General features: G+C 69.8%; 50 protein-coding genes (1 of these 50 cut by a window edge). 27 read left to right on the forward strand and 23 right to left on the reverse strand.

What is annotated here, in order from left to right:
• Positions 1 to 416, forward strand: partial view of a class I SAM-dependent methyltransferase gene (locus AC5Y6X_RS22480; protein ID WP_499989316.1) — the end only. It extends 505 nt beyond the left edge of the window; only the last 416 of its 921 coding nucleotides appear in the window; the start codon falls outside the window, past its left edge; its stop codon occupies positions 414 to 416.
• A 14-nt stretch (positions 417 to 430) separates the two neighbouring features.
• Positions 431 to 1,621, forward strand: a complete 1,191-nt coding sequence (locus AC5Y6X_RS22485; protein ID WP_499989318.1) for a CoA transferase — start codon at positions 431 to 433, stop codon at positions 1,619 to 1,621.
• Here the strand turns inward: AC5Y6X_RS22485 and AC5Y6X_RS22490 are convergent.
• Together AC5Y6X_RS22490 and pstS (AC5Y6X_RS22495) are read right to left on the reverse strand one after the other, a co-directional pair.
• Positions 1,605 to 3,548: a serine/threonine-protein kinase PknD gene (locus tag AC5Y6X_RS22490; protein ID WP_499989320.1), complete on the reverse strand. Its 1,944-nt coding sequence runs from the start codon at positions 3,546 to 3,548 to the stop codon at positions 1,605 to 1,607. The genes AC5Y6X_RS22485 and AC5Y6X_RS22490 overlap by 17 nt on opposite strands.
• A 22-nt stretch (positions 3,549 to 3,570) precedes the next feature.
• On the reverse strand, positions 3,571 to 4,680 hold the full coding sequence (gene pstS, locus AC5Y6X_RS22495; protein WP_499989321.1) for a phosphate ABC transporter substrate-binding protein PstS: 1,110 nt from the start codon (positions 4,678 to 4,680) through the stop codon (positions 3,571 to 3,573).
• 186 nt (positions 4,681 to 4,866) lie between these two features.
• Here pstS (AC5Y6X_RS22495) and AC5Y6X_RS22500 point away from each other — a divergent pair, with 186 nt between their 5' ends.
• The 5 genes from AC5Y6X_RS22500 to pstA are packed head-to-tail and all read left to right on the forward strand — an operon-like array spanning position 4,867 to position 9,907.
• Positions 4,867 to 5,724, forward strand: coding sequence for an ATP-binding cassette domain-containing protein (locus AC5Y6X_RS22500; protein WP_499989423.1), 858 nt, complete (start codon positions 4,867 to 4,869; stop codon positions 5,722 to 5,724).
• The gene (pstS, locus tag AC5Y6X_RS22505) at positions 5,721 to 6,845 is read left to right on the forward strand and encodes a phosphate ABC transporter substrate-binding protein PstS (RefSeq protein ID WP_499989323.1); all 1,125 of its coding nucleotides are present in this window, start codon (positions 5,721 to 5,723) and stop codon (positions 6,843 to 6,845) included. Before AC5Y6X_RS22500 ends, pstS (AC5Y6X_RS22505) begins: the two co-directional genes overlap by 4 nt.
• Positions 6,846 to 6,884: 39 nt before the next feature.
• A complete protein-coding gene (pstS, locus tag AC5Y6X_RS22510; RefSeq protein WP_499989325.1) occupies positions 6,885 to 8,012 on the forward strand; it encodes a phosphate ABC transporter substrate-binding protein PstS in 1,128 nt (375 codons plus the stop codon).
• Between the two features lie 31 nt (positions 8,013 to 8,043).
• Positions 8,044 to 9,057 (forward strand): phosphate ABC transporter permease subunit PstC, encoded by a 1,014-nt coding sequence (gene pstC / locus AC5Y6X_RS22515; protein WP_499989424.1) that lies wholly within the window; start codon positions 8,044 to 8,046, stop codon positions 9,055 to 9,057.
• A 1-nt stretch (position 9,058) separates the two neighbouring features.
• The gene (gene pstA, locus AC5Y6X_RS22520) at positions 9,059 to 9,907 is read left to right on the forward strand and encodes a phosphate ABC transporter permease PstA (protein ID WP_499989327.1); all 849 of its coding nucleotides are present in this window, start codon (positions 9,059 to 9,061) and stop codon (positions 9,905 to 9,907) included.
• A gap of 23 nt (positions 9,908 to 9,930) precedes the next feature.
• Here pstA and AC5Y6X_RS22525 read toward each other — a convergent pair whose 3' ends face one another.
• From AC5Y6X_RS22525 to AC5Y6X_RS22535, 3 genes are read right to left on the reverse strand one after another with little or no spacing between them, the layout of a single operon-like run.
• A complete protein-coding gene (locus AC5Y6X_RS22525; protein ID WP_499989329.1) occupies positions 9,931 to 11,100 on the reverse strand; it encodes an acyl-CoA dehydrogenase in 1,170 nt (389 codons plus the stop codon).
• Positions 11,101 to 11,121: 21 nt separating this feature from the next.
• A complete protein-coding gene (gene purE, locus AC5Y6X_RS22530) occupies positions 11,122 to 11,643 on the reverse strand; it encodes a 5-(carboxyamino)imidazole ribonucleotide mutase (protein WP_499989331.1) in 522 nt (173 codons plus the stop codon).
• Complete coding sequence (locus tag AC5Y6X_RS22535; protein ID WP_499989332.1) at positions 11,636 to 12,853, reverse strand: 5-(carboxyamino)imidazole ribonucleotide synthase; 1,218 nt, start codon at positions 12,851 to 12,853, stop codon at positions 11,636 to 11,638. Before AC5Y6X_RS22535 ends, purE begins: the two co-directional genes overlap by 8 nt.
• Positions 12,854 to 12,951: 98 nt before the next feature.
• Between AC5Y6X_RS22535 and AC5Y6X_RS22540 the strand changes: the two genes are divergently transcribed.
• Positions 12,952 to 13,614 carry a GtrA family protein gene (locus AC5Y6X_RS22540; RefSeq protein WP_324678522.1) on the forward strand — a complete coding sequence of 221 codons (663 nt, stop codon included), beginning with the start codon at positions 12,952 to 12,954 and terminating at the stop codon, positions 13,612 to 13,614.
• Here AC5Y6X_RS22540 and AC5Y6X_RS22545 read toward each other — a convergent pair.
• Entirely contained in the window at positions 13,569 to 14,087 is a 519-nt protein-coding gene (locus tag AC5Y6X_RS22545) for a PH domain-containing protein (protein ID WP_499989335.1), read from the reverse strand. The genes AC5Y6X_RS22540 and AC5Y6X_RS22545 overlap by 46 nt on opposite strands.
• Positions 14,088 to 14,097: 10 nt before the next feature.
• Positions 14,098 to 14,910 carry a biotin--[acetyl-CoA-carboxylase] ligase gene (locus AC5Y6X_RS22550; RefSeq protein ID WP_499989337.1) on the reverse strand — a complete coding sequence of 271 codons (813 nt, stop codon included), beginning with the start codon at positions 14,908 to 14,910 and terminating at the stop codon, positions 14,098 to 14,100.
• A 35-nt stretch (positions 14,911 to 14,945) separates the two neighbouring features.
• Between AC5Y6X_RS22550 and AC5Y6X_RS22555 the strand changes: the two genes are divergently transcribed.
• From AC5Y6X_RS22555 to AC5Y6X_RS22585, 7 genes are all read left to right on the forward strand, one after another.
• Complete coding sequence (locus tag AC5Y6X_RS22555; RefSeq protein WP_499989339.1) at positions 14,946 to 16,586, forward strand: acyl-CoA carboxylase subunit beta; 1,641 nt, start codon at positions 14,946 to 14,948, stop codon at positions 16,584 to 16,586.
• On the forward strand, positions 16,583 to 16,816 hold the full coding sequence (locus AC5Y6X_RS22560; protein WP_499989341.1) for an acyl-CoA carboxylase subunit epsilon: 234 nt from the start codon (positions 16,583 to 16,585) through the stop codon (positions 16,814 to 16,816). The genes AC5Y6X_RS22555 and AC5Y6X_RS22560 overlap by 4 nt, the downstream gene beginning before the upstream one ends.
• Positions 16,813 to 17,457, forward strand: coding sequence for a Maf family protein (locus AC5Y6X_RS22565; protein WP_499989342.1), 645 nt, complete (start codon positions 16,813 to 16,815; stop codon positions 17,455 to 17,457). The genes AC5Y6X_RS22560 and AC5Y6X_RS22565 overlap by 4 nt, the downstream gene beginning before the upstream one ends.
• A gap of 101 nt (positions 17,458 to 17,558) precedes the next feature.
• The gene (locus AC5Y6X_RS22570) at positions 17,559 to 18,449 is read left to right on the forward strand and encodes a sulfurtransferase (protein ID WP_499989343.1); all 891 of its coding nucleotides are present in this window, start codon (positions 17,559 to 17,561) and stop codon (positions 18,447 to 18,449) included.
• Positions 18,449 to 18,868: a SufE family protein gene (locus tag AC5Y6X_RS22575; RefSeq protein WP_499989345.1), complete on the forward strand. Its 420-nt coding sequence runs from the start codon at positions 18,449 to 18,451 to the stop codon at positions 18,866 to 18,868. Before AC5Y6X_RS22570 ends, AC5Y6X_RS22575 begins: the two co-directional genes overlap by 1 nt.
• 127 nt (positions 18,869 to 18,995) lie before the next feature.
• Positions 18,996 to 20,792 (forward strand): acetyl/propionyl/methylcrotonyl-CoA carboxylase subunit alpha, encoded by a 1,797-nt coding sequence (locus AC5Y6X_RS22580; RefSeq protein WP_499989348.1) that lies wholly within the window; start codon positions 18,996 to 18,998, stop codon positions 20,790 to 20,792.
• Positions 20,793 to 21,009: 217 nt separating this feature from the next.
• Positions 21,010 to 21,432 carry an STAS domain-containing protein gene (locus AC5Y6X_RS22585; protein WP_499989351.1) on the forward strand — a complete coding sequence of 141 codons (423 nt, stop codon included), beginning with the start codon at positions 21,010 to 21,012 and terminating at the stop codon, positions 21,430 to 21,432.
• Here AC5Y6X_RS22585 and AC5Y6X_RS22590 read toward each other — a convergent pair.
• Complete coding sequence (locus AC5Y6X_RS22590) at positions 21,403 to 22,191, reverse strand: RNA polymerase sigma factor SigF (protein ID WP_324678542.1); 789 nt, start codon at positions 22,189 to 22,191, stop codon at positions 21,403 to 21,405. The two genes, AC5Y6X_RS22585 and AC5Y6X_RS22590, sit on opposite strands and share 30 nt — an antisense overlap.
• Entirely contained in the window at positions 22,188 to 22,625 is a 438-nt protein-coding gene (locus AC5Y6X_RS22595) for an anti-sigma factor (protein ID WP_324678544.1), read from the reverse strand. Before AC5Y6X_RS22595 ends, AC5Y6X_RS22590 begins: the two co-directional genes overlap by 4 nt.
• A gap of 411 nt (positions 22,626 to 23,036) precedes the next feature.
• Between AC5Y6X_RS22595 and AC5Y6X_RS22600 the strand changes: the two genes are divergently transcribed.
• Both AC5Y6X_RS22600 and usfY read left to right on the forward strand, forming a co-directional pair.
• A complete protein-coding gene (locus AC5Y6X_RS22600; RefSeq protein ID WP_499989354.1) occupies positions 23,037 to 23,417 on the forward strand; it encodes a hypothetical protein in 381 nt (126 codons plus the stop codon).
• Positions 23,418 to 23,547: 130 nt separating this feature from the next.
• Positions 23,548 to 23,859, forward strand: a complete 312-nt coding sequence (gene usfY, locus AC5Y6X_RS22605) for a protein UsfY (protein ID WP_499989356.1) — start codon at positions 23,548 to 23,550, stop codon at positions 23,857 to 23,859.
• Positions 23,860 to 23,872: 13 nt separating this feature from the next.
• On the opposite strand, the gene AC5Y6X_RS22610 is transcribed toward usfY, so the two are convergent.
• Entirely contained in the window at positions 23,873 to 24,256 is a 384-nt protein-coding gene (locus AC5Y6X_RS22610; protein WP_499989358.1) for a hypothetical protein, read from the reverse strand.
• 238 nt (positions 24,257 to 24,494) lie between these two features.
• Here AC5Y6X_RS22610 and AC5Y6X_RS22615 point away from each other — a divergent pair, with 238 nt between their 5' ends.
• The 3 genes from AC5Y6X_RS22615 to nei2 are packed head-to-tail and all read left to right on the forward strand — an operon-like array spanning position 24,495 to position 30,499.
• Positions 24,495 to 25,163: a TetR/AcrR family transcriptional regulator gene (locus AC5Y6X_RS22615; RefSeq protein ID WP_324678553.1), complete on the forward strand. Its 669-nt coding sequence runs from the start codon at positions 24,495 to 24,497 to the stop codon at positions 25,161 to 25,163.
• Between the two features lie 39 nt (positions 25,164 to 25,202).
• Entirely contained in the window at positions 25,203 to 29,744 is a 4,542-nt protein-coding gene (locus AC5Y6X_RS22620; RefSeq protein WP_499989360.1) for an ATP-dependent helicase, read from the forward strand.
• Positions 29,744 to 30,499 (forward strand): endonuclease VIII Nei2, encoded by a 756-nt coding sequence (nei2, locus tag AC5Y6X_RS22625; protein ID WP_499989361.1) that lies wholly within the window; start codon positions 29,744 to 29,746, stop codon positions 30,497 to 30,499. The genes AC5Y6X_RS22620 and nei2 overlap by 1 nt, the downstream gene beginning before the upstream one ends.
• 6 nt (positions 30,500 to 30,505) lie before the next feature.
• Here nei2 and AC5Y6X_RS22630 read toward each other — a convergent pair whose 3' ends face one another.
• Positions 30,506 to 31,423 (reverse strand): extracellular catalytic domain type 1 short-chain-length polyhydroxyalkanoate depolymerase, encoded by a 918-nt coding sequence (locus AC5Y6X_RS22630; protein WP_499989363.1) that lies wholly within the window; start codon positions 31,421 to 31,423, stop codon positions 30,506 to 30,508.
• Between the two features lie 409 nt (positions 31,424 to 31,832).
• Here AC5Y6X_RS22630 and AC5Y6X_RS22635 point away from each other — a divergent pair, with 409 nt between their 5' ends.
• On the forward strand, positions 31,833 to 32,174 hold the full coding sequence (locus AC5Y6X_RS22635; RefSeq protein ID WP_324678562.1) for a DUF732 domain-containing protein: 342 nt from the start codon (positions 31,833 to 31,835) through the stop codon (positions 32,172 to 32,174).
• Positions 32,175 to 32,253: 79 nt separating this feature from the next.
• Here AC5Y6X_RS22635 and mgtA read toward each other — a convergent pair whose 3' ends face one another.
• The 6 genes from mgtA to AC5Y6X_RS22665 all read right to left on the reverse strand — a co-directional run bounded on the left by mgtA (position 32,254) and on the right by AC5Y6X_RS22665 (position 40,155).
• Positions 32,254 to 34,872, reverse strand: a complete 2,619-nt coding sequence (gene mgtA / locus AC5Y6X_RS22640) for a magnesium-translocating P-type ATPase (protein ID WP_499989364.1) — start codon at positions 34,870 to 34,872, stop codon at positions 32,254 to 32,256.
• Positions 34,869 to 35,534, reverse strand: coding sequence for a phosphate signaling complex protein PhoU (gene phoU / locus AC5Y6X_RS22645; RefSeq protein WP_499989365.1), 666 nt, complete (start codon positions 35,532 to 35,534; stop codon positions 34,869 to 34,871). Before phoU ends, mgtA begins: the two co-directional genes overlap by 4 nt.
• Positions 35,535 to 35,547: 13 nt before the next feature.
• Positions 35,548 to 35,970, reverse strand: a complete 423-nt coding sequence (locus tag AC5Y6X_RS22650) for a CBS domain-containing protein (RefSeq protein ID WP_499989367.1) — start codon at positions 35,968 to 35,970, stop codon at positions 35,548 to 35,550.
• Between the two features lie 42 nt (positions 35,971 to 36,012).
• Positions 36,013 to 36,879, reverse strand: a complete 867-nt coding sequence (locus tag AC5Y6X_RS22655; protein WP_499989425.1) for a pseudouridine synthase — start codon at positions 36,877 to 36,879, stop codon at positions 36,013 to 36,015.
• Positions 36,880 to 36,908: 29 nt separating this feature from the next.
• Positions 36,909 to 38,663, reverse strand: coding sequence for a glycerol-3-phosphate dehydrogenase/oxidase (locus AC5Y6X_RS22660; protein ID WP_324678569.1), 1,755 nt, complete (start codon positions 38,661 to 38,663; stop codon positions 36,909 to 36,911).
• Positions 38,664 to 38,724: 61 nt separating this feature from the next.
• Positions 38,725 to 40,155 (reverse strand): NAD(P)H-quinone dehydrogenase, encoded by a 1,431-nt coding sequence (locus tag AC5Y6X_RS22665; protein WP_499989369.1) that lies wholly within the window; start codon positions 40,153 to 40,155, stop codon positions 38,725 to 38,727.
• A gap of 51 nt (positions 40,156 to 40,206) precedes the next feature.
• On the opposite strand from AC5Y6X_RS22665, the gene AC5Y6X_RS22670 reads away from it, so the two are divergent.
• On the forward strand, positions 40,207 to 40,686 hold the full coding sequence (locus AC5Y6X_RS22670) for a gamma-glutamylcyclotransferase family protein (RefSeq protein ID WP_499989371.1): 480 nt from the start codon (positions 40,207 to 40,209) through the stop codon (positions 40,684 to 40,686).
• Between the two features lie 67 nt (positions 40,687 to 40,753).
• On the opposite strand, the gene AC5Y6X_RS22675 is transcribed toward AC5Y6X_RS22670, so the two are convergent.
• The 4 genes from AC5Y6X_RS22675 to AC5Y6X_RS22690 all read right to left on the reverse strand — a co-directional run bounded on the left by AC5Y6X_RS22675 (position 40,754) and on the right by AC5Y6X_RS22690 (position 44,811).
• The gene (locus tag AC5Y6X_RS22675; protein WP_499989373.1) at positions 40,754 to 41,635 is read right to left on the reverse strand and encodes a type IV toxin-antitoxin system AbiEi family antitoxin; all 882 of its coding nucleotides are present in this window, start codon (positions 41,633 to 41,635) and stop codon (positions 40,754 to 40,756) included.
• A gap of 120 nt (positions 41,636 to 41,755) precedes the next feature.
• A complete protein-coding gene (locus AC5Y6X_RS22680) occupies positions 41,756 to 42,925 on the reverse strand; it encodes a M20 family metallopeptidase (RefSeq protein WP_499989376.1) in 1,170 nt (389 codons plus the stop codon).
• Complete coding sequence (locus AC5Y6X_RS22685; protein WP_499989380.1) at positions 42,922 to 44,109, reverse strand: M20 family metallopeptidase; 1,188 nt, start codon at positions 44,107 to 44,109, stop codon at positions 42,922 to 42,924. The genes AC5Y6X_RS22680 and AC5Y6X_RS22685 overlap by 4 nt, the downstream gene beginning before the upstream one ends.
• 45 nt (positions 44,110 to 44,154) lie before the next feature.
• Positions 44,155 to 44,811, reverse strand: a complete 657-nt coding sequence (locus AC5Y6X_RS22690) for a cutinase family protein (protein ID WP_499989382.1) — start codon at positions 44,809 to 44,811, stop codon at positions 44,155 to 44,157.
• A 56-nt stretch (positions 44,812 to 44,867) separates the two neighbouring features.
• On the opposite strand from AC5Y6X_RS22690, the gene AC5Y6X_RS22695 reads away from it, so the two are divergent.
• Together AC5Y6X_RS22695 and AC5Y6X_RS22700 are read left to right on the forward strand one after the other, a co-directional pair.
• The gene (locus AC5Y6X_RS22695; RefSeq protein ID WP_499989384.1) at positions 44,868 to 45,674 is read left to right on the forward strand and encodes a purine-nucleoside phosphorylase; all 807 of its coding nucleotides are present in this window, start codon (positions 44,868 to 44,870) and stop codon (positions 45,672 to 45,674) included.
• A 2-nt stretch (positions 45,675 to 45,676) separates the two neighbouring features.
• Positions 45,677 to 47,248 (forward strand): phospho-sugar mutase, encoded by a 1,572-nt coding sequence (locus tag AC5Y6X_RS22700; protein ID WP_499989386.1) that lies wholly within the window; start codon positions 45,677 to 45,679, stop codon positions 47,246 to 47,248.
• A gap of 1 nt (position 47,249) precedes the next feature.
• Here the strand turns inward: AC5Y6X_RS22700 and upp are convergent, their stop codons facing one another.
• Entirely contained in the window at positions 47,250 to 47,873 is a 624-nt protein-coding gene (gene upp / locus AC5Y6X_RS22705) for a uracil phosphoribosyltransferase (protein WP_499989388.1), read from the reverse strand.
• 104 nt (positions 47,874 to 47,977) lie between these two features.
• On the opposite strand from upp, the gene AC5Y6X_RS22710 reads away from it, so the two are divergent.
• From AC5Y6X_RS22710 to AC5Y6X_RS22720, 3 genes are all read left to right on the forward strand, one after another.
• Positions 47,978 to 48,871, forward strand: a complete 894-nt coding sequence (locus tag AC5Y6X_RS22710) for an alkaline phosphatase family protein (protein ID WP_499989389.1) — start codon at positions 47,978 to 47,980, stop codon at positions 48,869 to 48,871.
• A gap of 60 nt (positions 48,872 to 48,931) precedes the next feature.
• On the forward strand, positions 48,932 to 50,230 hold the full coding sequence (gene satS / locus AC5Y6X_RS22715; RefSeq protein WP_499989391.1) for a protein export chaperone SatS: 1,299 nt from the start codon (positions 48,932 to 48,934) through the stop codon (positions 50,228 to 50,230).
• Positions 50,231 to 50,330: 100 nt separating this feature from the next.
• Positions 50,331 to 51,314, forward strand: a complete 984-nt coding sequence (locus AC5Y6X_RS22720; protein ID WP_499989392.1) for a VWA domain-containing protein — start codon at positions 50,331 to 50,333, stop codon at positions 51,312 to 51,314.
• Here the strand turns inward: AC5Y6X_RS22720 and AC5Y6X_RS22725 are convergent, their stop codons facing one another.
• Positions 51,315 to 52,322 (reverse strand): VWA domain-containing protein, encoded by a 1,008-nt coding sequence (locus AC5Y6X_RS22725; protein WP_499989394.1) that lies wholly within the window; start codon positions 52,320 to 52,322, stop codon positions 51,315 to 51,317.
• Positions 52,323 to 52,486: the final 164 nt, after the last annotated feature.

A 52,486-nucleotide genomic window follows, 5' to 3' on the forward strand; every position in this document is an offset into this window, starting at 1 on the left:
CGCTGCGGCGCGCCGGGTTCGACACGGCCCGGCCCGCCGCCTGGGCCGCCGAGGGCCTGCTCGGCTTCCTGCCGGGCGAGGCGCAGGACCGGCTGCTGGATCAGATCACCGACCTCAGCGCCGACGGCAGCCGGCTGGTGGCCGAGGTGTTCTGGAACACGGGGGTCAGCGGGGACGCGCTGAACGCCGCGTGCGAGAAGTGGCGGGACAACGGCCTCGACATCGCGCTGGGCGACCTGGGCTTCCCCGGCGAACGCAACGACGTCGCCACCTATCTGGCCGGGCGCGGCTGGGATCCGGTGCGCACGACGCTGAATCAGTTGCTGGCCGACAACGGGCTACCGTTGCAGTCCACCGCCGAGGGTGCGCCCTTTTCCAAGAACTATTACTGCACCGCGGTGCTGCACAAGCCTTGAGGAGCGGTACGCAAATGCCAAACAGCAAGCCCGCCAAGCCACTTGACGGATTCCGGGTGCTCGATTTCACCCAGAACGTGGCCGGACCCCTGGCCGGGCAGGTGCTCGCCGACCTGGGCGCGGAGGTCATCAAAATCGAGGCGCCCGGCGGCGAGGCCGCCCGGCAGATCACCGCGGTCCTGCCCGGGCGCCCGCCGCTGGCCACGTACTTCCTGCCGAACAACCGCGGCAAGAAGTCGGTGACGGTGGACCTGACCGACGAAGAGGCCAAGCAGCAGATACTGCGCCTGGCCGACACCGCCGACGTCGTGCTGGAGGGGTTTCGTCCCGGCGTCATGGAGCGAATGGGGTTGGGGCCCAACGACTTACAGTCGCGCAACCCCAGGCTGATCTACGCGCGGCTGAGCGCCTTCGGCGGCAACGGCCCGCACGGCACCCGCCCGGGCGTCGACCTGATGGTCGCCGCCGAGGCCGGGATGACCACCGGGATGCCCACGCCGACGGGCAAACCGCAGATCATCCCCTTCCAGCTCGTCGACAACGCCAGCGGTCACGTGCTGGCCGAGGCGGTGCTGGCCGCGCTGCTCAACCGCGAGCGCCACGGGGTGGCCGACGTCGTCCGGGTCGCGATGTACGACGTCGCGGTGGGGCTGCAGGCCAACCAGCTGACGATGCACCTGAACAAGCCCAGCGAGGCGGCCAGGAAGCCGGACACAGAGCCAAACGCCAAGAAGCGCAAGGGTGTTGGCTTTGCCACCCAGCCGTCGGACGCGTTCCGGGCGTCCGACGGGTACCTCGTGCTGTCCGCCTATGTGCCCAAGCACTGGGCCAAGCTGTGCCAGATCATCGGCCGGCCCGATCTGCTGGACGACGAGCGGTTCGTCGACCAGCGCGCGCGGGCGCTCAACTACCCGGAGCTGACCGAGGAGCTCGAGTCGGCGCTGGCCGCCAAGACCGCCGCCGAGTGGGTCGAGCTGCTGCACGAGGGCGGCCTGATGGCCTGCCTCGCCTACACCTGGAAGCAGGTCGTCGACACCCCGCTGTTCGCCGAGAACGACCTGGCCCTGCGGGTCGGCAGCGGTGACGACGCCGTCACCGTCATCCGCACCCCGGCGCGCTACTCCAGCTTCGACGCCGTGAACACCGATCCCCCGCCCGCCCCGGGCGCGCACAACGAGGAGTTCCTGGTCAGTGAACCAGCTTGAGCGCCCTGTCGTTGCCGCGGTCGGCGACGTACACGTTCCCGTCGGTGTCCACCGCCACCGCCAGCGGAGTGTTCAGGCCGGTGAACGGCAGCACGGTCGAAACATTCGATCCGGCAGGCAATTTCGCCACCTCGCTCGTGTCGTGTTCGGTCACGTAGACGCTGCCGCCGTTGTCCACCGCGATACCCCAGGGCACGGAAACGCCGGTGAACGGTAGCTCGGTCTGGGCAGTTGATCCGGCCGCCAACTTCAGCACCCGGTTGTTGTCGGTGTCGGTGATGTAGACGCTGCCGGAGGTATCAACCGCCACACCATCCGGGTTCTTGAGGTCCGCGAACGGAAGGTCGGTCTGTGCGTTCGAGCCGGCCGCCAACTTCACCACCCGGCTGTTGCCCCGGTCGGCGACATAGACGTTGCCCTGGGAATCCACCGCTACCCCTTCGGGGTAGTTGAGACCGTTGAACGGCAGCACCGTCTGATTGTTCAACCCGGCCGGCAACTTCACTACCCTGTTGTTGAAGTCGGCGACGTACACCGCGCCGGCATCGTCCACCGCCAGCCCCTGCGGCTGGTAAAGGCCGTTGAACGGCAGCACCCGCGGGGTGCTGCTACCGGGCGCCAACTCCACCACCCGCCCGTACATGCCCTCACTGGTGACGTACACGTTGCCGGCTTTGTCCAGCGCGATTCCGCCCGGGGAGAGCCGGAAGTCGATGCCGTTGAACGGCAGCACGCTTTGCCCGGATGCCTGCTTCGATGGGTGCGATCCCCCCGATCCGGCGATGACGATGACGATGACGGCGACGAGCACGGCCGTCGCAGCGCCGGCGATGATCCACAGCCTGCGTCTTCGGTCGCGCTGCGGCCCGGCCGTCCAGTAATCGGATTGGGGCAGGACGTTTGGCTGCCGCCGATAAGGCGGTTGGCCGGCCGGGCCGGCGGACGACGAGGGGCGGGGCGGGCCACGCCAGCCGGCGAAGCCCGCGGGCGGCGGGGTCGCGCCACCGCCGTCGCTTACCGCGGGACGAACCATGGTCTCGGCACCGTCGGGCGGCCCGGCGCGCTCGCCCTGCTGCAAAATCGCGCGGGCCCGGTGTTGCTCGGTTGTCGTAAGGGCGTCGTGCGCTGCGGCGGCCATCTCCCCGGCGCTGCGATAACGCTCCTCGGGGCGCTTGGCCATGCCCCGGGCGATCACCTGGTCCAAGGCCGCCGGAACCCTCCCGGGTAGCTGTTGGCTGGGCCGCGGAGGCGGCTCGAGCAGGTGCGCGGCGATCAACCGTTCCACGCTGTCGGACTTATACGGAGGCGCCCCAGTCAGACATTCACCCAACACACAGGCGAGCGAATAGATGTCGGCGCGATAGGTGACCTCGTCACTGGTGAATCGCTCCGGGGCCATATACCGGTAGGTTCCCATCGCGGTCCCCGTCGCGGTCAGGCCGGGATCGCTTGCGGCGCGGGCGATCCCAAAATCCACCAAATAGGCGAAGTCATCCTTGGTGATCAGGATGTTTTCCGGTTTGACGTCGCGGTGCGTCACACCGGTGCCGTGCGCGGCGTCCAGCGCGGAGGCGATCTGGCTCACTATGGCAACCGCCCGTGGCGGGCTCAGCGGCCCGGAGCGTTTCAACAGGGTGGCCAAGTCGGTGCCCTCGATCAGGCGCATGTCCAAATAGAGGCGCCCGTCGATCTCGCCGTAGTCGTGGATCGGCACCACATGCGGATCGGTCAACCGGCCCGCGGCGTCAGCCTCGCGCTGCATCCGCGCGCGAAAGATCGGGTTGCCGGAGTATTGACCGGATATCAGCTTCAACGCCACCACCCGGTGCTTACGGGTGTCCTCGGCCTCATAGACCTCGCCCATCCCGCCGCGGCCCAGCAGCCGCAACAGTCGGTAGGGCCCGAACTGCGACTCTGGACCGCTCATCGTCGGAGCTCCTTTCGTCCGCTCACGCGATGGCGTTCACGGCCGCCGCCAGTTTCGACTGGAACGAGCTCGGCATCGGAATGGATCCGTACTGCTGCAGTCCGTCCTGCCCCGGACCGATCGCGGCCTGCATGAACGCCTTCACGGCTAGCCCGGTCCCGGGATCCGGATACTTCGAACAGACGATCTCGTAGGTCGCCAGCACTATCGGGTAGGCGCCGGACTGGGTCGGCTTGTAGAACGACGACGTGTCCAACACCAGGTCATTGCCCTGCCCCTGGAATCTGGCGCCGGCGATGGTCTTGCCGACCGAGTCGGTGGTGATCGTCACCGGATCCGGACCCGCCGACGTAATGATCTGGGCCATGTGCAACTGCTTGCCCACCGCGAAGGACCACTCGTTGTAGGTGATCGACCCGTCGGTGCTCTGCAGCGCCGCCGACGTGCCGTTGTTCCCGCTGGCCCCGTCCCCGACACCCCCGTTGAAGTGCTCGCCGGTGCCCTTGCCCCACGCGCCGTTTCCCGCGTCGTCGAGATATTTCTGGAAGTTGGCCGTGGTCCCGGATTTGTCGCTGCGGAACACGACGTGAATGGGCGTCGAGGGCATCGCGGCGCCACCGTTGAGCGCCTTGATCGCCGGGTCATCCCACTTGGTGATGCTGCCGTTGAAGATCTTCGCCGTCGTGGGCCCGTCGAGATTCAGCACGCCCACGCCGTTGACGTTGTAGGTCACCGCAATCGGGCCGAACACCGTCGGCAGGTCCCAGGCGGGGGAACCGCAACGAGCCGCCGCCCGGTCGGGCTGACCCGTCGACGGATCCAACGGAACGTCAGAGCCCGCCAGGTCGGTTTCGTTGTTGACAAACTGCTCTACACCGGCGCCGGAGCCATTTGCGTTGTAGTCCAGCGTGTAGCCCGGGCACGCCCGGATATAGGCGTAGACAAACTGTTCCATGGCGTTTTCTTGCGCGGTGGAGCCGCTGGCGTGGAGTAGCTTCTTGCCGCCGCAGCTCACCGGCGCCGACTTGGCCCCGGAGCCGGACGAAGTGGAATTGCCGCCGCCGCATCCCGACAGCAACAGTGTGACGGCGGCCAGCAGGCTCAGCGCGGCGCCAGATCGGATGAACCTCACGGACCTCCTCCGATGCGCCAGGGCGACACACAACAGGATTGGCAATAAATACGTGCCCAATCGTGAATATACAAACGTTTGAAGACGGTTGCGGGAGTAGCCGCACCTTGTAGTTGGCTGAGTACCCGCTGCATCGGAACTGAACGTCTCGGAAACGGGAAGTACCGGCAAGTAACATCGTCGTTGATGGACCGTGAACAGCTCGACGCGGACGGCGGTGCCCCCAACACGGCCCATCCTGCGATCGCAGCGGTGAACCTCACGCTGGGTTTCGGCGCCAAAACCGTACTCGATGGGGTGAGCCTGGACTTTCCGGCGCGCGCGGTCACGTCCTTGCTGGGGCCCACCGGCTCCGGTAAGACGACCTTCCTGCGGACCCTGAACCGGATGAACGACAAAGTCTCCGGTTTCCGGCACAGCGGTGACGTCCTGTTGGAAGGGCGCAGTGTCTTCAAGGATCGCGACCTGATGGAGCTGCGCCGCAGTGTCGGCATGCTGTTCCAGCGTCCCAATCCGTTCCCGATGTCGATCATGGACAACGTGGTCGCGGGTGTGCGCGCTCATAAAATGGTGGCGCGCAAGGAATTCCGAAATGTCGCCGAGGCCCGACTCACCGAGGTGGGCCTGTGGGATGCGGTCAAGGACCGGCTCGGTGATTCGCCGTTCCGGCTCTCCGGCGGTCAGCAGCAGTTGCTGTGCCTGGCCCGTGCGCTGGCGGTCAACCCGGAGGTGCTGCTGCTCGACGAACCCACCTCCTCGCTGGACCCGACCACCACCGAGAAAATCGAAGGACTCATTCGATCGCTCGCCGATCGCCTGACCGTGGTCATGGTGACCCATGATCTCGCTCAGGCCGCCCGCACCGGTGACCGGACCGCCTTCTTCTTCGAAGGCAGGCTGGTCGAGGAAGGGCCCACCGAACAGTTGTTCCTGTCGCCGAAACATGCCGAAACAGTCCGCTACTTCGCCCCGTTTCGGCCGGCCGACGGGTCGAATCGGGGTTCCCCGACGGCGGCGGGGACCCGCGGGGAAGCGAGGACGTGAACCCTCGTCTGGGCGCGCTGCTGGCCGTGGTGACCGCCGCACCGCTGGCCCTGGGAGTCGCGGCCTGCGGTTCGGGGCCGACGGGTGGTTCGCCGAATCTCGGGTCCGCCGCCGGGAGCGTCGCCACCGCGCCGGCGGCGTCCAGGGTGGAGTTGACGGAGACCGGCAGCACCCTGCTCTACCCACTGTTCAGTGAGTGGGGTCCCGCATTTCACCAGAAGTACCCGAACGTCACCGTCGCCACCCAGGGCAGCGGTTCGGGCGCGGGGATCTCCCAGGCGGCGGCCGGGACGGTGACCATCGGCGCCTCCGATGCCTACCTGTCCGAGGGCGACATGGCCGCGCACAAGGGACTGATGAACATCGCCTTGGCCATTTCGGCTCAGCAGGTCAACTACAACCTGCCCGGCGTCCACCAACACCTCAGGCTCAATGGCAAGGTGCTGGCCGCGATGTATCGGGGCACGATCAAGACCTGGAGCGACCCGCAGGTCGCGGCCCTCAACCCCGGCTTGCAGCTGCCCGACACCCCGGTGGTCCCGCTGCACCGCTCCGACGGGTCCGGTAGCACATTCCAGTTCACCCAGTACCTGTCCAAGCAGGACCCCGACGGCTGGGGCCGCTCACCCGGCTTTGGCACCAGCGTCGACTTCCCCCCGGTGCCCGGCGCGCTGGGCGAGAACGGCGATGGCGCCATGGTGACCGGCTGCGCCGCGAACCCCGGCTGCGTCGCCTACACCAGCATCGGCTCCCTCGACGCAGCCGACCAGCAGGGGCTCGGTGAGGCGAAGCTGGGCAACGCCTCCGGTAAGTACCTGCTGCCCAAAGCCAAGACCATTGGGGCCGCGGCCACCGACTTCGCTTCGACGACGCCGGCGAACCAGGCGATCTCGCTGATCAACGGCCCGGCTGCCGACGGGTACCCGATCATCAACTACGAGTACGCGATCGTCAACAGCAACCAAACCGATGGCGCCACCGCGCAGACGCTGCAGGCGTTCCTGCACTGGGCGGTGACCGAGGGTAACTCCCCCACATTCCTGGACAAGGTTCACTTTCAGCCGTTGCCGGACTCGGTGGTGAAGTTGTCGGTCGCCCAGATCGCAAAGATCGGCGGATGAAGTAACGCAAGGGAATTGATACGGAAAGGTGGAAATATCGTGAAGACTCGTTTGGGTAAGTTGCTGGCGCTGGCGGCCACGGCACCGCTGGTGTTGGCCGCGGGCGCCTGCGGTTCGAACTCGACGGGCGGTTCGTCGAACCCGGGGGGTGGCGGCGGCCCGGTCGCCACGACGCCGGCGACATCGCCGGTGACATTGTCGGAGACCGGCAGCACACTGCTGTACCCACTGTTCAACCTGTGGGCCCCGGCCTATCACGACAAGTACTCGAACGTCACGATCACTCCCCAGGGCACGGGTTCCGGTACCGGGATCTCCCAGGCGGCGGCCGGGGCGGTCAACATCGGCGCCTCCGACGCCTACCTGTCCGAGGGCGACATGGCCCAGCACAAGGGGCTGATGAACATCGCCTTGGCCATCTCGGCGCAGCAGGTCAACTACAACCTGCCCGGCGTCACGGAACACCTCAAACTGAACGGCAAAGTGCTGGCCGCCATGTACCAGGGCACGATCAAAACCTGGAACGACCCGCAGATCACCGGCCTCAACCCCGGTGTGAATCTGCCCGCCACCCCGGTGATCCCGCTGCACCGCTCCGACGGGTCCGGTGACACCTTCCTGTTCACCCAGTACCTGTCCAAGCAAGACCCCGACGGCTGGGGCCGCTCGCCCGGCTTCGGCACGACCGTCGACTTCCCGGCGGTACCGGGCGCGCTGGGCGAGAACGGCAACGGCGGCATGGTGACCGGTTGCGCGAACACTCCCGGCTGCGTGGCCTACATCGGCATCAGCTTCCTCGACCAGGCCGGCCAGAAGGGGCTGGGCGAGGCGCAGCTGGCAAATGCCTCCGGTAAGTACCTGATTCCCGACGCCCAGAGCATTCAGGCCGAGGCCGCCGGCTTCGCGTCGACGACGCCCGCGAACCAGGCGATCTCGCTGATCAACGGTCCGGCCGCCGACGGATACCCGATCGTCAACTACGAGTACGCCATCGTCAACGGCAGCCAGAAGGACGGCGCCACCGCCCAGACACTGCAGGCTTTCCTGCACTGGGCAATCACCGACGGCAACAACGCCTCGTTCCTGGACAAGGTTCACTTCCAGCCGTTGCCGGCCCCGGTGGTGAAGTTGTCGGACGCCCAGATCGCCAAGATCAGCGCCCAATAGGAATTCGGTGACCGACTCGGTGTCGCGCGCGCTGGCCCGGATTCGCGGCGCGAGTCGCGCGGGTCTCGCTGTTCGTTCGCTGGGTGCGGTGGGTGCGGTGATTCCGCTGCTCGCGCTGATATTCGTGCTGACGACGCTGCTCCTCGAGGCGCTGCCCGCGATCAGGGTCAACGGGCTGCACTTTTTCACCGCGACCGACTGGAACCCGGGCAACACCTATGGCGACGCCGTCGTCACCCGCGGTGTCCAGCACCCGGTCGGCGCGTACTACGGGGCGTTGCCGCTGATCGTCGGGACGCTGGCGACCTCGGCGATAGCTCTGATCATCGCCGTGCCGGTGTCGATCGGCGCGGCGCTGGTGATCGTGGAACGGTTGCCGAGACGTCTCGCGTCGGCCATCGGCATGGTGCTCGAATTGCTCGCCGGCATCCCGAGCGTCATCGTCGGGCTTTGGGGCGCAATGACTTTCGGGCCGTTCATCGCCCATCACGTCGCTCCGGTGATCGCCCGTAACGCTCCCGATGTGCCGGTGCTGAACTACTTCCGCGGCAACACCGGCAACGGCGAGGGCTTATTGGTGTCCGGCCTGGTGCTGGCGGTGATGGTCATTCCCATCATCGCCAGCACTACCCGCGATCTGATCCGACAGGTGCCGGTGCTGCCGCGCGAGGGTGCGGTCGCGCTGGGGATGACCGACTGGGAGTGCGCGCGACGCGTCACCCTGCCGTGGGTGTCGAGCGGCATCGTCGGCGCCGTGGTGCTGGGGCTTGGACGCGCGTTGGGAGAGACGATGGCGGTCGCCATGGTGTCGGGTGCGGTGTTGGGCGCGATGCCCGCCAACATCTACGCGACGATGACCACCATCGCCGCCACCGTTGTGTCGCAGTTGGATTCGGCGATGACCGACTTCACCAACTTCGCGGTGAAGACCCTCGCCGAGGTCTCGCTGGTGCTGATGGTGATCACGTTGCTGACGAATGTGGCGGCTCGCGCGCTGGTGCGCCGGGTGTCGGGTACCGCGCTACCGGTGGGACGAGGTGTCTGAAGTGAGCACAACGAGGCGCAAGATCGTCAACGCTCTGTTCTGGGCCGCCTGCGTGTGCTGTTTGGCGGTGGTGGTCGTGCCGACGCTGTGGATGCTGATCGAAGTCATCGGCCGTGCGCTGCCGGTGTTCCACTGGCGCGTGCTGGTAACCGACACGCGCGGCAACGGCGGTGGCCTGCGCAACGCCATCATCGGCACCGTGGTCGTCGGCGTCGGGGTCATGTTGGTGGGCGGCTCGGTGAGCGTGTTGACCGGGATCTATCTCTCCGAATTCGCCGGCGGCAGAACGCGATCGGTTCTGCGCGGCGCCTACGAGGTCTTGTCCGGCATCCCGTCGATCGTGCTCGGCTACGTCGGCTATGTGGCACTCGTCGTGACGTTCCACTGGGGGTTTTCCCTGGCGGCGGGGGTGCTGACGCTCTCGGCGATGAGCATTCCGTACATCGCCAAGGCCACCGAGTCCGCGCTTTCTCAGGTGCCCACGTCCTACCGGGAGGGGGCGGAGGCGCTCGGGTTGCCGCTCGGTTGGACCCTGCGCAAAATCGTCCTCAAGTCGGCGATCCCCGGAATCGTCACCGGTCTGCTGGTAGCGCTCGCACTGGCGGTCGGCGAGACGGCGCCGATGCTGTACACCGCGGGCTGGTCGAATTCCGCCCCGACCGGAAAGCTCACCGACTCACCGGTCGGTTACCTGACCTACCCGATCTGGACCTTCTACAACCTGCCGTCGAAGACGGCTCGCGCCCTGTCCTATGACGCGGCGTTGCTGCTGATCGTATTCGTATTGCTGCTGATCATCCTCGGCCGGCTGATCACCTGGTTGGCACGGCGACACTCCGAATCGGTATAGCCGGTTCTGCTGCCGGGCACCGATCAGCGCAGCAGCGCCCGCGACATCACCACCCGCTGAATCTGGTTGGTGCCCTCGTAGATCTGGGTGATCTTGGCGTCGCGCATCATCCGCTCGACCGGGAAGTCGGTGGTGTAACCGGCGCCGCCGAACAGCTGCACGGCCGCCTCCGTCACGTCCATGGCGGTGTCGGAGGCGAAGCACTTCGCGGCCGCGGAGATGAATCCGAGATTCGGCTCGCCGCGTTCGGCGCGGGCGGCGGCGGTGTACACCATCAGGCGGGCCGCTTCGACTTTCATCGCCATGTCGGCGAGCTCGAACTGCACACCCTGGAACTCGGCGATCGACTTGCCGAACTGCTTGCGGTCCTTGGTGTAGGCAACGGCGGCGTCCACCGCGCCCTGCGCGAGGCCCACGGCCTGCGCGCCGACGGTGGGCCGGGTGTGGTCGAGGGTCTGCAGCGCGGTCTTGAACCCGGTGCCCGGTTCGCCGATGATCCGATCGCCGGGGATGCGGCAGTTCTCGAAGTACAACTCGGTGGTGGGCGAGCCCTTGATGCCCATCTTCTTTTCCTTCGGGCCGAAGCTGAACCCCTCGTCGTCCTTGTGCACCATGAACGCCGAGATGCCGTTGGGGCCCTTGTCCGGGTCGGTCACCGCCATCACGGTGTACCAGGTCGACTTGCCGCCGTTGGTGATCCAGCACTTGGTGCCGTTGAGGATCCAGTCGTCGCCGTCGGCCTTGGCCCGGGTCCGCATCGACGCCGCGTCGCTTCCGGCCTCGCGCTCGCTCAACGCGTAGGAGGCCATCGCGCCCTCGGTGGCCAGCGACGGCAGCACCTGCTTCTTCAGCTCCTCGGAACCCTGCAGGATCAGGCCCATGGTGCCCAGCTTGTTCACCGCGGGGATCAGCGAGGCGGATCCGTCGACGCGGGCCACCTCCTCGATCACGATGCACGCCGCGACGGCGTCCGCGCCCTGGCCGCCGTACTCCTCGGGAATGTGGACGGCGTTGAACCCGGACGCGTTCAGCGCGTCGAGGGCCTCCTGCGGAAAGCGGGAATTCTCGTCCACGTCGGCGGCGTGCGGGGCGATCTCCCGTTCGGCCAGCGCCCGAATCGTGGCCCGCAATTCCTGGTGCTCCTCGGGCAATTGGAACAGGTCGAACGCGGGGTCTCCGGCCCACCGAGCCATCTTGGCCTCCTAGTCTGCGTGCTACTCGCCGGTAACTTTAGCCTGGCGCTCCTGCAGGGCCGCATCCTTGGCCCGCACGCTCTCCGCGAGCTCCTGCTGAAAGGCGACGATCCGCGCGCGCAGCCGCGGGTCCGACGAGCCGAGCATGCGCACGGCCAGCAGGCCCGCGTTGCGGGCGCCGCCGATGGAGACCGTGGCGACCGGGACGCCCGCCGGCATCTGCACGATCGACAGCAGGGAGTCGAGGCCGTCCAGCCGCGCCAGCGGCACCGGGACGCCGATCACCGGCAGCGGCGTCGCGGCGGCGACCATCCCCGGCAGGTGGGCGGCGCCGCCGGCGCCGGCGATGATCACCTCGATGCCGCGGTCGGCCGCGCCGCGGGCGTAGTCGAGCATCGCCGCCGGGGTGCGGTGCGCCGAGACCACCCGCACCTCGGCCGGGATGTCGAACTCGGCCAGCGCCGCCGCGGCGTCGGCCATCACCGACCAGTCGCTGTCGCTGCCCATGATCACCGCGACGCGGGGCCGGACCTGTTTAGTCATGTGGATCCCATCCATTGAGCCACTGCCCGTGTGACAACCAGTGTGCCGCCGCCTCGGCGCGTTCACGCAGCTTCGCCAGGTCGGCCATGTCGGCGCCCAGGAAGTTGACGTGGCCGACCTTGCGCCCGGGCCTCTCCTGCTTGCCGTACAGGTGCACCCGGGCGTCGGGCATCCGGCCAAACAGATGGTGCAGCCGCTCGTCGACGGTCATCGCCGGCGGCTGCGCGGCGCCCAGCACGTTGGCCATCACGGTGACCGGCGCGATGGCGTCGGTGTCGCCGAGCGGATAGTCCAGCACCGCGCGCAGGTGCTGCTCGAACTGGCCGGTGCGCGACCCGTCCATGGTCCAGTGCCCGGAGTTGTGCGGCCGCATCGCCAGCTCGTTGACCAGCAGCGCGCCGTCGGCGGTCTCGAACAGCTCGACCGCGAGCACGCCGACCACGCCGAGCTCGTCGGCCAACCGCAGCGCCAGCCGCTGCGCGGCCGCCGCCACCTCCTCGGGCAGCCGCGGCGCGGGCGCGATCACCTGCACGCAGATCCCGTCGCGCTGCACGGTCTCGACGACCGGCCACGCGGCGCCCTGGCCGAACGGCGAGCGGGCCACCAGCGCCGACAGTTCGCGGCGCAGGTTCACCTGCTCCTCGGCCATCACCGGCACGCCATCGTCGAGGAAGGCGGTCGCGATCTCGCGGGCGTGCGACGGGTCGCGGGCCATCCGAACCCCGCGCCCGTCGTAGCCGCCGCGGACCGCCTTCACGACCACGGGGCCGGCCGTGCGGTGCGCGAAGGCGTCGAGCTCGTCGACGCTCCGTATTTCCGCGTAGCGCGGCACCGGGGCGCCCAGCACCTCCAGCCGCCGCCGCATCACGAGCTTGTCCTGCGCGTGCACCAGGGCCTGCGGCGGCGGCGCCACGTTGACGCCCTCGGCGACCAGCTTCTCCAGCAGGCCGGTCGGGACGTGCTCGTGGTCGAAGGTCAGCACCGTCGCGCCCTCGGCGACCCGGCGCACGTCGTCCAGGTCGGTGTGCGAGCCGATCACCACGTCGGGGGTGACCTGCGCGGCGGACTCGTCGGCGGAGGTGGCCAGCACCCGCAGGGTCTGCCCCAGCGCGATCGCGGCCTGATGGGTCATCCGGGCGAGCTGACCGCCGCCGACCATGGCGACCAGGGGGGCTGCCAGCGGGCTGAGTGAACTGGGCACGGCCATCATGGTGTCATGGCCCCCGGCGGTGTGTTGACCGGCCGTGACACAGAATCGTTAGGTACCATTTTGCGTCGATTTCGCGTCCGCCCGTACACTGGCGAGTTGTGTCCTTCGCCGAAGCCACAATCGCGCGTTTGCCCGGGATCGTTCAGCCGTTTGCGCAGCGCCATCATGAACTGATCAAATTCGCCATCGTCGGTGGCACCACGTTCATCATCGACTCGGCGATCTTCTACACCCTCAAGCTGACCATCCTCGAGCCCAAGCCGGTGACCGCCAAGGTCATCGCCGGCATCGTCGCCGTCATCGCGTCCTACGTGCTGAACCGGGAGTGGAGCTTCCGCGACCGCGGCGGGCGCGAGCGCCACCACGAGGCGCTGCTGTTCTTCGCGTTCAGCGGCGTGGGCGTGCTGCTGTCCATGGCCCCGCTGTGGATCTCCAGCTACGTTCTGCAGTTGCGGGTGCCGACGGTCTCGCTGACGGTGGAGAACGTCGCCGACTTCATCTCGGCCTACATCATCGGCAACCTGCTGCAGATGGCATTCCGGTTCTGGGCGTTCCGCCGCTGGGTGTTCCCCGACGAGTTCGCGCGCAGCCCCGACAAGGCGCTGGAGTCCGTCCTCACCGCCGGCGGCATCGCCGAGATGCTCGAGGACGAGATCGAAGGGGGCAACGTCACCCTGCTGCGCGCGTGGCGCAACCGCCGGGCCGCCCGGCTGGGTCAGCTCGGCGATTCCTCGGAACCCAGGGTGTCGAAGACTTCGTGATACAGCAGCGCGTGCACCTCGCGCAGCCGCGGAATGTTGTAGAACTCCAACGGATCCTGTGATGCCGACTCGATGATCAGCGTCCCGGTCCGAAACATCCGCTCGAAAAGCTTGTCCCGGAACTCCACGCTGTTGATCCGCGCCAGCGGGATGTCGATCCCGCTGCGGGTCAGCACCCCGTGGCGAAACATCACCCTCCGGTTGGTGACGACGAAATGTGTTGTCAGCCAAGTCAAGAACGGCCACAGCGTCAGCCAGCCGACGATCACCAGCCAGACCCCCCAGATGACGCCGTGGATGATGTTCTTGGCCAGCTGCTCCCAGTGCGTGGAGTTGAGGTAGCCCGACCCGAACGCCGCGAGCGCGGTCGCTGCGATGAGAACCGTGACCGGCCAGATCAAGCGCTTCCAGTGCGGGTGGCGGTGTATGACGACCTGTTCGCCGGCGGCCAGGGCGTTGTCCGGGTAGCTCATGGTCGCGAAGTTACCGCAAATGCACGACGTCACCGGCCGAAACGACGACGGTCTCCGTGCCGGTCTCCACACACAGCCGGCCCTGGTCGTCGACGGCGCTCGCGGTCCCGACGACCTCCCTGCCGCCGGGCAGCTCGGCGCGCACCCGGGTGCCGATGGTCAGGCTGCGGGCGCGGTAGTCGGCGGCCAGCTGCCAGTCGGCGCCGCGTGCGAGCCGCCAGGTGGTGATGCGGCCGCCGAGTTCGCGCAGCACGTCGGCGACCAGCCGGTCGCGGTCGGGCGTGGGCACCCCGAGGTCCAGCAGCGAGGTCGCCCCGGTGCCGTCGACCTCCTCGGGCGCCTGAGTCACGTTGAGCCCCAAGCCAATTACCACCACCGGCCTCGCCACCTCGGAAAGGATGCCGGCCAGCTTGCCGCCCCCGGCCAACACGTCGTTGGGCCACTTGAGCCCGACTTCAACGCCGGCCGGTTCGAGCAGCGGGGCCACCGCGTCGACCACCGCCACACCGGTGGCCAGCGACAGCCAGCCCCACCCCTCCGTCGGGACGTCGACGACGCTGACGCCGACCGACATGGTGATCTGGGCGCGCGCCGACGCCGACCAGCCGCGGCCATGGCGCCCGCGACCGGCGGTCTGGTGTTCGGCGATCAGCACCGCCCCGGCGACGTCGTCACCGGACTCGGCCCGCGCCAGCAGGTCGGCGTTGGTGGAGCCGGTCTGCTCGACGACGTCGAGCTGCCGCCAGCCCAGCCCGGTCCCGATCAGCTCGGCCCGCAGCGCGGCCTGGTTCAACGGCGTTCTCAGCTGATCCCGGTCCATCACGGCCCAGCTTAGGGCTGCCGATAACATCGAGTCCCATGACAAGCGTTTCGGACCACACCGCAGAGCGGTCCACCGAGCACACCATCGACATCCACACCACCGCGGGCAAGCTGGCCGAGCTGCACAAGCGCCGGGAGGAGTCGCTGCACCCGGTGGGTGAAGAGGCCGTCGAAAAGGTGCACGCCAAGGGCAAGCTGACGGCCCGCGAGCGCATCCTCGCGCTGCTCGACGAGGACTCGTTCGTCGAGCTCGACGCCCTGGCCCGGCACCGCAGCACCAACTTCGGCCTGGAGGCGAACCGGCCCCTCGGCGACGGCGTGATCACCGGCTACGGCACCATCGACAGCCGCGACGTGTGCATCTTCAGCCAGGACGCCACGGTGTTCGGCGGCAGCCTGGGCGAGGTGTACGGCGAGAAGATCGTCAAGGTGCAGGAGCTGGCGATCAAGACCGGCCGCCCGCTGATCGGCATCAACGACGGCGCGGGGGCGCGCATTCAGGAGGGTGTCGTCTCGCTGGGCCTGTACAGCCGCATCTTCCGCAACAACATCCTGGCCTCCGGCGTCATCCCGCAGATCTCGCTGATCATGGGCGCCGCCGCGGGCGGGCACGTGTACTCGCCGGCGCTGACCGACTTCGTGGTGATGGTCGACCAGACCAGTCAGATGTTCATCACCGGACCCGACGTCATCAAGACGGTCACCGGTGAGGACGTCACCATGGAGGAGCTCGGCGGCGCCCACACCCACATGGCCAAGTCCGGCACCGCGCACTACGTCGCCTCGGGCGAGCAGGACGCCTTCGAATGGGTCCGCGACCTGCTGAGCTACCTGCCGCCCAACAACGCGACCGACCCGCCCCGCTACGCCGCGCCCATCCCGGAGGGCCCCATCGAGGACAACCTCACCGACGAGGACATCGAGCTCGACACGCTGATCCCGGACTCGCCCAACCAGCCCTACGACATGCACGAGGTGATCACCCGCATCCTCGACGACGACGAGTTCCTGGAGATCCAGAACGGTTACGCCCAGAACATCGTCGTCGGGTTCGGCCGCATCGAGGGCCGGCCGGTCGGGATCGTGGCCAACCAGCCGACCCACTTCGCCGGCTGCCTGGACATCGACGCCTCGGAGAAGGCGGCCCGCTTCGTGCGGACCTGCGACTGCTTCAACATCCCGATCGTGATGCTGGTGGACGTGCCGGGCTTCCTGCCGGGCACCGGCCAGGAATACAACGGCATCATCCGGCGCGGCGCCAAGCTGCTGTTCGCCTACGGCGAGGCCACCGTCCCGAAGATCACCGTGATCACCCGCAAGGCCTACGGCGGGGCCTACTGCGTCATGGGCTCCAAGGACATGGGCTGCGACGTCAACATCGCGTGGCCGACGGCCCAGATCGCGGTGATGGGCGCCTCCGGCGCGGTCGGGTTCGTCTACCGCAAGCAGCTGGCCGAGGCCGCCAAGGAGGGCAAGGACGTCGACGCGCTGCGGCTGCAGCTGCAGCAGGAGTACGAGGACACGCTGGTGAACCCGTACGTCGCGGCCGAGCGCGGCTACGTCGACGCGGTGATCCCGCCGTCGCACACGCGCGGCTACATCGGCACCGCGCTGCGCCTGATGGAGCGCAAGATCGCGCACCTGCCGCCCAAGAAGCACGGGAACATCCCGCTGTGAGCGCTGTGACCGAGGAACACGCACACGAGCCGCACATCCGGATCCTCAAGGGGCAACCCAGCGCCGAGGAGCTGGCCGCGCTGATCGCGGTGCTGGGCTGCGCCGGGAGTGCGCCGGCACCGCCGCAGCCCGAGCGCACCCGCTGGGGGCTCCCGGTGGACCGGCTGCGCTTCGCGATGTCCAACTACCAGCGGCTCACCATGCAGCAAATGACCCACATGCGGCATTGACCCGGGTGGTGCTGGCGTCGGCCTCGCCGGGCCGGCTCAAGGTGCTGCGCCAGGCCGGCATCGATCCGCTGGTCGTCGTCTCCGGGGTCGACGAGGACCGCATCGCCGCCGCCCTGGGCCCGGACGCCTCGCCCGACGAAATGGTGTGCGCCCTGGCGCGGGCCAAGGCCGAACGGGTGGCCGACGGGCTGGACGGCTCGGTTTCCGCCGATTGCGTTGTGATCGGCTGCGATTCGATGCTCTACATCGACGGCCGGCTGTGCGGCAAGCCACAGTCCGGCGACGCCGCCCTGGACCAGTGGCGGCTGATCGCCGGCCGGCCGGGCCGGCTGCACACCGGGCACTGCCTGCTGCGGCTGCGCGACGGCGGAATAACCCACAGCGAGGTCGAATCGGCTTGTACCACAGTGCATTTCGCCGAACCCGACGACGCGGACCTGCGCGCGTACGTCGCGTCGGGCGAACCGCTGCACGTGGCGGGCGGTTTCACCCTGGACGGGCTGGGCGGCTGGTTCGTCGACGGGATCGACGGCGACCCGTCGAACGTGATCGGCGTGAGCCTGCCGCTGCTGCGCTCCCTGCTGCGGCGGGCCGGGCTGTCGGTGGCCGCGCTGTGGGCGACCGACATCCCCGAGACTTAATCGTTTGCGACGCGCCTCGGCGTGTCCTCGCAGACGTTTAAGTGTCGCAGCAGACCGGCGCGGGCGGCGGTGCTCGCGGCGCCAGCGGTAGGCTCGAAAGCGTGCCGTTACCCCCCGATCCACACCCGTCCCTGAAGGAATACGCCCACCCCGAACGGCTGGTCACCGCCGACTGGCTGTCCGCCAACATGGGCGCCCCCGGCCTGGCGATCGTCGAGTCCGACGAGGACGTGCTGCTCTACGACGTCGGCCACATTCCCGGCGCGGTCAAGATCGACTGGCACACGGACCTCAACGACCCCCGGGTGCGCGACTACATCAACGGCGAGCAGTTCGCCGAGCTGATGGACCGCAAGGGCATCGCCCGCGACGACACGGTGGTGATCTACGGCGACAAGAGCAACTGGTGGGCGGCCTACGCGCTGTGGGTGTTCACCCTGTTCGGCCATCCCGACGTGCGGCTGCTCAACGGCGGGCGCGACCTGTGGCTGTCCGACCGCCGCGAGACCACCCTGGAGGTCCCGACCAAGACGTCGACCGGCTACCCCGTCGTCGAGCGCAACGACGCGCCGATCCGCGCCTTCAAGGAGGACGTGCTGGGCATCCTCGGCAGCCAGCCGCTGATCGACGTGCGCTCGCCCGAGGAGTACACCGGCAAGCGCACCCACATGCCCGACTACCCCGAGGAGGGCGCGCTGCGCGCCGGCCACATCCCCACCGCCCGGTCGATCCCGTGGGGCAAGGCGGTCGACGACAGCGGCCGCTTCCGCAGCCGCAAGGAGCTGGACGAGCTGTACGGCTTCCTGCAGCCCGACGACAAGACCGTCGTCTATTGCCGCATCGGCGAGCGGTCCAGCCACACCTGGTTCGTGCTGACGCACCTGCTGGGCAAGCCCGACGTGCGCAACTACGACGGGTCCTGGACCGAGTGGGGCAACACCGTGCGGGTGCCGATCGTCGCGGGCGAAGAGCCGGGAGCCGTTTCGGTCTGATGAGCATGCCCGCCCCGCTGGCCGAGGTGGTGTCCGACTTCGCCGAAGTCCAGGGCCAGGACAAGCTGACGCTGCTGCTGGAATTCGCCAACGACCTGCCGGCGCTGCCGTCCGACCTCGAAGAGGCGGCGATGGAGCCGGTGCCCGAGTGCCAGTCGCCGCTGTTCCTGCACGTCGACGCGCACGACCCCAACCGGGTGCGGCTGTACTTCAGCGCGCCCGCCGAGGCGCCGACCACCCGCGGGTTCGCCTCGATCCTGGCCGCCGGCCTCGACGAGCAGCCCGCCGCCGACATCCTGGCGGTGCCCGAGGACTTCTACACCGACCTGGGCCTGGCCGCTCTGATCAGCCCGCTGCGGTTGCGCGGCATGTCGGCGATGCTGGCCCGCATCAAGCGCCGATTGCGCGAGACCCCTTGAAAACGTGGAATTCCGGCACCGCCTCGTCGGCGCGTCGGCGCGCCGCTTAGACTTCCCAAAGTTGTAAGAAACTCTCTTAGAGAAGCCCGCAGAAAATCCGTCTGCAGATATGCCAACAGGAGGCGCCGTGGCTAGTCACGCCAGCTCGAGGATCTCCAAGGTGCTCGTCGCCAACCGCGGCGAGATCGCTGTCCGGGTGATCCGCGCGGCCCGCGACGCGGGCCTGCCCAGCGTGGCGGTGTACGCCGAGCCGGACGCCGAGGCGCCCCACGTGCGCCTGGCCGACGAGGCGTTCGCCCTGGGTGGTCAAACGTCGGCCGAGTCCTACCTGGACTTCGGCAAGCTGCTCGACGCGGCCGCCAAGTCCGGCGCCAACGCCGTCCACCCCGGCTACGGCTTCCTGTCGGAGAACGCCGACTTCGCCCAGGCGGTCATCGACGCCGGCCTGATCTGGATCGGGCCCAGCCCGCAGTCGATCCGCGACCTCGGCGACAAGGTCACCGCCCGCCACATCGCCGCCCGCGCGCAGGCGCCGCTGGTCCCCGGCACGCCCGACCCGGTCAAGGACGCCGACGAGGTGGTGGCCTTCGCCAAGGAGTACGGCGTGCCGATCGCGATCAAGGCGGCCTTCGGCGGCGGCGGCAAGGGCATGAAGGTGGCCCGCACCCTCGAGGAGATCCCCGAGCTCTACGAGTCGGCGGTGCGCGAGGCGACGGCCGCGTTCGGCCGCGGTGAGTGCTTCGTCGAGCGCTACCTCGACAAGCCCCGCCACGTCGAGGCGCAGGTGATCGCCGACCAGCACGGCAACGTCGTCGTCGCCGGCACCCGCGACTGCTCGCTGCAGCGCCGCTACCAGAAGCTGGTCGAGGAGGCGCCGGCGCCGTTCCTGACCGACGCGCAGCGCAAGGAGATCCACGAGTCGGCCAAGCGGATCTGCAAGGAGGCCCACTACTACGGCGCCGGGACGGTGGAGTTCCTGGTCGGCCAGGACGGCCTGATCTCGTTCCTGGAGGTCAACACCCGGCTGCAGGTCGAGCACCCGGTGACCGAGGAAACCGCGGGAGTGGACCTGGTGCTGCAGCAGTTCCGGATCGCCAACGGCGAGAAGCTCGACATCACCGAGGACCCCACGCCGCGCGGGCACGCCATCGAGTTCCGCATCAACGGCGAGGACGCCGGCCGCAACTTCCTTCCCGCGCCGGGCCCGGTGAACAAGTTCCACCCGCCGTCGGGCCCGGGCGTGCGGCTGGACTCCGGGGTGGAGACCGGCTCGGTGATCGGCGGCCAGTTCGACTCCATGCTGGCCAAGCTGATCGTGCACGGCGGCACGCGGGCCGAGGCGCTGGCGCGGGCGCGTCGGGCGCTCGACGAGTTCGAGGTCGAGGGGCTGGCCACCGTCATCCCGTTCCACCGGGCTATCGTGCGCGACCCGGCGTTCATCGGCGACGACGACGGCTTCTCGGTGCACACCCGCTGGATCGAGACCGAGTGGAACAACACCGTCGAGCCCTTCACCGGCGCCGAGCCGCTCGACGACGAGGACGCAAGGCCGCGGCAGAAGGTCGTGGTCGAGGTCGGCGGACGCCGGCTGGAGGTGTCGTTGCCCGCGGACCTGGCGCTGTCCAACGGCGCCACCACCGACGCCGTCGGCGCGATCCGCAAGAAGCCCAAGCCGCGCAAGCGGGGATCGCACTCCGGCGCCGCGGCCTCGGGTGACGCCGTGACCGCGCCGATGCAGGGCACCGTGGTCAAGGTCGCGGTCGAGGAGGGGCAGCAGGTCGCCGCCGGCGATCTGGTGGTGGTCCTCGAGGCGATGAAGATGGAGAACCCGGTCACCGCGCACAAGGACGGCACCATCACCGGGCTCGCGGTCGAAGCCGGCGCCGCCATCACCCAGGGCACGGTGCTCGCCGAGATCAAATAGGCGCCCGACCAGCGTTCCTGAGAATCGGTTCAGAGAATTCACAGAACATTGTCGGACTGCGCCGGCCGCGGGTAGGGTTCAGGACAGGTTGAGTTCACAGCCGCCCGGATACGTCGATGACGCAGGGTTGAGCGAATTCCCTGGCCCCGACAGCAATTACCAGGTCGGCCGGCGTATCCACAGCACGAATCCTCCGGTAGTGAGGGAGTGAGTAAGCATGTCTGTGGCCCAATCTTGGCAACAAAGCCGCACGGCCCAATTCAGTGCCCGCAGAGAACCGGCGGGCACGGTGATCACAGTCGACGGTGAACTCGACGCCGCCAACTCTGACCAGCTCGTCGCCTACGTGCAGCGCAGCGTCAGCCCGTCGCGGCGGGTGATCCTGGACCTGCGCGGCCTGGAATTCATTGGCACCGCCGGTTTTTCGGCGCTGCATCGAATCAACGTGGTGTGCTCGGCCGCCCAGGCGTCCTGGGCGATGGTGACGAGCGCGGCGGTGTCGCGGTTGCTGCGGCTCTGCGACCCCGACGGCGCGCTGCCGGTGACGACGCCGGCCGACGAGCCGCTGCTGAAGTCCATCGCCTGGGCCGCGAGCCAGGCTCAGCGGCCGCTACTGCAGCTGGTCCCGCAGACGGGCTAGCGATTTGGACAGCAGCCGGGACACGTGCATCTGCGAGATGCCGACCCGCTCGGCGATCTGCGTCTGCGTCATCGACTCAAAGAACCGCAGTACCAACACCGTTCGCTCCCGCTCGGGCAGCGCCTCGAGCAGGGGGCGCAGCGACTCCCGGTTCTCGATCTGATCCAGCCCCGCGTCGACGTCGCCCAGGGTGTCGGCGATCGCGCGGGCGTCGTCGTCGTCGCTGCCGCCGCCGCTGTCGATGGACAGGGTGTTGTACGAGCTGCCCGCGACCAGGCCCTCGATCACCTCGTCGCGGTCCATTCCCAGTTCGCCGGCGAGCTCGGTCGCGGTCGGGGCCCGGCCCAGCCGCTGCGACAGGTCGGCGGTGGCGGTGCCGAGCCGCAGGTGCAGTTCCTTCAGGCGCCGGGGAACCTTGACCGACCAGCTGTTGTCGCGGAAGTGCCGCCGGACCTCACCCATGATGGTGGGCACCGCGAACGAGACGAAGTCGGACCCCGCGTCGATGTCGAACCGGACGACCGCGTTGACCAAGCCGACCCGCGCGACCTGAACCAGGTCGTCGCGCGGTTCGCCCCGGCCCTCGAACCGCCGGGCGATGTGATCGGCCAGCGGCAGGCAGCGCTCGACGATCTTGTCGCGCTGGCGCTGGAATTCCATCGAGTCGGCGGGGAAGGTGGCCAACTCCCGGAACATGTCCGGAACGTCCGCGTACTCGTTCGGGCGCGAATCCGAACGGCCGGCATCTCGGGCCGTCACCTGCCGGCGGCCGCCTTCCGCGCCGTCAGCGCAATGCCGAAAACGCTGCCGGTTTCGCTGGGCTCGCGACCGTCGTGGAAAGTCTGGACGTCGTCGGCCAACGACGTCAGCACGTGCCAGCTGAAGCTGCCGGGCGCCACCACGTCATGGGTGTCGCACGCGGCGGACGCCTCCACTATCAACTCGTCGTCTCGCGGGTCGACCACGACGACGAGCGTTGCATCGGGGGTGGCCGACCGGATCAACCGGGTGCACACTTCGTCGACCGCGAGGCGCAGGTCCGCCACGGCGTCGAAATCCAGGTCCTCGAAGGTGCCGATCGCACCGACCAGGGTCCGCAGCATGGCGAGGTTCTCCAGGCGTGCGGCCACATGCACCTCGACGGCGCGTTGCCCCCGTTGGCGCTTGTCACCGCGCAATAGCGCATCGGTCATATGGTCTCCCGGCAATGTTTTACTGACACTACTTTCGCCTTGCGGGCCGCCTTCGACCTCGTGATCGAGCCGGTTAGTCATGGTTCCCGCCGGGTATTACACCCGATATGAACGGGCCTGACACGACCGACACGGTTCGGACGCGCCGGCTCAAACGCGTCGCGGTCATCGCCGGGATCACGCTGGTCGTATTGCTTGTTGTCGCGATAGCCATCTACGTTGGTGCTTTCGTGATTCTGTCCCCCATGATGGGGTAACCACGCTAATCATTGCGGCACTCAATCATGGTCTAGACCAGGTACCCGCTCTACGGGGCGGGTAACCCCATTCAGGCGTGGGTTTCCTGACGCGCGTCCGGAGCGTTTCCGATGAGCCTTACCGGGCCCCTGCGTGCGACCTACACTTGACGTCATGAGGCAAATTCTGCTGCGGGCAGTTGTGCTTCTGGCGCCGTGGGCGATCGGGCTGCTCGTGGCGGCGTGGGTGGTTCCCGGCGTTTCGGTGACGGCTTCCGGGTTCATCGTCGCCGTCGTGCTGTTCTCGGTGTCGCAGGCGATCCTGTCGCTGTGGATCCTGAAGTTGCCCCGGGCCTACGCGTCGCTCCTGCTCGGGGCCACCGGCCTGGCGTTGACGATCGTCGCGTTGGGTCTGGCCACGCAATTGACCCACGGGATCACCATCGGTGGCGCCGCATCCTGGGTCGCCACCACCGTCGTGGTCTGGCTGGTGACGACGGTCGGGGCGATTTCGCTGCCCGAGACGCTGGTTCGCGGCCCGGCCGGCTCGACCTGACCGAAACCTGACCAAAACGGTAGTCGCCCGAACGGCTGCGCCGCTGGTCAGCGGTGGATTTGCGGTTTCGCAAGGCCCGCCGAATGGGTAGCATTTCGGGTATCTCATCCGATGACGGAGGGAGAGGTTGATGGGAGACAGGCATCACGACCCGACGGATCATTTCCGGACCACGCAACCCCACGCCGGCATCACGATGAAGGACAATCTCTTCTGGCCGGGGTTCATCCTGCTCGTCGTCGCGGTTGCCGGGATGATCAGCACCGCGGTCACCGCCGCCTACGGGCATTCCGAATGGCTGCCCACGACCGTGCTCGTCGCCGTGCTCGGAACGGTCGCCGGCGCGCTGTGGTTCGTCATGGAGCTGCGCCGGGTGCGCCGCATCGACGAGCAGTGGCAGATCGCCGACGCACCGCCGCGGCAGCGCGCCGCGCAAAACTAGTGAAAAGCGCTGGTCAAAGGGCCAGCACCGGGCCGGCGATCACCGGCACGCCCATGGACACCGTCAACGCGGTCAACGTCAGCAAAAACCAGCCCGCGCCGTGCCACGCCCACCAGATGCCCTCGGCGCGCCACACCCGATAGGTGCGCAGGAACGCCCAGATCCCGCCGCCGAAGAGGATCAGCGGTCCCCCGAACGCCAGCAGCGTCCGCTGGGGCGCGCCGCACGCCACCGTGTCGACGCCCGTTCCCGGACACGTGCTGACCCACAAAGCGGCCAGCACGACGAAGCCGATCCCGGCGGCCGTCGCCAGGACGGCAAAGCGGATGGCGGCGTGTACTTCGCCGTCTTCCTGGCCCAAACGGTCCCCGCGTGACCGCTCATCGGCTTTCGGCATCTGAGAACCCCCGCTTCTGGCTGCTCTTAGTCCTTCGTTCGTTACCTCATATTGGTTACCGCGTTATGAAACTGTCTGTCGAACCCGCGCTTTTCCGAGCAGCCGGGTAGGCGCATGGGAGCACATACCCAGCCCTAAACCCGGCCAAACAGCGTCCGCCGTACTTCACCGCCGCTTCACCGCCGCGGATAACCGCAGTCCGCCGGTGATCTTGAACGCCGTGAGTACTATCTGACACATGCCGACAGCCAGGAGGCGGTTATCGCCAGAGGATCGGCGCGCCGAGTTGCTCGCGCTAGGCGCGGAGGTTTTCGGGAAGCGGCCCTACGACGAGGTCCGCATCGACGAGATCGCCGAGCGCGCCGGGGTGTCCCGGGCACTGATGTATCACTACTTCCCCGACAAGCGGGCGTTCTTCGCCGCGGTCGTCAAGGACGAGGCCGATCGGCTGTACGAAACCACCAACATGGACACCGCCACCGGCCTGACGATGTTCGAAGAGGTGCGCTCCGGCGTGATGGCGTACATGGCCTACCACGAGCAGAACCCCGAGGCGGCGTGGGCGGCGTACGTCGGCCTGGGCCGGTCGGACCCGGTCCTGCTGGGCGTCGAGGACGACGCCAAGAACCGCCAGATGGAACACATCATGAGCCGCATCACCGAGCTCGTGGACAAGCTGGGGACCAAGCTTGATCCGGATGTCGAGCGGGACTTGCGGGTGATCTGCCACGGCTGGCTCGCGTTCACCTTCGAGACATGCCGGCAGCGCATCATCGACCCCACGTGCAATGCCGACCGCCTCGCCGATTCGTGCGCGCACGCGCTGTTCGACGCGATCGCCCGGGTGCCCGAGATCCCCGAGGAGCTGTCCCACGCGATGGAGACCGCGCGTCTCGAGCCGCGCTAGGGAATCGTTTTTGTCGGTGCCCGTTGGCACGATGGCGTGATGAGCACCCGCGACCCGCTGGGCCGGTTCAGCGCGATCACCCGCGAGTGGTTCGCCAGCACCTTCGCCGCCCCGACCGCCGCGCAGGCCGACGCCTGGGATGCCATCGCCGACGGCGACAACACCCTGGTGATCGCCCCGACCGGGTCCGGTAAGACGCTGGCGGCCTTCCTGTGGGCGCTGGACAGCCTGGCCGGCTCCGCCGACCGCCCGTCGGGCACCCGGGTGCTCTACGTCTCGCCGCTCAAGGCGCTGGCCGTCGACGTCGAGCGCAACCTGCGCACCCCGCTGGCCGGCCTCACCCGCATCGCGCAGCGCCAGGGCCTGCCCGCCCCGGACATCAGCGTCGGGGTCCGCTCCGGTGACACGCCGCCCGCCGTTCGCCGTCAGCTCATCAACTCCCCGCCCGACGTCCTGATCACCACCCCGGAGTCGCTTTTCTTGATGCTGACCTCGGCCGCGCGCGAAACCCTGGCGGGCGTGCGGACGGTGATCGTCGACGAGATCCACGCGATCGCCGGCGGCAAGCGCGGCGCGCACCTGGCCCTGTCGCTGGAGCGCCTCGACGAGTTGCGGGACGGGCGGCCCGCCCAGCGCATCGGGTTGTCGGCGACCGTGCGCCCGCCGGAGGAACTCGCCCGGTTCCTGTCCGGACGGGCCCCGACAACCATCGTGGCCCCGCCGTCGGCCAAGACCGTCGAGCTCACCGTGCAGGTGCCGGTGCCCGACATGGCCAACCTGGCGAACAACACCATCTGGCCCGACGTCGAGGCGCGGCTGGTCGACCTGATCGAGGCGCACGGCTCGACCATCGTGTTCGCCAATTCGCGGCGGCTGGCCGAGCGACTCACCGCGCGGCTCAACGAGATTCACGCCGAGCGCTGTGGTGTCGACCTGCCGGCCGAGGCCAATCCGCGGGTGCCCGGCGGGGCGCCGGCCCACTTGCTGGGCAGCGGCCAGACCTATGGCGCCGACGCCGTGCTGGCCCGCGCCCACCACGGCTCGGTCAGCAAGGAACAACGCGCCGTGGTCGAAGAAGCCCTCAAACGGGGGCAGCTCAAGGCGGTGGTCGCCACGTCGAGCCTGGAGCTGGGCATCGACATGGGCGCCGTCGACCTGGTGATCCAGGTGGAGGCGCCGCCATCGGTGGCCAGCGGGCTGCAGCGCATCGGGCGGGCCGGACATCAGGTCGGCGAGGTCTCGCGCGGGGTGCTATTCCCCAAGCATCGCACCGACCTGATCGGCTGCGCGGTGACCGTGCAGCGGATGCTCGCCGGGCAGATCGAGAGCATGCGGGTGCCCGCCAACCCGCTCGACATACTGGCTCAGCACACCGTGGCGGCGGCAGCGCTGGAGCCGATGAACGCCGACCGGTGGTTCGACACCGTGCGGCGGGCCGCGCCGTTCGCGACCCTGCCGCGCAGCGTGTTCGAGGCCACCCTGGACCTGTTGAGCGGCAAGTACCCGTCCACCGAATTCGCCGAGCTGCGGCCCCGGCTGGTCTACGACCGCGACGCCGGCACGCTGACCGCGCGGCCCGGCGCGCAGCGGCTGGCCGTCACCTCCGGCGGCGCCATCCCCGACCGCGGACTGTTCACGGTCTACCTCGCCAGCGAGGCCGAAAAGCCTTCGCGGGTTGGCGAACTCGACGAGGAGATGGTCTACGAGTCGCGGCCCGGCGATGTCATCTCGCTGGGGGCCACCAGCTGGCGGATCACCGAGATCACCCACGACCGGGTGCTGGTGATCCCCGCGCCGGGCCAGCCGGCCCGGCTGCCGTTCTGGCGCGGCGACGACGTCGGCCGGCCCGCCGAGCTGGGGGCCGCGCTCGGCGCGTTCACCGGCGAGCTGGCCGGCCTGGATCGCGAAGCATTCGAAAGGCGTTGTGCCGGTTTGGGTTTCGATGCCTACGCGACCGAGAACCTGTGGAAGCTGCTGGCCGACCAGAAGGCCGCCACCAACGCGGTCCCCACCGACACCACGCTGCTGGTGGAGCGGTTCCGCGACGAGCTGGGCGACTGGCGGGTGATCCTGCACTCGCCGTACGGGCTGCGGGTGAACGGGCCGCTCGCGCTGGCGGTGGGGCGGCGCCTGTACGAGCGCTACGGCATCGACGAGAAACCGACCGCCTCCGACGACGGCATCGTGGTGCGCCTGCCCGACACCCTGTCCGACACCGCCGAACGCCCGCCGGGCGCCGAGCTTTTCGTCTTCGACGCCGACGAGATCGACCCGCTCGTCACGTCCGAGGTGGGCGGGTCGGCGTTGTTCGCGTCGCGGTTCCGCGAATGCGCGGCGCGCGCCCTGCTGCTGCCCCGCCGCCACCCGGGCCGCCGCTCGCCGCTGTGGCATCAGCGCCAGCGCGCGGCGCAGCTGCTCGACGTCGCCCGCAAATACCCCGACTTCCCGGTCGTGCTGGAGACCATCCGGGAATGCCTGCAGGACGTCTACGACGTCCCGGCGCTGGTCGAGCTGATGGCCGGCATCGCCGACCGCCGCGTGCGGGTGCTCGAGACCGAGACCGCCACGCCCTCCCCGTTCGCGGCGTCGCTGCTGTTCGGTTACGTCGGCGCGTTCATGTACGAGGGTGACTCCCCGCTGGCCGAGCGCCGCGCCGCCGCGCTGTCGCTGGACAGCACGCTGCTGGCCGAGCTGCTCGGCCGCGTCGAGCTGCGCGAGCTGCTCGATCCGGAGGTGATCGCGGCGACCGGCCGCCAATTGCAGCACCTGGCCCCCGACCGGGCGGCCCGCGACGCCGAGGGGGTCGCGGACCTGCTGCGGCTGCTCGGGCCGCTGACCGAGGACGAGGTCGCCGCGCGCACCTACGTCGCCGACGTGGGCGGCTGGCTGGAAGGGTTGCGCGCGGCCCGGCGCGCGCTGACCGTGTCGTTCGCCGGCCGCAGCTGGTGGGTGGCGGTCGAGGACATCGGCCGGCTGCGCGACGGGGTCGGGGCCGCGGTCCCGCCCGGCGTCCCGGACGCGTTCACCGAGCAGGTGGCCGACCCGCTGGGCGAGCTGCTGGGCCGCTACGCGCGCACCCACACCCCGTTCACCACCGCCGAGGCCGCCGCCCGGTTCGGGCTGGGGCTGCGGGTGACCGCCGACGTGCTGGGCCGGCTGGCCGACGACGGGCGGCTGGTGCGCGGCGACTTCGTCGCCGCCGGGGTGTCCGGCCCGGGGGCCGAGCAGTGGTGCGACACAGAGGTCCTGCGCATCCTGCGGCGGCGCTCGCTGGCGGCGCTGCGCGCCCAGGTCGAGCCGGTCAGCACCGCGGCCTACGGGCGATTCCTGCCGGCGTGGCACCGGGTGGGCGGCCCGGATTCGGCGGGGCACGCCGGCCTGGACGGGCTGATGTCGGTCGTCGAGCAACTGGCCGGCGTGCGGCTGCCGGCCTCGGCGATCGAGCCGCTGGTGCTCGCCCCGCGGGTGCGTGACTACTCCCCCGCGATGCTCGACGAGCTGCTCGCCACCGGCGAGGTCACCTGGTCGGGTGCGGGTGCGATCTCGGGCAGCGACGGCTGGATCGCGCTGCACGTGAGCGACTCGGCGCCCCTGACCCTGGCCGGCCCCGCCGAGATCGACCTCACCGACGCCCACCGCGCGATCCTGGACACGCTGGCCGGCGGCGGCGGGTACTTCTTCCGGCAGCTGGCGCGGGACGGGGTCGGCGAGGCGGCGCTCAAAGCCGCGCTGTGGGAACTGATCTGGGCGGGCCGGGTCACCGGCGACACGTTCGCCCCGGTGCGCGCCGTGCTCGGCGGCGCGGGCGCCCGCAGGCGGTCGGCGCCCGCGCACCGGGCGCACCGGCCGCCGCGGCTGAGCCGCTACAGCGTGGCGCACGCCCAGCAGCGCAGCACCGACCCCACCGTGGCCGGCCGGTGGTCGGCGCTGCCGGCTCCCGAGCCGGATTCCACGGTGCGGGCCCACTACCAGGCCGAGCTGCTGCTGAACCGGCACGGCGTGCTGACCCGCGGCGCGGTGACCGCCGAGGGCGTTCCGGGCGGGTTCGCCACCCTCTACAAGGTGCTGAGCACGTTCGAGGAGGCCGGCAGGTGCCAGCGCGGCTATTTCGTCGAGTCGCTGGGCGGCGCCCAGTTCGCCGTCGCGTCGACCGTGGACCGGCTGCGCGGCTACCTCGACGGGGTCGACCCGGAACGGCCCGAATACCGGGCGGTCGTGCTGGCCGCCGCCGACCCCGCGAACCCCTACGGCGCCGCGCTGCCCTGGCCTGCCTCGAGCGAGGAGCGGCCCGCGGCGCGGCCGGGCCGCAAGGCCGGGGCGCTGGTGGTGCTGGTGGACGGCGAGCTGGTTTGGTTCCTCGAGCGCGGCGGGCGCTCGCTGCTGACCTTCACCGACGATCCCGCCGCCGACCACGCGGCGGCCGCGGCGCTGGCCGATCTGGTCGCCGCCCGGCGGGTCGCGTCGATCCTGGTCGAGCGCATCGACGGGGTGCCGGTTCTGCAGTTGCAGGATTCGCCGGTGCACGCGGCGCTGACCGCCGCCGGGTTCGCTCGGACCCCGCGCGGGTTGCGGCTGCGCTAATGCCCGAGGGCGACACCGTCTTTCGCACGGCGGCCACGCTGCGGCAGCATCTGGCCGGGCGGACGCTGACCCGCTGCGACATCCGGGTGCCGAAGTACGCCACGGTAGACCTCGCCGGGCAGGTGGTGGACGAGGTGATCAGCCGGGGCAAGCATTTGTTCATCCGCGTGGGGCGGGCCAGCATTCACTCGCACCTGAAGATGGACGGCAGCTGGCGGGTCGCCGACCGCCCGATGCGGGTCGACCACCGCACCCGGATCGTCCTGGAGGCCGGGGCGGTGCGGGCCGTCGGCGTCGACCTCGGCGTGCTGGAGGTCCTCGAGCGCGACCGCGACGGCGACGCGGTCGCGCACCTGGGACCCGATCTGCTGGGCCAGGATTGGGACCCGCGGGTCGCCGCCGCCAACCTGACGGCGCGCCCGGAGAGGCCGATCGCCGAGGCCCTGCTGGATCAGCGGGTGCTGGCCGGGATCGGCAACGTGTATTGCAACGAATTGTGTTTCGTCAGCGGGCATCTGCCCACCGCACCGGTGAGCGCCGTCGCCGATCCGCTTCGGCTGGTTTCTCGTGCCCGGGACATGTTGTGGGCCAACCGATTTCGCTGGAACCGCTGCACCACCGGAGACACCCGGGCGGGCCGGAAGCTGTGGGTCTACGGGCGGGCCGGTCAGCGCTGCCGTCGCTGCGGCACGCCGATCGAATCCGACGACACCGGTGAGCGAGTGGCGTACTGGTGCCCCGCCTGCCAGCGCTGAGCCCGGTCAGCCCCTGGCGTGCGCCAGGAAGAACTGTGCGATCGCCTCGGACGCGTCCAGCGCCCGCGTGGTTGACCCGATGACCGGCTTGGGCAGGTATTGCTTGCCGCCCGGCCAGGTGTGCCCGCCGTTGTCGATCTGATAGAAGACCACCTCGGTGGACTCCAGGCATGCCGTGGAGTCGAATCGGTGAACGACGGTGCCGTCACCGACATTTGGTAACGCCTCCACCGTCGGATCACCCTGGCACCCGTCGACCGTGCGCCACTTGTTCACCATGGCGCCGGCCGAGATGGAGTGGCTGACGCCGCCGCGGCCGCGCACGGCGCCGCCGTTGAAACGCACCAGCGGATCGGCGGTTCCGTGCGCCTCCCACACCGAGACCGGCCGCGACGGGTTGCAGGTGACGCCGGTGCCCAGGGTGCCCGCCACCGGCGCGATCGCGGCGAACACGTCGGCGCGGTCGCAGGCCAGCCGGTTGGACATGAAGCCGCCGTTGGACATGCCGGTGGCGAACACGTGCCCGGCGGCGATGCGGTAGTCGTTCTGCAGCTTGCCGGCCAACCCCACCAGGAACCCGACGTCGTCGATGTGGCGTCGGTCCGCCGGCGACGCCCCCCGCCCGTCGGCCCAGCTCTTGTCGTAGCCGTCGGGATAGGCCACGAGCAGGTTGTGGGCGTCGGCGACGGTGTCGAAGTCGGTGAGGCTCTGCTGGCCGATCCCCGTCCCGCCGCCGCCGTGCAGGCTGAGCACCAGTCCGACGGGATCGCCGGGCGGCACGTGCAGCGTGTAGGTGCGGTCCATTCCGCCGGAGCGGAACGTCCCGGCCAGGTCTCGCGGGCTGGCCGCCGACACGTGCCGCTCGCCGCATCCCACCAGGCACGCCGCGAGGACGCCGACCGACAGCAACCGCGCCCATGGCATGGGGGTCAAATTACCGATCGGACCGCGCTCGGCCCGCGCCACCCTATGACCTTCGTCACTGCACCGCCCGCGCTCGGGTTGCGCGCCGCCGCTTGGATCATCGTGATTTGATTTCGCGTCGGCGCCCGACGGGATCGGCTCCCCGTTGGCCTCGCCGCGCGCCGCGGCCGCGCGCCGTGGCGGAAAGCCCCGCTGCGAGCGCGCGATACGGGATCGTGCCCCTTTGGTGCCCTTCCTGTGTCGCGCACTTAACCGGCGGATGAACAACGCATTACAAGTAATCGTTAACTGGGCGCCGCGGTTGTCAACCGTCGCGGTGCCCAGCAGACTGATCCCGTAAATGCTGAATATGTCGAGGTTGAGGGCGAATTTGACGTCGGCAGTTCACAACTTCAGGGGAGTATCGGAAATGGTCAACCGCGTTCTACTGGCTGCGGCAATCGCTTTGCTTGGCCCGCTGGCGGCGGTGGCGACGGCTCATGCCGACACCAGTGACGACAAGTTCATTTCGATACTGAAGTCCGAGGGCATCACGGACCACGTATCGTCCGCACACGCCGTCGAGGCCGGCCACACAGTCTGCTCGAAACTCGACGGCGGCGCCACGCCGGCCGACGTCGCCAACGACGTGCTCAACAGCAGCAACATGCCCGCCTACCACTCCGGCTACTTCGTCGGCGCGGCCATCAAGGTGTACTGCCCGCAGTACATGCCGGAGGAGACTCCCGCGGACAACCCGCCCAAGTCCTGACCTCGCGAATCTAGGCCGATCTAGGCCGATCTAGGCCGCCGCGGGCTGAAATGTCCTGTCGGCCTTGGTGATACAGCCCTTATCCGCGCGGAACGCCGTTGACGGCATGGAACCGTGCGGCGCGTCGCCGGATGCGGTGGGTGCGTCCGCGGGTGCGACGCGGCTGCCCGACGAGGTGTATCGGCTCGGCGTAGAACATCATCTTGGCCAGTTCCACCAGGACCAGGTAGCTGACGATGAACAGGCCCAGCACGCCGAAGAACTGCCATGGCAGCGGGGTGAAGCCCAGGGTGCGCGCCAGCGGCGAGATCGTCAGGACGGCGCCGGCGGCGACCACGGTGATGGTGGTGATCGCCAGTAACGCGCTGGGCTGGCTGCGCAGGAACGGAACCCTGCGCGTTCGGATGGCGAAGATGATCAACGTCTGCGTCGCAAGCGATTCCACGAACCAGCCGGTGCGGAACTCGATGGCGCCGGCGTGCAGCACGCCCAGCATCAGCCCGAAGGTCAGGAAGTCGAACAGCGAGCTGATCGGGCCGAAGGTCAGCATGAACCGCCGGATGAACGCCACGTTCCAGTGCGACGGCGCGTGCAGCTGCTCCTCGTCGACCCGGTCGGTCGGTATCGCCAGCTGGGAGGAGTCGTAGAGCAGGTTGTTCAACAGGATCTGGCTGGGCAGCATCGGCAAGAACGGCAACAGCGCCGACGCCGCGGCGGCGCTGAACATGTTGCCGAAGTTGCTCGACGTGCCCATGAGCACGTATTTGATGGTGTTGGCGAAGATTCGCCGGCCCTCCGCCACACCGGTGGCCAGCACGCCCAGGTCCTTTTCCAGCAGCACCACGTCGGCGGCGTCCTTGGCGACGTCGGTGGCGCTGTCGACCGAGATCCCCACGTCGGCGGCGTGCAGCGCCAGCGCGTCGTTGACACCGTCGCCCAGAAACCCGATCGCCCTGCCCGTGCGCCGCAGCGAGACGATCAGCCGTTCCTTCTGCTCGGGGGAAATGCGGGCGAAGATGGTGTGATTCTGTGCGGCGGCGGCGAACTCGTCGTCGTCGAGCGCCTCGAGCTGTGCGCCGGTGATGGTTCCCCTGGACGCCAAACCGAGGTCGGCACAGACCTTTTCGGCGACCCGCGGATTGTCGCCGGTGGCGACCTTGGGCTCGATGCCGAGCTCGGCCAGTTGCGACAGGGATTGGCGCGCCGCGGGTTTGGGTTCGTCGGCGAAAACCAGGAACCCGGCCAGCACCAGATCGCTTTCGTCGGCGGCGGTGATCCCCGTCAGCTCCGTCAGCTCGGCCGCCGGCTTGGTGGCGACGGCCACCACGCGGCGCCCGGCGGCGAACAGGCCCGCGAGGGTGTCCTGCGCGACCGCCGCCGTCGCCCGGCATTGGGCCAGCACTTGTTCGGGCGCGCCCTTGACCGCCAACAGGCGTTTGCCGGCGTCGTCGACCAAAACCGACGTCGCCCTTCGCTCGTGGTCGAAGGGCAGCATCGCGACCCGGCGCACACCGCCGCCCACCAGTTGCTGTGCCCGCGGGGACTCCCAGAGCGCGGCGTCGAGCGGGTTGGCGCTGACGCCACCCTGGGTGGAATCCACGTCGGTGGCCAGCAGCCCGAGGCGCCGCACCGAATCGCTGTGCGCGCCGGCCGCATCGATCGTGTCGACCAGGCGGAGCCGGCCCTCCGTCAGGGTGCCGGTCTTGTCGGTGATCAAGACATCGATGTCCCCGAGGTCCTCGATGCACACCAAGCGCTTGACGAGCACCTTGGCCTTGGCCAGCTGCCGCGACCCGGTCGCGAGGCTGGTGCTGACCACCGCGGGCAGCAGTTGCGGGGTGATGCCGACCGCGATCGCCAGCGAGAACAGCACGGAATCGATGACCGGCTTTCGCAACAGCAGGTTGCTGATCAAGATGATCAGCATCAGTGCGATCGCCACCTGCAGCAGCAGATAGGAGAACCGCCGCAGCCCGACCTGGAAGCCCGTTTCGGGTTGTCGCTCGTCCAAACCCGCTGCGATGCGCCCGAATTCGGAATTCTTCCCGGTCGCGAAAACCACGCCGGTGCCCTCGCCGGCGCTGACGATGGTGCCCATGAAGGCCAGGTCGGTCGATTCGGCCAGCTCGGCGCCGGCCGGCACCGGTTGTGCCGATTTCGCGGAGTCGGCCGATTCCCCGGTCAGGATGCTTTCATTGCATTCCAGGTCGGTGACATCGATCAGCCGGACATCGGCCGGCACGGCCTGGCCCAACGACAGCCGGATCACATCACCGGGCACCAGCTCGGTGACACCGATCGTGACGAACTTCCCGTCGCGGCGCGCCACCGCCTTGTGCTGCATCCCCGCGTGCAGCTCCGCGGCGGCCCGCTCGGCGCGGTACTCGTTGACGAAGCCCAGGCCGATGCTGGCCGCCAGGATCACGAAGATGATGGTCGCCTGCATGCTGTCGCCGAGAAAGAACGAGGCGACGGCGGTGCCGGCGAGCAGGACGAGCACCGCGTTGCGCAACTGGCGACCCAGCACCGCGAGCGCGTTGACGTGATGGGTCCGAACCGCGTTCGGGCCGTAGCGCGCCAGCCGGGCGGACGCCTCCGCGCCGGACAACCCGGCGGGCGAGCTGTCCAGCCAGCGCAGGACCTCGTTGACCGGGGCCGCGGCGACCCGATCGGCAAGTTCGCGCCCGTTCGCGCTCAATAGGTGGATATCTCATCCTCGGGCGGTAGCTCACCGCTGTCCATGAAGACGACGCGACGGCCGATCTCCACGGCATGGTCGGCGAAGCGCTCGTAGAAGCGGCCGAGCAACGCCGTCTCGACGCCAACGGGGATGCTGTGCTTCCATTCCCGGTCTATCAGCACGTGAAACAAGTGCCGGTACAGCCGGTCCATCGCGTCGTCTTGCTCGTGAAGCTGAGCGGCCTGCCGAGGGTCGCGCGACACCAGCACCTGTTTTGCGCTGTCCGCCATGGCGATTGCCACGTCGGCCATGTCGGCGAAGCACCCGCGGACCTCCTCAGGCGGGATGCGCTTCGGGTACTCGCGCCGGGCGATCTTGGCCACGTGGACGGCCAGCGCGCCCATCCGCTCCGCGTCGGCGGTGATCTGTATGGCGCTGACGATCTCCCGCAGCTCGCGGGCCACCGGTTGCTGCAACGCCAGCAGCGCGAACGCCTCCTTTTCGGCCTGGGCGCGCATCGTCACGATCCGGTCATGGTCGCCGATCACCCGCTCGGCGGCCGCGATGTCGGCCTCCAACAGGGCCCGGGTCGCGCCCCGCATCGCCGCGCCGGCCAGGCCGCACATCTCCCCCAGCTGCGCCATCAGGCCGGCCAGCTGCTGGTGATAGGCGGTTCGCATGGGTCGCGCCTTGTCAGGCCGAATCGGCGTCCAGGTCCGCGGCGGCGCTGTAGACGCCCAGCAGATCGCGGGCGGAGACGATGCCGGCCAGCGCGCCGTCGCGCTGCACCAGGACGTGGCGGATGTAGCGGTCCATCATCCGGGTGGCCACCTGGTCCACCGTGGCGTCGGCGTCACACCAGACCAGCTTGGTGCTGGCCACCTCGGCGGCCGGCACGGCGGCCGGGTTCTTGCCGGCGGCCACCACCCGGACGACGTCGCGCTCGCTCACCAGCGCGGTGGGGCGCTGATCGTCACCGACGACGACCGCGCCGACGTCGACGTCCGCCATGGCCATGGCCACGTCGGCAACCGTGGCGTCGGCGGCGACGCGCGCCACCGGGTCGCCGGTGATGGTCGCGATCGGTAGGGATCCGGGGGAAGCGAAGCTGGTCACGCCACCATGCTCGCCGGGATGCGGCGGCCGGGTCTAGTGACCTCAGTCCCTCATTCGAGTGGCGGAGGTAACCCGTTCGGCTGCCCAGCCCGCGCGGCGGCTGGCGAAGTCGCGCCGGATGCCGCTGACCGGGTCGTCGAACTCGATGCGCTGCGCCAGCAATTGCAGCGGCGCGCTGAAGTCGTCCGCCGGCACGTCAATGATGTTGGGGTACAACGGATCACCGGCGATCGGTATCCCCAGCGAGGCCATGTGCACCCGCAGCTGGTGGGTGCGTCCCGTGCGCGGCGTCAACCGGTACAGGCCGTCCGGCGTCAACAGCTCCACCAGCGTCTCGGCGTTGGGCACGCCGGGCTCGCTGACCGCCTGCAGCCGTCCGCGGCGTTTGACGATGCGGCTGGTGACCACGCGCGGGAGCGCCAGGGCCGGGTCGACCGCCGCCCGTGCGAGGTAGGTCTTGCGCACCTCGCCCCGGGCGAACAGCGTCTGGTAGGCGCCGCGCAGCTCGCGCCGGGCGGTGAACAGCAGCACCCCCGCCGTCAGCCGGTCCAGCCGGTGGGCCGGGCTCAGCTCCGCAAACCCCAGTTCGCGGCGCAGCCGCACCAGCGCGGTCTGCGCGACGTGCCGGCCCCGCGGCATGGTGGCCAGGAAGTGCGGCTTGTCGACGACCACGATGTCGTCGTCGCGATACAGCACCGGCATGTCGAAGGGAACCGGAACCTCTTGCGGCAGTTCACGATACAGGTATACGAACGAGCCCGCCGGCAGCACCGTCGTCTCGTCGACCGGAGCGCCGCCGGCGTCGACGACCTCGCGGGCCTGCTCCCCGAACCGGGCGGACAGCTCGGCCAGCACCGGTCCGCCGCACAGCCGCACCCTTGCGGGTCCCAGGCCGTCGCGGACCGGCAGCGGCGCGGCCCTCGCGGTTCTCGCGGTTCTCAATTGAGCGGCACCGGCTCGAGGATCTCGGCGCGGGCCTCGGGCGCGCTGGCGCGCAGCTCGTCGGCCGACACGTCGTCGGGCTGCCCCTGCGACAGGACCTCGGCCTCCACCCGCGCGGTGTAGTTGGCGACCTCGCGGTCGACGTCCGCGGCGCTCCACCCGAGCACCGGCGCGACCAGCTCGGCCACCTCCCTGGCGCAGTCGACGCCGCGGTGCGAGTACTCGATGGAGACGCGCATCCGGCGGGCCAGGATGTCCTCCAGGTGCAGGGCGCCCTCGGCGGCGGCCGCGTAAACGGCCTCCACCCGCAGGTAGCCCGGCGCCTCCTTGATCGGGCTGAGCAGCCCGGGGGTTTCGGCCGCCAGCTCCAGCACGTCGCCGATCAGCGAGCCGTAGCGGTCCAGCAAATGTCGTACCCGGTAGGGGTGCAGGCCCTGCAGCGCGCCGACGTGTTCGGCCTGATTGATCAGCGCGAAATAGCCGTCGGCGCCCAGCAGGCTCACCTTCTCGGTGATCGATGGCGCGACGCGGGCCGGAACGTATTGGGCCGCAGCGTCGATCGCGTCGGCCGCCATCACCCGGTAGGTCGTGTACTTGCCACCGGCGATGGCCACCAGACCCGCGGCGGGCACCGCCACCGCATGCTCCCGCGACAGCTTGGAAGTTTCGTCGCTCTCCCCGGCGAGCAGCGGGCGCAGCCCCGCGTACACCCCGTCGATGTCGGCGTGCGTCAACGGCGTGGCCAGCACGCCGTTGACGGTCCCCAGGATGTAGTCGATGTCGGCCTTGGTGGCCGCGGGGTGGGCCAGGTCGAGATTCCAGTCGGTGTCGGTGGTTCCGATGATCCAGTGGTTGCCCCACGGTATGACGAACATCACCGACTTCTCGGTCCGCAGGATCATCGCGACGTCGCTGACGATGCGGTCCCGCGGCACCACCACGTGCACGCCCTTGGACGCGCGCACCTGGAATCGCCCGCGCTGCTTGGACAGCGCTTGGATCTCGTCGGTCCACACACCGGTCGCGTTGACCACGACGTGGCCGCGGACCTCGGTGATCGAGCCGTCCTCGGAGTCGCGGACGCGCACGCCGATCACCCGGTCGCCGTCGCGCAACAGCCCGACCACCTGGGTGGAGGACCGCACCACCGCGCCGTAATGCGCGGCGGTGCGCGCGACCGTCATGGTGTGCCGGGCGTCGTCGACGACGGTGTCGTAGTAGCGAATCCCGCCGATCAGCGAGCTGCGTTTCAGGCCCGGGCACAGTCGCAGCGCGCCGGCGCGGGTCAAATGCTTTTGCGGCGGAACCGATTTCGCGCCGCCGAGCCGGTCGTAGAGGAAGATGCCCGCCGCGACGTAGGGCCGCTCCCAGATCCGCTTGGTGAGCGGGAACAGGAACGGCAGCGGCTTGACCAGGTGCGGCGCCAGCGTGGTCAGCGACAGCTCGCGTTCGTAGAGCGCCTCGCGCACCAGCCCGAACTCCAGCTGCTCGAGGTAGCGCAGCCCGCCGTGGAACATCTTCGACGAGCGGCTCGACGTGCCCGACGCCAGGTCGCGCGCCTCGACCAGCGCGACCTTGAGCCCACGCGTGGCGGCGTCCAGCGCGCACCCGGAGCCCACCACGCCCCCGCCGATGACGACGACGTCGAACTGCTCGGTGCCGAGCCGCTCCCAGGCCGCCTCGCGCTGCTGGGGTCCGAGCACCGAGGCCGGCCAGGTCTGCTCGGTGGGCGCATGGATCGGGTCGCTCACGGCGCAAGGCTCCTGTCGGTTACTCGTCAGTAGGACGGTGCAACACCCAAGGCTAACCGGTTCAGTCCAGATCGTCGTGCGCCATCAGCCGCCGCGCCGCCTCGGTGATCGACCCGGACAGCGACGGGTAGACGGCGAGCGTCTGGGCCAGCTCGTTGACCGTGATGCGGTTGGTTACGGCCACGGCGATCGGCAGGATCAGCTCGGACGCGATCGGCGCCACCACCACGCCGCCGATGACCACGCCGGTGGAGCGCCGGCAGAAGAGCTTGACGAAGCCGTGGCGCATCTCCGACATCTTGGCCCGCGCGTTGGTGCGCAGCGGCAGCATGATGGTCCGGGCGGTCACCGAGCCGTCGTCGATCATCGATTGCGGCACCCCGACCGCGGCGATCTCGGGGCTGGTGAACACCGTCGCCGCGACGGTGCGCAGCCGGATCGGGCTCACCCCCTCGCCCAGCGCGTGGTACATCGCGATCCGGCCCTGCATCGCGGCGACCGACGCCAGCGGCAGCAGACCCGTGCAGTCGCCGGCGGCGTAGATGCCGGGCACCGACGTGCGCGAAACGCGGTCCACGGTCAGGTAATTGCCGGGGCCCAGCTCGATGCCGACCCGCTCCAGGCCCAGCCCGCCGGTGTTGGGGGTCGAGCCGATGGTCATCAGGGCGTGGCTGCCCTCCACGGTGCGTCCGTCGGCCATCGTCACCAGCACGCCGGCGTCGGTGCGGGTGACCGACTGCGCGCGGGCGTTCTTGAACAGCCGGACGCCGCGTTCGGCGAACGACTCCTCCAAAACGGCTGCGGCGTCGGCGTCCTCGTACGGCAGCACCCGGTCGCGGCTGGCCACCACCGTGACCGGCACGCCCAATTCGGTGTAGGCGTCCACGAACTCGGCGCCGGTGACGCCCGAGCCCACCACGATCAGGTGGGTCGGCAACGCCTGCAGGTCGTAGAGCTGGCGCCAGGTCAGGATGCGCTCGCCGTCCGGGACGGCCGACGGCAGGATCCGCGGGCTGGCGCCGGTGGCGATGAGCACGACGTCGGCGTCGTGCTCGGTGGTAACGGGGCCGTCGGGCCCCGGATCGGAATGGGTGGCCCGGATCCGGTGCCGGGCCAGGCCGGGCGTGGAGTCGACGAGCTCCCCCCGCCCGGCGACCACGTGGACTCCCATGCTGAGCAGCTGGGCGGTGACGTCGGCCGACTGGGCCGCCGCCAGCTTCTTGACCCGGGCGTGGATCTGCGGCAACGAGATCCTGGCCTCGTCGAAGTCGATGCCGAAACCCAGCTGCGGCGCCCGGCGCAGTTCGCTGCGCAGCCCGCACGACGCGATGAACGTCTTGGACGGCACGCAGTCGTCCAGCACGGCCGCCCCGCCGATGCCGTCGGAATCGACGACGGTGACCTGGGCCGTTTCCGGGTGTGAGGTGGCGGCGACCAGCGCGGCTTCGTAACCGGCCGGGCCTCCGCCGAGGATCACGATGCGGGTCACCACAGGCCTTAACCTAGCCCGCCGCCGGTCGCCATGCCGTCTAAGCTTGCCCCCGTGCCGCTCTACGCCGCCTACGGGTCGAACATGCATCCCGAGCAGATGCTGCAGCGCGCACCCCACTCCCCGATGGCGGGAACCGGCTGGCTGCCGGGATGGCGGTTGACGTTCGGCGGCGAGGACATCGGCTGGGAGGGCGCGCTGGCCACCATCGTCGAGGACCCGAATTCCAAGGTGTTCGTGGTGCTCTACGACATGACGCCGGCGGACGAGAAGAACCTCGACCGCTGGGAGGGCTCGGAGTTCGGCGTGCACAAGAAGATCCGCTGCCGGGTGGAGCGCCTGTCGTCGGACACCACCACCGATCCCGTGCTGGCGTGGCTGTACGTGCTGGACGCCTGGGAGGGCGGCCTGCCGTCGGCGCGATACCTGGGCGTGATGGCCGATGCCGCCGAAATCGCTGGCGCGCCAGCCGATTACGTGCACGACCTGCGGACCCGCCCGGCCCGCAACATCGGCCCCGGCACGTCGACTTAGCCTCTCTTGTCGCGAGCGTGCGTGTTTGTACACGACACACCGCGTCTGGGTGGCATTCTGCGCACGCTCACGCGGCGCGTTGCAGGCGTCGCTCGATCCGCGCGACGAGTTCGACGGGCCATTGTCTGACGTCCTCGGCGACGATGGGTACTACCACCCAACTCAGGTCTTGCAAGGCCGCCGACCTTTTGCGGTCCCGTCGAAACGCATCGGGCCCGCTGTGCCAGTCAACCCCGTCGTACTCGGCAGCCACCCGAAACTCGGGCCAGGCGAAGTCGAGCCGCCACGTGTCTCCGTTATGGTCGACGAGCTCGTACTGCAGCACTGGAGGCGGTAGGCCTCCGTCGTGCATGACCAACCTGGCCTCGCTTTCCATCGGCGACTCGGCCAGCGGGTTGGCCAACTCGAGCAATTCCCGTGCCACCACGACGCCGCGCCGCCCTGCATGCCGCTTGAGCACGCGCCGCAGTTCGCCGCGGTCGCACGTACCGCTGCGCAGCGCGGCGTCCAACGTCGCCAGTGCCCGCGGCCGGCGCAGTCCACGCGCCACCTCGATGGCCGTCCAGGCGGGCGTGGTGGCCGGCCGCCCGTTGACGATGGTCAGCGGCGCGCCCTCGCGGCGGTGTACCACCAGGCCGCGGGTCGGTCGCAACTGTCGCCCGACGGGATTGAGCACGTGCAGGTGTCTATCCAGTTCGGTGTCGAAGCCGTGTGCCGCCGCCGCGGTGCTGAGGCATGTTGCGACCGTCGTCCCGGTCAACAAGTCCAGGCCCCGCAGTCGCAACGCGTCCGTGATCTCGCCGCGGCCGTAGACGCCATACCAAACCTGCTGCAGCACACCACATTTCAAATCGAATTCCAGGCCGCGGCGGGTGAGGTGGGTCAACGCCTGAGCGGAGGTCACCACGCCGCCCTGGGCAGCGAGCAATCGGTCGAGCTCCACGTTCACGCCGGGTATCGTCGGCGCACCGCGGCGTCCCCACAATTCACCTAGGCCGAGCGTGCACAGAATGCCAGCAGGAAGCGGCGCGTCGCGTACAAACACGCACGCTCGCGCGTCTAAGGGGGGCTAGAAGAGCGCCGCCTGCTCGATGATGTTGACCAGCACCCGCAGGCCGATCGCGAGGGACCGCTCGTCGAGGTCGAACGTCGGCTGGTGCAGGTCCAGCTGCGGGCCCTCGCCCGACCACACGCCCAGTCGGGCCATCGCGCCGGGCACCTCCTCCAGGTACCAGGAGAAGTCCTCGCCGCCGCCGGACTGCCGGGTGTCGGCCAGCACGTCGGGGCCGACGGCCTCGATCGCGTGCATGAGGATGCGCGTCGAGACGTCCTCGTTGACCACGGGCGGCACCCCGCGCCGGTATTGCAGCGTGTGTTCGATCGCCAGCGGCGACAGCAGCGCGGCCACGGCCTCGCGGATGAACGCCTCCATGCCCATCCAGGTCTGCCTGCTGGCGGTGCGCACGGTGCCGGCCACCACGCCGGATTGCGGAATGGCGTTGGCGGCCACGCCGGCGTTGACCGCGCCCCACACCAGCACGGTGCCGTTGCGCGGGTCGATGCGGCGCGACAGCACCCCGGGCAGCCCGGTGATCAGCGTGCCCAGGCCGTAGACCAGGTCGGCGGTCAGGTGTGGCCGCGACGTGTGCCCGCCGGGCGAGTACAGCGTGATCTCGATCTGGTCGGCGGCCGACGTGATGGGGCCCTGCCTGACGGCGACCTTGCCGACCTCGAGCCGCGGATCGCAGTGCAGCGCGAAGATCCGCGACACCCCGGTCAGCGCGCCGGCGGCGATCGCGTCGATCGCGCCGCCGGGCATCAGCTCCTCGGCCGCCTGGAAGATCAGCCGCACCCCGACCGGCAGCTCGGGCACCGACGCCAGCGCCAGCGCGGTGCCCAGCAGGATCGCGGTGTGCGCGTCGTGCCCGCAGGCGTGTGCGACGTTGGGCATCGTCGAGGTGTACGGCGCGCCCGTGCGCTCGGCCATGGGCAGCGCGTCCATGTCGGCCCGCAGCGCGATTCTCGGCTCGTGTTCGGGGCCGAAGTCACAGGTCAGCCCGGTGCCGCCGGGCAGCACCTTCGGGTTCAGGCCTGCGTCGGCCAACCGCTCGGCGACGAACTGCGTGGTGGCGTACTCCTGGCGGCCCAGCTCCGGGTAGCGGTGAATGTGCCGGCGCCACTCGACCAGGTCCTGGTGGTGGGCGGCCAGCCACGACTCGGCGGTGTCGACCAGGCTCATGCGCCGGCCCCGTGTCTGCGCTGCCGCGCGGTCAGCACCCGGTCGCGTTCGCCCGGATTCTCGGCGAGGTGGACGACCGTGCGCGCCAGCATGATCGCGCCCTCGACGACGGCGCGGTCGGCGCTGGGGCCGGCGGCCGCGTCGGCGAACGCGCGCTGGTGCACCGTGGCGCCGCCGGCGTCGACGCCGATCACCGGGTGGATGCCGGGCAGCAGCTGCGTCACGTTGCCCATGTCGGTGCTGCCCATCGGCAGCCGGTCCTCGACCTCGGGCCCCACCGGGTCACGCCCCAGCCGGCGCATCTCGTCGCGGAAGACGCCGGCCAGCCAGCGGTCCGGCTTGAGCTCGGCGTAGGGCGGTGACGGCTGGTTGATTTCGTACTCGCAGCCGGCGGCCAACGCGCCCGCGGCGAAGCACGCAAACATCCTGCCCTCCAGCGCTCGCAGCGAATCCGACTCGGCCGCCCGCATCGCATACTTCAACGTCGCGTGGCCGGGGATGACGTTGACGGCCTGCCCTCCGTCGGTGACGATCCCGTGCATCATCTGCCCCGGCGCCAGTTGCTGCCGCAGCAGCCCGACGGCCACCTGCGCGACGGTCACGGCGTCGGCGGCGTTGATCCCCAGATGCGGCGCGACGGCGGCGTGCGATTCCTTGCCACGGTACTCGACGACCGCCTCCGACAGCGCCAGCGAGCGGGCCGCGGCGATGTCGGCCGGGCCCGGATGCACCATGACCGCCACCGCGACGTCGTCGAACACCCCGGCCTTCAGCATCAGCTCCTTGCCGCCGCCGGCCTCCTCGGCGGGCGTGCCCAGCAGCGCCACCGTCAGGCCCAGCTCGTCGGCCACCTCGGCCAGCGCCAGCGCCGTCCCGACCGCCGAGGCCGCGATGATGTTGTGCCCGCAGGCGTGCCCGATTTCGGGCAGCGCGTCGTACTCGGCGCAGATCCCGACGACCAGCGGTCCGCTGCCGAAGTCGGCGCGAAAGGCCGTGTCCAGCCCGCCCGCGCGCGGGGTGATCTCGAAGCCCCGCTCGGCCACCAGCGCCTGCGCCTTGGCGCAGCTGCGATGCTCGGCGAACGCCAGCTCGGGCTCGGCGTGGATGGCATGCGACAGCTCGACGAGGTCGGATCCGCGGCGCCGCACCGCGTCCTCGACGCTGGCTAACGGTGCTGCGGGCATTCTCGCAGTATCTCACCCGGGCGCACCGGCCCGAGGTCCCGACGCCTACACCAGCCCGGCGATGAATCCCGCCGCCTGTCCGGGGTAGGGCGGCGCCTCGTAGTCGTGGTGCGCGTCGCGGTCGCGGCCGCCGACGACGCAGACCGGATCGCCGGGGCTGCACAGGTCGATGGCCCGCCCCGCGAACGCGCCCGTCGACGACAGGGGCGTGTTGAAGCGGTTGCCGGGGTTGCCGAACACCGCGACGGCCCGCACCTTGCCGGCCAGCCCGGGGTCCAGCGCGGGCGCCGACCCGAAGTTGCCGATGCGCTGCCCGACGGGCGGCACCCCCGCCAGCATCGACACAGCGGCCGCGCCCTGCGAGAAGCCGCCGAGCACCAGCCGCGTCGACGGGCACTGGGCGGCCATCTGCGCGATGTGATCCCGCGCGTCGTTGGCGGCGTCGGCGGTGGTCAGGAAGTTATAGCTGGCCGGATAGTTCACCGGGTAGGCCTCGACGGTGCGCGAGCCGAGGGCGGGCTGCAGCGCGGCGAACAGCGCATCGCCCACGGCGCCCAGGCCGGGCGGCTCGGCGGTGCCGCGGGCGAAGATCAGCTGGACATCGGGACACCCGTCGGCGCGCGCCGCCGGCGAGCCAAACGCGAACACCGACACCGCGACGACGAGAACCAGGCCGACGATCGGCCAGTTACGAAAACCCATGCGGCAGATCCTGACATATGCCGCCGACAACCGTCGCGGCGCTAAGGTCGATGGCTGTGGCCGAATCCCCGCCCGCTCCCGACGAACTCGCGCAACTGGCGGCACGCGCGATCGGCGAGCGCACCGGGTTCGGCGAGCACGACGTCGCCGTCGTCCTCGGGTCCGGTTGGGCGCCGGCCGTCGCCGCGCTGGGCTCCCCGACCGTCACGCTGGCCCAGGCCGAGCTGCCCGGGTTCGCGCCGCCGCGCGCGGTCGGTCACACCGGCGAGCTCATGTCGGTGCCCGTCGGCGGGCACCGGGTGCTGGTGCTGGCCGGCCGGGTGCACGCCTACGAGGGGCACGACCTGGCCCACGTCGTGCACGCGGTGCGGGCCGCGTGCGCGGCCGGGGCGCGCGTCGTCGTGCTCACCAACGCGGCCGGCGGACTGCGCCCGGACATGCGCGTCGGGCAGCCGGTGCTGATCAGCGACCACCTGAACCTGACCGCGCGTTCGCCGCTGGTGGGCGCGCAATTCGTGGACCTGACCGACGCCTACGCCCCGCGGCTGCGCAAGCTCGCCCGCGAGGCGGACCCGGAGCTGACCGAGGGCGTCTACGCGGGCCTGCCCGGGCCGCATTACGAGACGCCGGCGGAGATCCGGATGCTGCGCACCCTGGGCGCCGACCTGGTGGGCATGTCGACGGTGCACGAAACCATCGCGGCCCGCGCGGCCGGCGCCGAGGTGCTCGGCATATCCCTGGTGACGAACCTGGCCGCCGGCATCAGCGGCGCCCCGCTGCAACACGCCGAGGTGGTCGCCGCCGGGGCCGCGTCGGCCGGACGGCTGGGCGCGCTGCTGGCCGGCGTCATCGCCCGGCTCTAGCCATGACGCCCGAGGAGTGGATCGCGCACGACCCGGACCCCAGGACGGCCGCCGAGCTCGCCGCCTGCGGTCCCGACGAGCGCGCGGCGCGCTTCGCCCGCCCGCTCACCTTCGGCACGGCGGGGCTGCGCGGCCCGGTGCGCGGGGGGCCCGACGCGATGAACGTGGCGGTGGTGTCGCGCGCGACCTGGGCGGTGGCGCGGGTGCTCGCCGACCGCGGCCAGGCCGGGTCGCTGGTGGTCGTCGGGCGCGACGCGCGGCACGGCTCGGCGATTTTCGCCACCGTGACGGCCGAAGTGCTTGCCGCCGAGGGCTTTTCGGTGCTGCTCTTACCGGGCCCGGTGCCCACGCCGGTGGTCGCGTTCGCGGTGCGCCGCACCGGCGCCGCCGCCGGGATACAGATCACGGCGTCGCACAATCCGCGCACCGACAACGGCTACAAGGTGTACTTCGACGGCGGCATCCAGATCGTCTCCCCCACCGACCGCCAAATCGAAACCGCGATGGCCGCCGCCCCTCCCGCCGACGAGATCCGCCGCAGGGCAGTCGAACCCGCCCACACCGACCTGGTCGAGCGCTACATCGAGCGCGCGGCGGCCGTGCGCCGGGCCGGAGGTTCGGTGCGGGTGGCCCTGACGCCGCTGCACGGGGTGGGCGGTGCCGTCGCCGTCGAGACGCTGCACCGCGCCGGCTTCGACCCGGTGCACACCGTCGGCGCCCAGTTCGCACCCGACCCCGACTTCCCCACCGTCGCATTCCCCAACCCCGAGGAGCCCGGCGCCACCGACGCGCTGCTCGCCCTGGCCGCCGACACCCACGCCGACGTCGCGATCGCGCTGGACCCCGACGCCGACCGCTGCGCGGTCGGCATACCCACGGCATCGGGGTGGCGGATGCTGTCGGGAGACGAAACCGGTTGGCTACTGGGCGATTACATCCTGAGCCACGAGCGCCCGGAAACCGCGGTCGTGGCCAGCACCGTGGTGTCGTCGCGGATGCTGGCGGCCATCGCCGCGCACTACGGCGCGACCCACGTCGAGACCCTGACCGGCTTCAAGTGGCTGGCGCGCGCCGACGCCAACCTGCCGGGCACCCTGGTGTACGCCTACGAGGAGGCGATCGGGCACTGCGTGGACCCCGCCGCGGTGCGCGACAAGGACGGCATCAGCGCCGCGGTGCTGGTGTGCGACCTGGTGGCCTCGCTGGAAGGCCGATCGGTGTCCGACCGGCTCGACGAGCTCGCGCTGCGCCACGGTGTGCACGAAGTGGCGGCGGTGTCGCGCCGGGTCGCCGGCCCCGACGAGGCCGCCGCGCTGATGCGGCGGCTGCGGGCCGCCCCGCCGTCGACGCTGGCCGGCTTACCGGCGACCGTCGACGACATCGGCGACGCGCTGATCTTCGCCGGCGGCGACGACGCGGCGTCGGCTCGGGTGGTGGTGCGGCCGTCGGGAACCGAACCGAAACTGAAGTGCTACTTGGAGATTCGCTGCCCGGTGGCCGACGGCCTACGGCCCGCCCGCGAAAGGGCAGCCGCGTTGCGCGACGAGCTGGTGACCGAGGTGCGCGGCTGGTGAGTCAGCGGGGCCCGTACTGCCGGTCGCCCGCGTCGCCGAGACCCGGGACGATGTAGGCGATCTCGTTGAGCCCATCGTCGACCGCGACGGTGAACAGCCGCGCGTCCGGCGCCGTTTTCTCAAGCGCTGCAATGCCTTCCGGGGCGGCGACGACACACAGCACGGTGATCTCCGTCGCGCCGCGGCGCTGCAGCAGCGCGACGGTGTGGCTCAGCGACCCGCCGGTGGCCAGCATGGGGTCCAGCACCAGCACCGGCTGCGCGCTCAGGTCGTCGGGCAGCGACTCCATGTACCCGCTCGCGCGGTGGGTTTCCTCGTCGCGGGCGACGCCGACGAAGCCCACCCGAGCCTCCGGCAGCAGCGCGAGCGCCTGGTCGACCATGCCGAGCCCGGCGCGCAACACGGGCACCAGCAGCGGCGGGTTGGCCAGCCGCACACCGAGCGTCTCGGCCAGCGGACTGCGGATGGGAAAGGTCTCGCGGCCGGCGTCCCGGGTGGCCTCGTAGACCAGCATCGCCGTCAGGTCGCGCAACGCGTTCCGGAACCCCGCGTTGTCGGTGCGTTCGTCGCGCAGCGTGGTCAGCCGGGCGGCGGCCAGCGGGTGGTCGATCACGCGGACGTCCATGGATTTCCAGCGTATATAACGATCCGGGCTCTATTGGCTAAAGGCCCGCTGACACGCTCGCGTCAGTCCCGTCGAAGCCGCGGATCCGCTCATATACTCCCCGGGTGTTCGGCGAAATTCGAAGTCCGAGAAGGCTGCTCGCCTGGGCGTACCGCGTCCTCGGAGTCGCGGGCGCGGTGACGCTGGCGGGCCTGGCGGCCATCCCGTTGACGCCTCGCGTCGGCCTGGCCGCGGCCGCGCTGCCCCGGCCGGCCCACGTCGTAATCGTGGTGGAGGAGAACCGTTCTGAGGGCAACATCATCGGCAGCAGGTCGGCACCCTTCATCACCGCGCTGGCCGCCCACGGCGCGAACATGGCCCAGTCCTTCGCCGAAACGCATCCCAGCGAGCCGAACTACCTGGCGCTGTTCGCCGGCAACACGTTCGGGGTGACCAAGGACGTGTGCCCGGTCAACGCGGGCAACGCTCCGAACCTCGGTTCCGAATTGCTCGCCGCCGGTTACACATTCATCGGTTACGCCGAGGACCTGCCCGCCGTCGGCTCCCCCGTGTGCAGCGCCGGCAAGTACGCGCGCAAGCACGTGCCGTGGGCCAACTTCACCAATGTGCCGCCGCAGAACTCGGTGCCGTTCTCCGCGTTCCCGATGGGCAACTACGAAAACCTGCCGACCGTGTCGTTCGTGATTCCCAACAACGACAACAACATGCACGACGGGTCGATCGCGCAGGGCGACGCGTGGCTGAACCGCCAGCTGTCCGGCTACGCCAACTGGGCGCTGGCCAACAACAGCCTGCTGATCGTGACCTGGGACGAGGACGACAACGGCAGCCGCAACCAGATCCCGACGGTGATCTACGGCGCGCACGTGCAGCCGGGCACCTACAACGAGCAGATCAGCCACTACAACGTGCTTTCCACCCTCGAGCAGATGTACGGGCTGCCCAAGACGGGCAACGCGGCCAACGCCGCCCCGATCGCGAGCATCTGGGCGCCCTGACCGGCGCCGGCCGCCACACCGGCACCGGTGTCCGCCGCGGCCGTCGCTATTCTGTGCCGCATGGCTGCTGACCTCGTGCCCATCCGCCTGAGCCTGTCCGCCGGTGACCGCTACACCGTGTGGGCGCCCCGCTGGCGCGATGCCGGCGACGAGTGGGAGGCGTTCCTGGGCAAGGACGACGACCTGTACGGCTTCGAGACCGTCGCCGACCTGGTCGCCTTCGTGCGCTCCGATTCCGAGAACGATCTGGTCGACCATCCCGCGTGGAAGGACCTGGTCAGCGCCCACGCGCGCAAGCTCGACCCCGCCCAGGACAAGCACTTCGATCTCGTCGTCGTCGAGGAGCTGGTGGCGGAGAAGCCGACCGAGGAGTCGGTGGCCGCGCTGGCGGACGTGCTGGCCATCGTGTCGTCCATCGGATCGGTGTGCGAGCTGCCGGCGGTGGCGAAGTTCTTCAACGGCAATCCCAACCTCGGCATGGTGTCCGGCGGGATCGATAACTTCACCGGCAAGGCCGGCGCCAGACGCTGGGATTCGATCGCCGAGGTCATCGGGCGCAGCTGGGACGACGTGCTGGGCGCGATCGACGACGTCGTCAGCACCCCCGAGGTCGACGCCAAGCTGTCGGCGAAGGCCGCCGAGGAGCTCGAGGAGGAGCTCGAGGAGGAGCCGGCCGACGAGGACACCGAGGCCGAGGAGTCCACCGAGCTGACCGAGGCCGCCGAGGAAGCCGACGCCACCGAAGAAGCCGAGGACGACACCCTCGGCGAGGAGGCCCGCGCGGCCGGCGACACCGTCGTGCTGGGCAGCGACAAGGACTTCTGGCAGCAGGTGGGCATCGACCCGATCCGCATCATGACGAGTTCGGGCACGTTCTACACTCTTCGCTGCTACCTGGACGACCGCCCGATCTTCCTGGGCCGCAACGGGCGCATCAGCGTCTTCGGCTCCGAGCGGGCGCTGGCCCGCTACCTGGCCGACGAGCACGACCACGACCTGGCCGACCTGAGCACCTACGACGACATCCGCACCGCCGCGACCGACGGCTCGCTGTCGATCGACATCACCGACGAGAACATCTACGTGCTCAGCGGCCTGGCCGACGACTTCGCCGACGGGCCCGACGCCGTGGACCGCGACCAGCTCGACCTCGCCGTCGAGCTGCTACGCGACATCGGCGACTACTCCGAGGAACCCACCGTCGACAAGGCCCTCGCAACGAGCCGGCCGCTGGGCAAGCTGGTGGCCTACGTGCTGGAGCCCGGCTCGGTCGGCAAGCCCTCGGGCCCGTATGCCGCGGCGGTGCGGGAGTGGGAGAAGCTGGAGCAATTCGTCGACGGGCGGCTGCGCAGGGAATAGCGCCCCGTTTGACGGGTAATCGAGTGTCCTCTTTACTGGCGTTTACTGGCGCCAGCGTCCGCCGGCAGTCCAGCCGCGGCCAGACGGGAAGGTGAGCGGAGTGTCGCTTCCCGGGATCGGCCCACTACCGCTGTATGGGTTCCAGCGCCCGGGCATGCTGCTGTTCGCGTTGGTCCCGCTCGCGCTGCTTGGCCTCTACATCGTCATGCAGGCCCGACGGCGGCAGCGCCTGCGCCGCTACACCGAGACGCCGGTGCCGCAGTCGGCGTGGCGGCACGTCCCGATCGCGGCGTCGCTGCTGTGCCTGCTCCTGCTGACGATCGCGCTGGCCACCCCCACCCACGACATGCGCATCCCGCGCAACCGCGCCGTGATCATGCTGGTCATCGACATGTCGCAGTCCATGCGGGCAACCGACGTGGAGCCCAACCGGCTCAAGGCCGCCGAGCAGGCGGCCAGCCAATTCGCCAGCCAGCTGACGCCGGGCATCAACCTGGGGCTCGTCGGCTTCGCCGGCACTCCGTACCTGCTGGTGCCGCCGACCCCGCAGCACCAGGCGACGGTCGAGGCCCTCAAGAAGCTCGAGTTCGCCGACAGCACGGCGACCGGCCAGGCCATCTTCACCGCCCTGCACGCGATCGGGGCGTCGGCCGTGCAGGGTGGGGACAAGCCGCCGCCGGCCCGCATCGTGCTGCTGTCCGACGGCGGGGAGAACAAGCCGCAGGATCCCAGCGATCCGCACGACGGCGCCTACACCGCCGCGCGGCTGGCCAAGGATCAGGGCGTGCCCATCTCGACCATCACGTTCGGCACCAAGACCGGTCACATCGAGCTGGACGGCCAGCGGGTGAACGTGCCGGTGTCGACCGACCAGATGAAGAAGATCGCGCAGCTGTCCGGCGGGCAGTCCTACACCGCCACCAACCTCGAACAGCTCAACAAGGACTACAACGCGATCGAGAACGAGATCGGGTATCGCACGGTGCCGGGGCCCGGCAGCTCGGGGTGGCTGCGCCTCGGTGTCATCACCGCCCTGATCGCCACCGCCCTGGCGCTGTTGATCAACCGGCGGCTACCCGCCTGATCAGGCCGGCAGCCGGCGATTCAGCAGCAGGCCCGCCAGCACGGCGCAGGCCATCACGAACGCGCCGAGCAGCATCCACGCGGCGCTCGCGTCGCCCTTCACGGTTTCGTAGCCGATCTGGTGCTGCAGCGTCGCGTAGACGTCCTTGAGCGATTCCAGGCTGTCGGCGTGGAACGCCTGGCCGTCGGTGATCTCGCAGATCTTCTGCAGCGTCTGGTCGTCGACCGGGACGGGAATGTTGGCCCCCTGGTACTCGACGGTGCCATACGGCGTGCCGAACGAGATCGTGGATATCTGCACGCCCTGATCCTTGGCGGCCCGGGCCGCGGTGAACGCCCCCTGCGGGGCGTTGGGGTCCAGCGGCACGTTTTCGGCGCCGTCGGACTCCAGCACGATCCGCGCCGGCGGCGGGCCCTCGCCGCCGCCCATCACCGAACCGACCGTCGCGATCGCCTGCAGCGCGGTGAAAATGCCTTCTCCCGTAGCGGTTTTCGGTGCCGGTTTTAGGCTGTCGATCGCCGCCTTGACCGCGTCGCGGTTGGTCGTCGGCGCGACCAGGAGCGAGGCATTGGCTGCGAATTCCACCAGGCCCAGGTTGATGGCCGGGGTCAGCTCGTCGGCGAACTGCTTGCCGGCGACCTTCGCGGCGGCCAGCCGATTGGGGGCGACGTCGGTGGAAGCCATCGACTCCGAGACGTCGATGACGAGCATGACCACCGCGCGGTTGAGCGGGATCCGGACGTTGGAGGTCGGCCCGGCCATCGCCGTGGTGAGCAACACCAACGACGTGGCGAGCAGGATCGTGGGCAGGTGCCGCCACCGGCCCGGGTGGCTCGGCGCGACGCGCTCGAGCACCTCCATGTTGGCGAACCGCAGCACCCGCCGGCGGCGGGCGAATTGCTGGGCGACGTAGATCCCGATCACCAACAGCACGGCGAGCAGGAACAGGAAGAACCAGGCATGCTGAAAGCCCGCCAGCGACACCGGGCCCAGCAGCGGCAACTTCATGTCCAGCCACAGTATTCGTCAAACGTCGACCGTGCACATGGCGGCCAAACCCCGGCATGGTCGGCAGCCGAAACTTGTCGTACCCCCCTGCTTTGATGTGGCCATGTCGTCGACCGCAACGCTTGACTCGGAGTTGCGTCCTGCCGATCGGCTGGGGGAGCTCT

The organism is Mycobacterium sp. NGS26 (assembly GCF_059813025.1).

Coding starts and splice junctions, on each gene's coding strand:
- AC5Y6X_RS22490 (WP_499989320.1), bottom strand. CDS start 3,548: ATGAGCGGTCCAGAGTCGCAGTTCGGGCCCTACCGACTGTTGCGGCTG.
- AC5Y6X_RS22620 (WP_499989360.1), top strand. CDS start 25,203: ATGAGCACCCGCGACCCGCTGGGCCGGTTCAGCGCGATCACCCGCGAG.
- AC5Y6X_RS22690 (WP_499989382.1), bottom strand. CDS start 44,811: ATGGGTTTTCGTAACTGGCCGATCGTCGGCCTGGTTCTCGTCGTCGCG.
- AC5Y6X_RS22485 (WP_499989318.1), top strand. CDS start 431: ATGCCAAACAGCAAGCCCGCCAAGCCACTTGACGGATTCCGGGTGCTC.
- AC5Y6X_RS22630 (WP_499989363.1), bottom strand. CDS start 31,423: ATGCCATGGGCGCGGTTGCTGTCGGTCGGCGTCCTCGCGGCGTGCCTG.
- AC5Y6X_RS22615 (WP_324678553.1), top strand. CDS start 24,495: ATGCCGACAGCCAGGAGGCGGTTATCGCCAGAGGATCGGCGCGCCGAG.
- purE (WP_499989331.1), bottom strand. CDS start 11,643: ATGACTAAACAGGTCCGGCCCCGCGTCGCGGTGATCATGGGCAGCGAC.
- AC5Y6X_RS22725 (WP_499989394.1), bottom strand. CDS start 52,322: ATGAAGTTGCCGCTGCTGGGCCCGGTGTCGCTGGCGGGCTTTCAGCAT.
- usfY (WP_499989356.1), top strand. CDS start 23,548: ATGGGAGACAGGCATCACGACCCGACGGATCATTTCCGGACCACGCAA.
- AC5Y6X_RS22525 (WP_499989329.1), bottom strand. CDS start 11,100: ATGGCTCGGTGGGCCGGAGACCCCGCGTTCGACCTGTTCCAATTGCCC.
- AC5Y6X_RS22535 (WP_499989332.1), bottom strand. CDS start 12,853: ATGATGGCCGTGCCCAGTTCACTCAGCCCGCTGGCAGCCCCCCTGGTC.
- satS (WP_499989391.1), top strand. CDS start 48,932: ATGGCTGCTGACCTCGTGCCCATCCGCCTGAGCCTGTCCGCCGGTGAC.
- AC5Y6X_RS22680 (WP_499989376.1), bottom strand. CDS start 42,925: ATGAGCCTGGTCGACACCGCCGAGTCGTGGCTGGCCGCCCACCACCAG.
- AC5Y6X_RS22500 (WP_499989423.1), top strand. CDS start 4,867: ATGGACCGTGAACAGCTCGACGCGGACGGCGGTGCCCCCAACACGGCC.
- AC5Y6X_RS22685 (WP_499989380.1), bottom strand. CDS start 44,109: ATGCCCGCAGCACCGTTAGCCAGCGTCGAGGACGCGGTGCGGCGCCGC.
- AC5Y6X_RS22635 (WP_324678562.1), top strand. CDS start 31,833: ATGGTCAACCGCGTTCTACTGGCTGCGGCAATCGCTTTGCTTGGCCCG.
- AC5Y6X_RS22545 (WP_499989335.1), bottom strand. CDS start 14,087: ATGAGCTACCCGGACAACGCCCTGGCCGCCGGCGAACAGGTCGTCATA.
- AC5Y6X_RS22600 (WP_499989354.1), top strand. CDS start 23,037: ATGAGGCAAATTCTGCTGCGGGCAGTTGTGCTTCTGGCGCCGTGGGCG.
- AC5Y6X_RS22595 (WP_324678544.1), bottom strand. CDS start 22,625: ATGACCGATGCGCTATTGCGCGGTGACAAGCGCCAACGGGGGCAACGC.
- AC5Y6X_RS22575 (WP_499989345.1), top strand. CDS start 18,449: ATGAGCATGCCCGCCCCGCTGGCCGAGGTGGTGTCCGACTTCGCCGAA.
- AC5Y6X_RS22555 (WP_499989339.1), top strand. CDS start 14,946: ATGACAAGCGTTTCGGACCACACCGCAGAGCGGTCCACCGAGCACACC.
- AC5Y6X_RS22610 (WP_499989358.1), bottom strand. CDS start 24,256: ATGCCGAAAGCCGATGAGCGGTCACGCGGGGACCGTTTGGGCCAGGAA.
- upp (WP_499989388.1), bottom strand. CDS start 47,873: ATGGACGTCCGCGTGATCGACCACCCGCTGGCCGCCGCCCGGCTGACC.
- AC5Y6X_RS22585 (WP_499989351.1), top strand. CDS start 21,010: ATGTCTGTGGCCCAATCTTGGCAACAAAGCCGCACGGCCCAATTCAGT.
- phoU (WP_499989365.1), bottom strand. CDS start 35,534: ATGCGAACCGCCTATCACCAGCAGCTGGCCGGCCTGATGGCGCAGCTG.
- AC5Y6X_RS22700 (WP_499989386.1), top strand. CDS start 45,677: ATGACGCCCGAGGAGTGGATCGCGCACGACCCGGACCCCAGGACGGCC.
- nei2 (WP_499989361.1), top strand. CDS start 29,744: ATGCCCGAGGGCGACACCGTCTTTCGCACGGCGGCCACGCTGCGGCAG.